Annotated in this window: 47 protein-coding genes and 2 tRNA genes (1 of these 49 cut by a window edge); 7 read left to right on the plus strand and 42 right to left on the minus strand. The window is 69.8% G+C overall.

The genetic code is table 11. The features are described from left to right. Window positions 1-215 carry the beginning of a leucine--tRNA ligase gene (gene leuS, locus SH922_RS12810; RefSeq protein ID WP_393058057.1) on the minus strand. The gene continues 2653 nt to the left of window position 1, outside the view, so only the first 215 of its 2868 coding nucleotides appear in the window; its start codon is at window positions 213-215; the stop codon falls past the left edge of the window. A 394-nt stretch (window positions 216-609) separates the two neighbouring features. On the opposite strand from leuS, the gene SH922_RS12815 reads away from it, so the two are divergent. Beyond that, a complete protein-coding gene (locus SH922_RS12815; protein WP_393058059.1) occupies window positions 610-1938 on the plus strand; it encodes a hypothetical protein in 1329 nt (442 codons plus the stop codon). Further along, window positions 1935-3512, plus strand: a complete 1578-nt coding sequence (locus SH922_RS12820; RefSeq protein WP_393058061.1) for a ferredoxin — start codon at window positions 1935-1937, stop codon at window positions 3510-3512. Before SH922_RS12815 ends, SH922_RS12820 begins: the two co-directional genes overlap by 4 nt. 60 nt (window positions 3513-3572) lie before the next feature. Here the strand turns inward: SH922_RS12820 and SH922_RS12825 are convergent. The 9 genes from SH922_RS12825 to SH922_RS12865 all read right to left on the minus strand — a co-directional run bounded on the left by SH922_RS12825 (window position 3573) and on the right by SH922_RS12865 (window position 8785). Next, a tRNA-Ala gene (locus SH922_RS12825) sits at window positions 3573-3645 on the minus strand. 121 nt (window positions 3646-3766) lie between these two features. Continuing rightward, a complete protein-coding gene (locus SH922_RS12830) occupies window positions 3767-4000 on the minus strand; it encodes a hypothetical protein (RefSeq protein WP_326736146.1) in 234 nt (77 codons plus the stop codon). Window positions 4001-4426: 426 nt separating this feature from the next. Further along, a tRNA-Ala gene (locus SH922_RS12835) sits at window positions 4427-4499 on the minus strand. A gap of 128 nt (window positions 4500-4627) precedes the next feature. Next, window positions 4628-5281: a histidine phosphatase family protein gene (locus SH922_RS12840; protein WP_393063545.1), complete on the minus strand. Its 654-nt coding sequence runs from the start codon at window positions 5279-5281 to the stop codon at window positions 4628-4630. Continuing rightward, window positions 5278-5709: a ribosome silencing factor gene (gene rsfS, locus SH922_RS12845; protein WP_326736147.1), complete on the minus strand. Its 432-nt coding sequence runs from the start codon at window positions 5707-5709 to the stop codon at window positions 5278-5280. The genes SH922_RS12840 and rsfS overlap by 4 nt, the downstream gene beginning before the upstream one ends. A gap of 232 nt (window positions 5710-5941) precedes the next feature. Beyond that, window positions 5942-7711, minus strand: a complete 1770-nt coding sequence (locus tag SH922_RS12850; RefSeq protein WP_393058064.1) for a LytR C-terminal domain-containing protein — start codon at window positions 7709-7711, stop codon at window positions 5942-5944. A 19-nt stretch (window positions 7712-7730) separates the two neighbouring features. Continuing rightward, on the minus strand, window positions 7731-8348 hold the full coding sequence (nadD, locus tag SH922_RS12855; RefSeq protein WP_393058066.1) for a nicotinate-nucleotide adenylyltransferase: 618 nt from the start codon (window positions 8346-8348) through the stop codon (window positions 7731-7733). A gap of 38 nt (window positions 8349-8386) precedes the next feature. Further along, entirely contained in the window at window positions 8387-8548 is a 162-nt protein-coding gene (locus SH922_RS12860; RefSeq protein WP_266778681.1) for a hypothetical protein, read from the minus strand. Window positions 8549-8632: 84 nt separating this feature from the next. Further along, complete coding sequence (locus SH922_RS12865) at window positions 8633-8785, minus strand: hypothetical protein (RefSeq protein WP_393058069.1); 153 nt, start codon at window positions 8783-8785, stop codon at window positions 8633-8635. A gap of 111 nt (window positions 8786-8896) precedes the next feature. On the opposite strand from SH922_RS12865, the gene SH922_RS12870 reads away from it, so the two are divergent. Continuing rightward, a complete protein-coding gene (locus tag SH922_RS12870) occupies window positions 8897-10045 on the plus strand; it encodes a M48 family metallopeptidase (RefSeq protein ID WP_393058071.1) in 1149 nt (382 codons plus the stop codon). Here SH922_RS12870 and SH922_RS12875 read toward each other — a convergent pair. The 5 genes from SH922_RS12875 to proB form a co-directional block, all read right to left on the minus strand. Then, window positions 9966-11096: a hypothetical protein gene (locus SH922_RS12875; RefSeq protein WP_393058073.1), complete on the minus strand. Its 1131-nt coding sequence runs from the start codon at window positions 11094-11096 to the stop codon at window positions 9966-9968. The two genes, SH922_RS12870 and SH922_RS12875, sit on opposite strands and share 80 nt — an antisense overlap. 354 nt (window positions 11097-11450) lie before the next feature. Further along, window positions 11451-12029: a hypothetical protein gene (locus SH922_RS12880; RefSeq protein ID WP_393058075.1), complete on the minus strand. Its 579-nt coding sequence runs from the start codon at window positions 12027-12029 to the stop codon at window positions 11451-11453. A gap of 65 nt (window positions 12030-12094) precedes the next feature. Next, on the minus strand, window positions 12095-13378 hold the full coding sequence (locus tag SH922_RS12885) for a glutamate-5-semialdehyde dehydrogenase (protein WP_393058077.1): 1284 nt from the start codon (window positions 13376-13378) through the stop codon (window positions 12095-12097). Window positions 13379-13460: 82 nt separating this feature from the next. Next, the gene (locus tag SH922_RS12890; protein WP_393058079.1) at window positions 13461-13961 is read right to left on the minus strand and encodes a hypothetical protein; all 501 of its coding nucleotides are present in this window, start codon (window positions 13959-13961) and stop codon (window positions 13461-13463) included. A gap of 142 nt (window positions 13962-14103) precedes the next feature. Continuing rightward, entirely contained in the window at window positions 14104-15189 is a 1086-nt protein-coding gene (proB, locus tag SH922_RS12895; RefSeq protein WP_393063546.1) for a glutamate 5-kinase, read from the minus strand. 242 nt (window positions 15190-15431) lie between these two features. On the opposite strand from proB, the gene SH922_RS12900 reads away from it, so the two are divergent. Then, a complete protein-coding gene (locus SH922_RS12900; protein WP_393058081.1) occupies window positions 15432-16085 on the plus strand; it encodes a dTDP-4-dehydrorhamnose 3,5-epimerase family protein in 654 nt (217 codons plus the stop codon). Here SH922_RS12900 and rfbD read toward each other — a convergent pair. The 4 genes from rfbD to galE all read right to left on the minus strand — a co-directional run bounded on the left by rfbD (window position 16066) and on the right by galE (window position 20389). Next, a complete protein-coding gene (gene rfbD, locus SH922_RS12905; RefSeq protein ID WP_393063547.1) occupies window positions 16066-16968 on the minus strand; it encodes a dTDP-4-dehydrorhamnose reductase in 903 nt (300 codons plus the stop codon). The two genes, SH922_RS12900 and rfbD, sit on opposite strands and share 20 nt — an antisense overlap. A gap of 32 nt (window positions 16969-17000) precedes the next feature. Further along, window positions 17001-17987, minus strand: a complete 987-nt coding sequence (gene rfbB, locus SH922_RS12910) for a dTDP-glucose 4,6-dehydratase (protein ID WP_393058083.1) — start codon at window positions 17985-17987, stop codon at window positions 17001-17003. Further along, window positions 17984-19054, minus strand: a complete 1071-nt coding sequence (locus SH922_RS12915; protein WP_393058085.1) for a glucose-1-phosphate thymidylyltransferase — start codon at window positions 19052-19054, stop codon at window positions 17984-17986. The genes rfbB and SH922_RS12915 overlap by 4 nt, the downstream gene beginning before the upstream one ends. Before the next feature lie 363 nt (window positions 19055-19417). Continuing rightward, on the minus strand, window positions 19418-20389 hold the full coding sequence (gene galE / locus SH922_RS12920; RefSeq protein ID WP_393058088.1) for a UDP-glucose 4-epimerase GalE: 972 nt from the start codon (window positions 20387-20389) through the stop codon (window positions 19418-19420). 301 nt (window positions 20390-20690) lie between these two features. Between galE and SH922_RS12925 the strand changes: the two genes are divergently transcribed. Beyond that, a complete protein-coding gene (locus SH922_RS12925; RefSeq protein WP_393058090.1) occupies window positions 20691-22922 on the plus strand; it encodes a CDP-glycerol glycerophosphotransferase family protein in 2232 nt (743 codons plus the stop codon). Window positions 22923-22943: 21 nt separating this feature from the next. Beyond that, on the plus strand, window positions 22944-26555 hold the full coding sequence (locus SH922_RS12930) for a CDP-glycerol glycerophosphotransferase family protein (RefSeq protein ID WP_393058092.1): 3612 nt from the start codon (window positions 22944-22946) through the stop codon (window positions 26553-26555). A 65-nt stretch (window positions 26556-26620) separates the two neighbouring features. On the opposite strand, the gene obgE is transcribed toward SH922_RS12930, so the two are convergent. The 20 genes from obgE to SH922_RS13030 form a co-directional block, all read right to left on the minus strand. Next, a complete protein-coding gene (gene obgE, locus SH922_RS12935; protein WP_393058094.1) occupies window positions 26621-28060 on the minus strand; it encodes a GTPase ObgE in 1440 nt (479 codons plus the stop codon). A gap of 139 nt (window positions 28061-28199) precedes the next feature. Beyond that, window positions 28200-28457, minus strand: a complete 258-nt coding sequence (rpmA, locus tag SH922_RS12940; protein ID WP_018103204.1) for a 50S ribosomal protein L27 — start codon at window positions 28455-28457, stop codon at window positions 28200-28202. A gap of 14 nt (window positions 28458-28471) precedes the next feature. Then, complete coding sequence (gene rplU, locus SH922_RS12945) at window positions 28472-28792, minus strand: 50S ribosomal protein L21 (RefSeq protein WP_018551604.1); 321 nt, start codon at window positions 28790-28792, stop codon at window positions 28472-28474. Window positions 28793-29001: 209 nt separating this feature from the next. Next, window positions 29002-30063 carry an iron-containing alcohol dehydrogenase family protein gene (locus tag SH922_RS12950; protein WP_393058097.1) on the minus strand — a complete coding sequence of 354 codons (1062 nt, stop codon included), beginning with the start codon at window positions 30061-30063 and terminating at the stop codon, window positions 29002-29004. After that, window positions 30051-30803 carry a sugar phosphate nucleotidyltransferase gene (locus SH922_RS12955; RefSeq protein WP_393058099.1) on the minus strand — a complete coding sequence of 251 codons (753 nt, stop codon included), beginning with the start codon at window positions 30801-30803 and terminating at the stop codon, window positions 30051-30053. Before SH922_RS12955 ends, SH922_RS12950 begins: the two co-directional genes overlap by 13 nt. Before the next feature lie 61 nt (window positions 30804-30864). Beyond that, on the minus strand, window positions 30865-31755 hold the full coding sequence (gene galU, locus SH922_RS12960) for a UTP--glucose-1-phosphate uridylyltransferase GalU (protein WP_393058101.1): 891 nt from the start codon (window positions 31753-31755) through the stop codon (window positions 30865-30867). A 104-nt stretch (window positions 31756-31859) separates the two neighbouring features. Further along, the gene (locus SH922_RS12965; RefSeq protein ID WP_393058103.1) at window positions 31860-35804 is read right to left on the minus strand and encodes a ribonuclease E/G; all 3945 of its coding nucleotides are present in this window, start codon (window positions 35802-35804) and stop codon (window positions 31860-31862) included. Window positions 35805-36036: 232 nt separating this feature from the next. Then, window positions 36037-36819 carry a TIGR03936 family radical SAM-associated protein gene (locus SH922_RS12970; RefSeq protein ID WP_393058105.1) on the minus strand — a complete coding sequence of 261 codons (783 nt, stop codon included), beginning with the start codon at window positions 36817-36819 and terminating at the stop codon, window positions 36037-36039. A 123-nt stretch (window positions 36820-36942) separates the two neighbouring features. Next, window positions 36943-38133 carry a hypothetical protein gene (locus SH922_RS12975; protein WP_393058107.1) on the minus strand — a complete coding sequence of 397 codons (1191 nt, stop codon included), beginning with the start codon at window positions 38131-38133 and terminating at the stop codon, window positions 36943-36945. Between the two features lie 109 nt (window positions 38134-38242). Beyond that, window positions 38243-40168, minus strand: coding sequence for a TIGR03960 family B12-binding radical SAM protein (locus SH922_RS12980; RefSeq protein ID WP_393058109.1), 1926 nt, complete (start codon window positions 40166-40168; stop codon window positions 38243-38245). A 50-nt stretch (window positions 40169-40218) separates the two neighbouring features. Beyond that, window positions 40219-41739, minus strand: coding sequence for a CHAD domain-containing protein (locus tag SH922_RS12985; protein ID WP_393058111.1), 1521 nt, complete (start codon window positions 41737-41739; stop codon window positions 40219-40221). Between the two features lie 51 nt (window positions 41740-41790). Next, entirely contained in the window at window positions 41791-42981 is a 1191-nt protein-coding gene (gene rodA, locus SH922_RS12990; protein ID WP_393058113.1) for a rod shape-determining protein RodA, read from the minus strand. Next, window positions 42981-45146, minus strand: a complete 2166-nt coding sequence (gene mrdA, locus SH922_RS12995) for a penicillin-binding protein 2 (RefSeq protein WP_393058115.1) — start codon at window positions 45144-45146, stop codon at window positions 42981-42983. Before mrdA ends, rodA begins: the two co-directional genes overlap by 1 nt. A 61-nt stretch (window positions 45147-45207) precedes the next feature. Next, entirely contained in the window at window positions 45208-45870 is a 663-nt protein-coding gene (mreD, locus tag SH922_RS13000) for a rod shape-determining protein MreD (RefSeq protein WP_393058117.1), read from the minus strand. Window positions 45871-45881: 11 nt separating this feature from the next. Continuing rightward, window positions 45882-46934, minus strand: coding sequence for a rod shape-determining protein MreC (gene mreC / locus SH922_RS13005; RefSeq protein WP_393058119.1), 1053 nt, complete (start codon window positions 46932-46934; stop codon window positions 45882-45884). Between the two features lie 98 nt (window positions 46935-47032). Next, on the minus strand, window positions 47033-48052 hold the full coding sequence (locus tag SH922_RS13010; RefSeq protein WP_073723157.1) for a rod shape-determining protein: 1020 nt from the start codon (window positions 48050-48052) through the stop codon (window positions 47033-47035). Window positions 48053-48345: 293 nt separating this feature from the next. Continuing rightward, a complete protein-coding gene (ndk, locus tag SH922_RS13015) occupies window positions 48346-48759 on the minus strand; it encodes a nucleoside-diphosphate kinase (RefSeq protein ID WP_024492992.1) in 414 nt (137 codons plus the stop codon). 108 nt (window positions 48760-48867) lie between these two features. Next, entirely contained in the window at window positions 48868-49224 is a 357-nt protein-coding gene (locus tag SH922_RS13020) for a DUF4233 domain-containing protein (protein ID WP_393058122.1), read from the minus strand. Between the two features lie 5 nt (window positions 49225-49229). Further along, window positions 49230-50753 carry a bifunctional folylpolyglutamate synthase/dihydrofolate synthase gene (locus tag SH922_RS13025; RefSeq protein ID WP_393058124.1) on the minus strand — a complete coding sequence of 508 codons (1524 nt, stop codon included), beginning with the start codon at window positions 50751-50753 and terminating at the stop codon, window positions 49230-49232. A 114-nt stretch (window positions 50754-50867) separates the two neighbouring features. Beyond that, the gene (locus tag SH922_RS13030; RefSeq protein ID WP_393058126.1) at window positions 50868-53489 is read right to left on the minus strand and encodes a valine--tRNA ligase; all 2622 of its coding nucleotides are present in this window, start codon (window positions 53487-53489) and stop codon (window positions 50868-50870) included. 150 nt (window positions 53490-53639) lie between these two features. On the opposite strand from SH922_RS13030, the gene SH922_RS13035 reads away from it, so the two are divergent. After that, window positions 53640-54641 (plus strand): hypothetical protein, encoded by a 1002-nt coding sequence (locus tag SH922_RS13035; RefSeq protein WP_393058128.1) that lies wholly within the window; start codon window positions 53640-53642, stop codon window positions 54639-54641. A 74-nt stretch (window positions 54642-54715) separates the two neighbouring features. On the opposite strand, the gene clpX is transcribed toward SH922_RS13035, so the two are convergent. From clpX to SH922_RS13050, 3 genes are all read right to left on the minus strand, one after another. Then, on the minus strand, window positions 54716-56014 hold the full coding sequence (gene clpX / locus SH922_RS13040) for an ATP-dependent Clp protease ATP-binding subunit ClpX (RefSeq protein WP_393058131.1): 1299 nt from the start codon (window positions 56012-56014) through the stop codon (window positions 54716-54718). A gap of 157 nt (window positions 56015-56171) precedes the next feature. Next, window positions 56172-56855 carry an ATP-dependent Clp protease proteolytic subunit gene (locus SH922_RS13045; RefSeq protein WP_350996974.1) on the minus strand — a complete coding sequence of 228 codons (684 nt, stop codon included), beginning with the start codon at window positions 56853-56855 and terminating at the stop codon, window positions 56172-56174. A gap of 80 nt (window positions 56856-56935) precedes the next feature. Further along, window positions 56936-57541, minus strand: a complete 606-nt coding sequence (locus tag SH922_RS13050) for an ATP-dependent Clp protease proteolytic subunit (RefSeq protein WP_168713553.1) — start codon at window positions 57539-57541, stop codon at window positions 56936-56938. Window positions 57542-57671 lie beyond the last annotated feature (130 nt).

Raw genomic sequence — 57671 nt, forward strand, 5'->3', positions numbered from 1 at the left:
CCCGCACCCGAGGGGTACGGGAACATGTCCATGATGAATTTCTTCGGCTTGGCGGCCAGCTCCGGGTCGCCCGCCAGGTCGCCGGTCGGGTTCGGGGCCTCGTACGTACCCTCGGCGTCCCAGAAGTCCTGCCAGCGTGCCTCGATGTCGGCGGCCATCGCTGCCGTATAGCGGTGCGGCGCAGCAACGTCGGCTGCGGAATTCGTCTCGCTCATGATCCTCAAAGCTCCATCGATCGTCATCTGCCGGCGCCCACGTCTACGGACACGCGTCTACGGAAACGAAAAAACCCCTCGCACAGGAGGGGACGCCGCGCTGATGCCGACCAGGCATTCTCACCGGTCGGGACTGATCAGCGCGGCTCGCTAAGCAGAAGGCGTACGGCACGCATGGCGTCAGGGTACCGCACAGGCCCGGCCCCCATCCGGGCACCGCCGATCCGTGGACACGACGGGTGGCGAACCAGGCGGCAGAACGTCCGGGAAGCGTGGGTTACTCCGCGTAATGCCCTCTATCGGGGCAACCACCCAAACCTCGTACTGGCCGGTATGGAGCGCCTTAGCATGCGGCAACGGGACCGCTTTGCCGAGCCGTTCGGAGTCGCCCCCCATGAACCCTCATCGCAAGATCCGCTCATCGGCCGCCCCGCTCCAGGGGCCGAGCCGTCACGTACAGGGCGGGCTGACCGTCGCTGTGCTGGTTCTCCTGCCGCTGCTCGCCGTGGCGGGCAGCGACGGTCTGCGCGCCACGCTCGACTTCACGACCGGTGTCCTCTCGCTGGTCTCGCTCACCGCCGCGGTGGGCTGGGGCCTGCTCGCCACCGACCGGCTGTTCCTCTCCTCACGCCAGCGGCTGGCAGGCCAGGCCGTCCACCGCACCGCCGCGGCCGCCTCGCTGGGCTTCCTGCTGCTCCATGTCACGGTGAAGGTCTCGCTGGGGCATGTGGCTCTCCTCGGCGCCCTCATACCCTTCGGTCTCGGGGTCGGCGGTACGGCGGGGCTGATCGGTTTCGGCGCGCTGGCCGGTCTGCTGATGGTGGTGGCGGCCGCGACGGGCGCGCTGCGCAGCGCCTTCGCCAGCCCCAGCAAGGTCGCCGGACGCTGGCGGGCGCTGCACGCACTGTCCTACCCGGCGTGGTGCGCCGCGCTGGTGCACGGTCTGTACGCGGGCCGGCCGCCCGCTGTCTGGGTCGTCGTGATGTACAGCCTGTGCCTGGTCGCCGTGGCGGCCGTGCTGTGTCTGCGCGTGCTGCCGGTGCCGGTGAAGCGGCGGATCACCGGACTGATCACCGCTCTGATCAAGCCGGACGCCCTGCCCGTCGAGCCGGATCCGGTGACCCGTGAGGCCCCGCTGCCCGGTGCGGACACCTCGGCCCTGCCGGGGGCGTACGGAACGGACACCGCCGTCACCGGCCGGGACGGGCTCGGCAGCGGGGTGCGGGGCACCGCGCTGCCCTCGTCGTTCGAGCACCCCCGGACCACGCTCCCGGCACCTGCGCCGCCGCTGTACGAGGCCCCGCCCCGCAGCTCCGACCGCCTGACGACGAGCCCGCTCCCGAGTACGTCCGGCGGACTCAGGGGCCCCGGGCCCGGGATCGCCGCCGGGTACCGCGCGGTCTCGCCGCCCGCCGGGACCGCCGCCCGCCGGCAGCAGTCCGGGCACTGGCCGGCACCGTCACCCGCCCTGCCGGCCCGGGCACTGCGCCCGCCGCCCGGGCCCGCGGGAGCGGCGCACCCCTCGTACGCGCCCCCCGCCCCGTCCTTCGAACCCGTGCGGACACCCGCCGCCCCCTACGTCCCCGCCCAGGAACCTCCGTACGCCACCGGAGGGGCGACCGCTCCGCTGCCCGCCGTCGGCGACACCGCACCGCTCCCGGGGCCGTTCTACCCGCCCCCGGCCGGAGAACCCTGGACCGCACCCGCAGGAGACCGACCTTGAACATCCCCCTCCCCGACGTCCCCGAAGTCCGCGTCGTCGGCCTCCCCCAACTGACCAGCGGCTTCGACCTGGTGGAGCGGCTCGACCTCGGCATGCACCTGAAGGTGCACGGACCACTGGAGCCGATGACCGGCGAACGCCTGGCGGAACTCGCCGAGTCCATCTCTCTGAACGGCCGCGGCGGTGCCGGATTCCCCTTCGGCAGAAAGCTGCGGGCCGTCGCCAAGGCGTCCATCCGGCGCGGGGTGCGGCCGGTCGTCGTGATCAACGGCAGCGAGGGCGAGCCCGCCTGCCGCAAGGACACGGTGCTGCTCAACCGCGCACCGCACCTCATCCTGGACGGCGCCCTGTTGGCGGCCGAGGCGCTCGGGGCCCGCACCCTGATCGTCGCCGTCACCCGCAACTCCACCGAGACCTCGGTGCGCTCCGCACTGGCCGAGCGGGGTCTGTCCGACCGGCGCGGCCAGCCGTTGCGGGCCCGGGTGGTGCGGACGCCGGAGCGGATGGTCTCCGGTGAGGCCTCGGCCGTCATCCGGGCGGCGTCCGGTGGCCCGGCCCTGCCGCCGGGGCGCCGCGAACGGGCCGCCGAGTCGGGGGTCGGCGGCGCCCCCACCCTGCTGTCGAACGCGGAGACGTACGCACAACTCGCCGTCGCCGCCCGGATAGGCACCCGCCGCTACGGGAACACCGGCCTGCCGGACGAGCCCGGCACGGTGCTCCTCACGCTCTCCGGCGCGGTCGCGCGCCCGATGGTCATCGAAGTGCCGACGGGTGTGCCGCTGCGGTACGTGCTCCAGCTGGCCGGCGCTCCTCCGCTGCCGCAGGGTGTACTGACGGGCGGCTATCACGGCAACTGGATCAGTGCGCACGCCATGCATGACGCCGTCGTCTCGCGGGAGTCGCTGGCCGCGGCGGGCGGCGCGCTGGGGGCGGGGGCGATCCTGCCGATCGGGCAGGAGACCTGTCCGCTCGGCGAGTCCCTGCGCGTGGCGAACTGGCTGGCCGCCGAGACCGCGGGCCAGTGCGGCCCGTGCAAGCTCGGGCTGCCGGCCGCCGCCGGCGGGCTCTCCGACGTGCTGAACGGGGGCGGTCCCGCCGCCCTGGAGGCGCTGCGCGAGGTGACGCTGGCGGTCAAGGGGCGGGGCGCCTGCAAGCATCCGGACGGTTCTGCGCGCTTTCTGTCGTCCACGCTCTCCGCATTCACCGACGACCTGGCCGCGCATGTGCTGGACGGCGGCTGCGGCCGCGAGACGTCGGGGGTTCTCCCTCTTCCCGCACCTGGGTACCAGGATGTGGAGGAGTCCATTCCGAGCGGCGAGAAACTTGCCGTGGACTGGACGCTCTGCCGGGGGCACGGTCTCTGTGCGGACATCGTCCCGGAGTTGATCAGACTGGGCCCCGACGGATATCCGGCACTGGCGGACGCCGCGGTTCCGATGCATCTGCGCGGACGCGCACAGCGTGCCGTACGCCGTTGTCCCGCCCTGGCGCTCCGGATCGAACAGCAGGCTCCCGAGCGGCCCGCACTGCCTCCGGGCGCCGGCCGGAAGGCCCTCGGCAGCGGCCGGAGTTGACCTGCCAGAAACGACTGGCGGGCCATCCGATTCGGATGGCCCGCCAGTCGATCTTCACTGTGGAGCTAAGGAGAATTGAACTCCTGACCTCCTGCATGCCATGCAGGCGCTCTACCAACTGAGCTATAGCCCCGCGTTGTGCTGCCCGGTCTCCCGTGGCGACATCGAGAACATTACCGGTCACCCCGGCCGTCCACCAAATCGATTCCGGTCGACCCCTCCCCGGCCCCTCTCCGACCGGTCCACGGGGCCGGTCAGGCGGTGGCGAAGGAGTAGAAACGCTTGAGCGTGCAGTGCTCCTCCAGCAACCGTCCGTAGATCGGCTCCCCCTCCAGCTCCCGGTAGGTCTCGATGGCGTCGCCCTTTATGACCAGCGCCCGTGCGCATTCCTCGCACCAGTACTGGTAGTCCGCGTTGACCGGGTCCATGTCCCTGACGATGGGCGTACCGCTGCCACACCAGTCGCATTTCCGCCTGTGCGCGCCCATGGATCAGCTCCGGCTGCGGCCGCGGGCCGTACACATGGGGAGGATCCCGGTGAGGCGACCGGGCGTTCGGCGTCCGAGGAGAACGGCGGCGGCCCGTGGGAGACGAGTGGCCGGGAGCGAGCTGCGGACGGGACGGCCGACGCATGCGCGGCGCCGGCGGACGAGGGGCAGGTCCGGAACGTCGTGGCGGCTCACAGGCATCGCACACTCCTCCCCGTTCGGTGTCCGTCTCCCCTCCGGCGGTCCGATTCTGCCATGAGCCCGCAAGGGGGTCAGCCCGCCGGAGATCCCGCCCTGCGCCGATGCCGCGGAAGCAAGGGAGCAGGCAGCGGCCGACGGCGTCGCGCACCTGCCTGAGGACAGCCGCCCGGACGGGGGGGAACAAGCAAGGATCCCGCCCCCCTGATGGGGACGGGATCCTGATTGTGGAGCTAAGGAGAATTGAACTCCTGACCTCCTGCATGCCATGCAGGCGCTCTACCAACTGAGCTATAGCCCCGCTGTTCGCTGTGTTTCCCTGCGTTTCCGCGCTGCGAACAAGAAGAACTTTAGCCTGTGACCAGCCAGAAAGTGAAATCCGGCCGGAGCCGCCCGAAGACGCCCAGCGGGCGCCGCCCGGGCACTCGGTCAGGCGTCGTCGCCGAGCACCGGTTCGGGCAGGGTGCCGGCGTTGTGCTCCAGCAGACGCCAGCCGCGGGCGCCCTCGCCCAACACCGACCAGCAGCAGTTGGAGAGTCCGCCGAGCCCTTCCCAGTGGTGCGCTTCCAGACCCAGCAGCCGGCCGATGGTGGTCCGGATGGTGCCACCGTGGCTGACGACGACGAGCGTGCCGTCGTCGGGCAGCTTGTCGGCGTGCGCGAGCACGACGGGGGCTGCCCTGTCGGCGACCTCGGTCTCCAGCTCGCCGCCGCCGCGCCGCACGGGCTCGCCGCGCTTCCAGGCCGCGTACTGCTCGCCGTACAGCCCCACGATCTCCTCGTGGGTGAGGCCCTGCCAGGCGCCCGCATAGGTCTCGCGCAGTCCCGGGTCGTGCGCGACACCGAGCCCGGTGATCGCGACGAGCTCGGCCGCCGTGGCCGAGGCCCGCCGCAGATCGGATGCGACGATCGCGTCCGGCTTCAGCGAGGCGAGCAGCCGGGCAGCCCGGCGGGCCTGCCCGACGCCTTCCTCGGTGAGATCGATGTCCGTGGAGCCCTGGAACCGGCGCTCCAGGTTCCACGCCGTCTGGCCGTGCCGCCAGAGGACGATCCTGCGGCCCCTGCCGCTTCCGCTGCCGTTCAGCTCTGCTCACCTTCCGTGCTGCCGGTGAGCTGTGCGTGCTCCTCGGCCTTGCCGCGGGTCTTCACGGCGTCCTCGGGAAGGGGGATCTCGGGGCAGTCCTTCCACAGGCGCTCCAGCGCGTAGAAGACGCGCTCCTCGCTGTGCTGGACGTGGATGACGATGTCGACGTAGTCGAGGAGGATCCAGCGGGCGTCGCGGTCGCCCTCACGGCGGACCGGCTTGGCGCCGAGCTTCTTCTGGAGCTGCTCCTCGATCTCGTCGACGATCGACTTGACCTGGCGGTCGTTGGGGGCCGAAGCCAGCAGGAAGGCGTCCGTGATCGACAGCACGTCGCTGACGTCGTACGCAATGATGTCGTGCGCGAGCCGGTCGGCGGCCGCCTGAGCGGCGGCGTTGATGAGCTCGATGGAGCGGTCCGTGGCGGTCACATGCAGGCTTTCGTCGGCGGTCAGATCAACCTCTAGGGTCTCACGGACCGCCGACAGCCCACGCAGTCATCTTCCGAAGAGCGTCCAGGAGTCGTCCGGCGGCGTCGCGGAGCAGCTCCGGAGCCGCCCGCGCCCGGCCCGCGAGCGGTTCGGGAACGGCGGCGGGGCGGCCCCGGAACCGTCCCGGGGCCGCCCCTTAACCTGGACCGGTGGACCGGTCCGGCCGTCCGACCTACTTGATCTTGTAGTCCTGGCCGATGACGACGGACACGTCCGCGTTGCCGGCCGGCTTGCCCTTCTTCGCCGCGCTCGCCGGCAGCCCGAGAGTCGCGGCGACCTCTGTCGCCTTCTTCTTGTCCGCCGCGTCCTTGTAGACGACCTCGGAGGACGCCACCGCGCCGGACTTCCCGCTGTTGACGAAGGTGTAGCCGCCGTTGACCAGCTCGATCCGGGCGGACTCCGTACCGCGGTCGCTGCCCGTGGCGTTCTTGACGCCGACCCGTACCGCCGCGTCCGCGGACGGGGCCTTGAACGCGCCGCCCAGGATGTCCTTGACGACGCTCTCCGTGGCAGCCTCGGTGAGGGTGCCGTCGTCCTGGACCGGCAGCAGCGCGGTCTTGTAGTCGCCGATCTTGGCGTGCTCGGCGAGCTTGGCCAGGGAGGCGCCGAGGTCCTGCTCGGGCAGGGACGGGTCGAGGATCTGGGCCAGCGTCTCGACGGTGACGGTGGCGGCCTTCGGGTCGTCGGAGATCTTCCGCAGCACTCCGCGCATGACCTGCCCGAACCGCATCAGCTGCTTGGCCTCGGCCTCGTCGGGACCGCGGTACGTGGCGTACGCCACGGCCATCGGCCCGCTGAGCGTCTGCCCCTTGCCCTTCTTCACCAGGGGCGCGGCCCCCTTCTTGGTGTCGGGAACAGCGGTGTCGGTGTCGACCTCGATGTTGCCGACCAGGTCGACGAGGTTCTCCAGATACGGGGTGTCGAGCCGCCATGTGCCGCTGATCTCCGTGCCGAGCAGCGCGTCGATGGACTCACGGGTTCCGGAGGCCCCGTCGTCGTCGACCGATTTGCCGAGCGTGGTGGCGGTGCCGTCCTCGTCGGCGACGGCCAGCGAGTTGGGCAGCAGGACCGTGGTGCCCTGCTTGGTGGTGACGTTGTCGACGAGCAGGGCCGTGGACGTGCCGCCGCCCTTGGTGTTGTGGAGGTGGACCACGATGACGTCCCGCCGCTGCGGACCGGTCGCCGTGGTGTTCTCCTTCTCCGCCGCGGAGAGACCGGGGATCTTGTCCGCGGACCACAGGTAGCCGACGCCGCCGAGCACGACGAGGACGGCCACGACGATCAGCGCGACCATCCGGTTGTGACCGCGCCGGCGTGCCTCCTCGCGGCGTTCGCTGCGGCTCTCGGTGAACTTCAGCCAGTCGATGACGTCTTCGGAGTCCTCGTCGGGCTCCTCGATGAAGGAGAACTGCTCCGTGCGGTAGTCGCGGTCGCCCCGGCGCGGCCCCGGAACGCTCGCCTCGGGCTCCGCGGCCCGCTGCGGTTCGGGGGCCTGCTGCGGTTCGGGGACCCGCTGCGGCTGAGCGGCAGTGGGCGCCGGGGCCTGCTGCGGGATGCTCCACTGCTGCGTGGTGTCGACCGCGGCAGGCTGCTGGCCCGTGTCGTAGCCGTAACCGCCGTCGTAGCCGTAACCCGGCTGCTGGGGTTGCTGCTGGGCCGGCTGGTGCTGCTGAGCGGCGTACGGGTCGTAATGCTGCGGGGGCGCGGCAGGTTGCTGTTGCTGCTGCTGGGCGTACGGGTCGTAGCCGTATCCCTGACCGTCCTGCGGCGCCTGCTGCTGGGGCTGCTGGGCCTGGTGCGGCGGCTGAGTCCCCTGCTGTGCGTACGGGTCGTACTGCTGCTGCCCGGGCTGCTGCTGGTACACCGGCTGCCCGTACTCGTCGTAGCCGACGATCTGCGGCTGCTGGTAGTACGGGTCGTACGGATTCTGTCGGTCGTTCACCGGTGCCCCTCTCCGTGGCTCATTCGCCGCGGTACAGCTGGCGCTTGTCGATGTAGCGGACCACACCGTCGGGCACCAGGTACCAGACCGGGTCCCCCTGGGCGACCCTCTCGCGGCAGTCCGTGGAGGAGATCGCCAGTGCGGGTACCTCCACGAGGGATACGCCCCCCTCCGGCAGCCCGTCGTCCGTCAGCACGTGTCCCGGCCGCGTCACACCGATGAAGTGGGACAGCGAGAAGAGCTCTTCGGCATCCCGCCAGGTGAGGATCTGGGAGAGCGCGTCGGCGCCCGTGATGAAGAAGAGGTCCGCGTCGCCGTGGACCGCGCGCAGGTCCCGCAGGGTGTCGATCGTGTACGTGGGGCCGTTGCGGTCGATGTCGCTGCGGCTGACCGAGAACTGAGGATTGGACGCCGTCGCGATGACCGTCATCAGATAGCGGTCCTCGGCCGGGGAGACCTGCTTGTGGCTCTTCTGCCACGGCTGCCCGGTCGGGACGAAGACCACCTCGTCGAGGTGGAACTGGGCGGCCACTTCACTGGCCGCCACCAGGTGTCCATGATGAATCGGGTCAAACGTCCCGCCCATCACGCCGAGTCGGCGTTTTCCGCGGCCGGTAGGCACTTCCTGCTCTCCCATGCGTGCAGAGCCTACTGGCACAGCTGTACGCCTCGGCCTCAGCGGTCGCGGTTGAAGCGCGTGGTGATCCAGAGAAGGAGGAGAAGCGCGACAAACGCACCGCCACCGGTGAGGTACGGGCTGAGACTTTCGTGGTTACCACCGTGCTCGCCCTCGGCGGCGACGGTGACCAGCTGGTGTGCGGTGCTCGTGAGGCTCATCTTCGGCAGGACCTATCGATCGGGAGTCGGAGGGAAGACGTCGCGGACATCGTATGCGGGCGCCCCGGGCACGCTCACGCCGACTCAGTCGTTGTTGTCGTCGTTGCGGTATCCGCGCAGCAGGAACCAGGCCAGCAGGGCTGCGCCGACGAGCGAGGCGATCAGCACGATGCGGATCGTGTTGCCCGGCCCCTGGTCCTCGGATGCGGCAGCGAGCAGAGCAACGGTGTGCGACATGTCGGGCGTCTCCTCAGTTATCCACAGCCCCCCGCACACCGTAGCCCCAGCACCTACGCTGGGATTTGTCAGGGGGGCGAGCGACGTCTCGTACGAACAGGGGGCCCATTCATGACCGACGGCAGCCACGAGAGCCATGGCCAGGTGCCGAGCAGGCAGCGCAGGCGTTTCCCGGGAATCTCCTCCCGGGCGTACGAACACCCCGCGGACCGCTCGGCCCTGGTGGCGCTGCGCAAGCTGAGCGGTTTCGACACCGTCTTCAAGACGCTGAGCGGACTGCTGCCGGAGCGCAGTCTGCGACTGCTCTTCCTGTCGGACTCCGTCCGGGTGAGCGACGCACAGTTCGCCCACCTCAACGACATGCTGCGGGACGCCTGTTACATCCTGGACCTGGAGAAGGTCCCTCCGATGTACGTCAGCCAGAACCCGCAGCCCAACGCCATGTGCATCGGTCTGGACGAGCCGATCATCGTGGTGACGACGGGCCTGGTGGAGCTGCTCGACGAGGAGGAGATGCGGGCGGTCGTCGGGCACGAGGTGGGGCACGCCCTCTCCGGCCACGCCGTGTACCGCACGATCCTGTTCTTCCTCACCAGTCTCGCCCTCAAGGTGGCCTGGATCCCGCTCGGCAATGTCGCGATCATGGCGATCGTCACTGCGCTGCGCGAGTGGTTCCGCAAGTCGGAGCTGTCCGCGGACCGGGCCGGGCTGCTGGTCGGCCAGGATCTGCAGGCCTCGATGCGCGGGCTGATGAAGATCGCCGGCGGCAATCACCTCCACCAGATGAACGTGGACGCGTTCCTCGCCCAGGCCGATGAGTACGAGAAGGCGGGCGACCTGCGCGATTCCGTCCTCAAGATCCTCAATGTGCTCCCCCGTTCGCACCCGTTCACCACGGTGCGCGCGGCCGAGCTGAAGAAGTGGTCCGAGACCCGCGACTACCAGCGGATCATGGACGGCCACTACCCGCGGCGCGACGAGGACAAGGACACGTCGGTGACGGACGCCTTCAAGGAGTCCGCCTCGCACTACGCCGATTCGGTGCGCAGCAGCAAGGACCCGCTGATGAAGCTGGTCGGCGACATAGCGGGCGGAGCCGGCGACCTGGGCGGCAAGCTCCGCGACAAGTTCACCGGCGCGGGCGCCGGCGCCAAGGGGGCCGGGACGGCCAAGGGTGACGCTACGGACGGCTCACAGCAGTCCCCGAGGCCTGAGGACCCCGAGGGGCCGTCTGCGGGGCCCGGGGCGGCGGGGAGCTGACCGCCAGCGTCCCGCACAGAGCCGCGGCGGGCCGGCCCGTCGCATACGGGTCGGTGCCCGCCGGGCCGCCGCCGGACGCCCGTTCGCCCGCGAGCAGGGGCCGCAGGGCCCCGGTGGTGCCGGCTGAGCAGGACTGCGGTCCCGCCTGGACATAGCTGGTCTGCACCTCCAGCCGGTGCAGCCGCAGATCATCCCGGTCGAACCGGAAACGCATCTCCCGCCGTACGGTGAACAGCGAGGCGCCGCCCGCCTGTTGGGGCCCCGAGACGACCGGGTGGAGCACATAGGCGAAGGTGTGGTCCGACACCACCTCCAGGGCGTCGGCCCCCACCTCGGCGTACCGCAGGGTGCCCCGGACCCGGATCTCCGGATCAGGGGTGACCTTGTCCGCATCGAACCGCACCAGCCAGCCTGACGCCGCGTGCTGCCCGTCGTCGTGCGGCTCGTTCATGCTCCGGTCGAACTGGCCCATCTGGTCCGGGTCGAGCAGGGACTCCACGGGGCGCACCGCGTTCCCGCCGAGGACGTCTCGGTCGAGCGAGGAGGCCACCAGGTAGTCCTTGACCGTGGCCAGGGCGGTGAACACCTGGTTGTCGGAGAAGTTCTCCGTCCGCCGGTTCACCGGGAGGCTGATGCCCGCGGCCCCCTTCGGAAACGGGGCGGCGGGGCTGCTCGCGAAGAGGGCGGCCGTGGTGCCGGCCGGCACGACTCCGCGCGGCGCCAGCGGGACGACGGTCATCCGCAGCGGTTCGGCCCGCCTGGTGACAGGGTTCGCGTAGGGGTGGCGGAAGCCCATGAAGACGGCGGTGCCGAAGGCCAGGGCGATCAGGAGCACCAGGGCGAGCGCGGCCCGCGAGCCGTTGCGGACGGCACGGCCCGGCAGGCTCCGGACGGCACGGGCGTGTTCCCCCATGCGCTCCTGGGCGGAAAATTCCTGCAGCCGGGCAGCCCGGACGAAGGACTCGTCGAAGACCAGCGACCGGTACTCGTCCTCGCTGCCGCTCGCACTGTTCTCCGACGGGCCTTCGGGTGGATCTCCGCGGTCTGCCATGACTTCTCCCGACTCCACGCCACCGACCGGGGCCGAAACGGTGCGCCCCTTCCGGCCGAAAGGCTCCGGACAGGGTCTGCCCGCCATGCGTGGGCATGCACGGACAAGTGAGAAGCCCCCTCTTCGAGCGGGTGAGGGGTCATATCTTCAGAGTAGGTCGATTACGGCGGAGGTAAACGCGGTGACGGGCGGGAACTGCCGCTGCGTTCCCCCGGTCGGGTGGATGAGGACCGGGGAAACGTCAGCGGCCGGAGCGGGCACGGCGAGGACCCGGGCCACCGGTGTCGGTGCGCCTGCCACCGGTGTCGGTGCGCCTGGGCCGCAGGCGGGCACCCAGGGGGTGCCTCGGAGGGGTCAGGGGGTGCGAGGGACGGCGGAGACCATCGGGCGGGAGTAGCCGTCTGCGGCGGACGGGGCCGCAGTGGGCCCCGGTGCGCTGTCCACGCCGCTCGTGGCCGGTGGCGGGACCTGGTCCTGACGGTCGCCCGTGGTGTTGCGGTAGACGGCGCTGAAGGCCAGCGCGACCATTCCGACGCCCATCAGCACCGCCAGCAGCCAGGCCACCGGCCGGTGCCAGCGCGCGGAGCCCCGGTAGGGGCGCAGGGCGCCACCGTGACGGCCGTAAGGGCCGCTGTCGCCGTAGTCGTCATCCCCGTCGAGCGGGTCGCCGTAGGCGCCTGTGCGCCCGTAGCCGTCGTCGTAGAGGTCGTCGTCCAGCTGCCCACCGCCGGCCCTGGCCCGGTGGGCATCGGCCTCGGCGCGCGCCTCGGCAGCCGCCAACAGCCTCTCGACGGCGGTCGGTTCGTGGAACTCGGCTGCCCGTACGAAGTCCTCGTCGAACACCACGGAGGCGAAGTCCTCGTCCGCGCCCCCGCGGTCGTCGTCGGGCTCCCAGCCGTTCGGGAACGGCCTGCCCCCCACGTCGTCCGGCACAGCTTCAGCCTAGACCCGTGGGGTGGTTTTGGGCAGGGAGACAGCGCATTCGCCGCATCCCGCGGTCACCTCACATGGCCGTCGCCCGTCACGATGTACTTCGTGGACGTCAGCTCCGGCAGACCCATGGGCCCCCTGGCGTGCAGCTTCTGTGTGGAGATGCCGATCTCCGCACCGAAGCCGAACTGACCTCCGTCGGTGAAACGCGTCGAGGCGTTCACCGCCACCGTCGTCGAATCCACCAACTGGGTGAAACGGCGGGCCGCGGCCTGCGAGGTCGTCACGATCGCCTCGGTGTGGCCGGAGGACCAGAGCCGGATGTGCGCCACGGCCGCGTCCAGCGACTCCACGACGCCCGCCGCGATGTCGTACGAGAGGTACTCGGTCTCCCAGTCCTCCGGCGTCGCCGCCACCACGGTGGCCTTGGACCCCTCGGCGTACTCCAGGACCCGCTCGTCACCGTGCACGGTGACACCGGCCTCGGCGAGGGCGTCCAGGGCCCGCGGCAGGAACGCGTCGGCGACGTCCTTGTGGACCAGGAGCGTCTCCGCGGCGTTGCAGACGCTCGGGCGCTGCGCCTTGGAGTTGACCAGGATGGCGACGGCCATGTCGAGGTCGGTCTGCGCGTCCACGTACACATGGCAGTTGCCGGTACCGGTCTCGATCACCGGGACGGTGGACTCCTCGACGACGGTGCGGATCAGCGAGGCGCCGCCGCGCGGAATGAGCACGTCGACCAGGCCGCGCGCCCGCATGAGCTCGCGTACGGAGTCACGGTTCTCGCCCGGCACCAGCTGCACCGCGTCGGCCGGCAGCCCGGAGCCGCCGACCGCGTCGCGCAGCACCCGGACCAGTGCGCTGTTGGAGGCGTAGGCGGAGGACGAACCGCGCAGCAGCACCGCGTTGCCCGACTTCAGGCAGAGGGCCGCGGCATCCACCGTCACGTTGGGCCGGGCCTCGTAGATGATCCCGACCACGCCGAGGGGCACCCGGACCTGGCGCAGATCGATGCCGTTGGGCAGCGTCGAGCCGCGCACGACCTCGCCGACCGGGTCGGGCAGCGCCGCGACGTCCCGCACGTCGGCCGCGATGGCCCGGATCCGCTCGGGGGTGAGGGTGAGCCGGTCGACGACCGACTCACTGGTCCCGGCCTCGCGGGCGCGCGCCACGTCCTCGGCGTTGGCCGCGAGGATGTCGCTGGTCCGCACTTCGAGCGCGTCCGCGATCGCCAGCAGCGCGTCGTCCTTCGCCGCGCGCGGAAGTGGCGCGATGTCGGCGGCTGCGGAGCGGGCCCGGTAGGCGGCCTGGGCGACCGGGGACATGTTGTCGTACGGCGAAAGCGTGGTCATGCCCGCAGACTAATGCGCACGCTGCGGGCATCCGTCACGTATCCCGTGATGCGAGACGGCCGTCCGGGGGACGGCGGCCGGGTCAGTACGGGTGCACACCGACCGGGGCGGCCGGCGGCGGCCCGTACCCCTCGGCGATGCGCTGGTGGTACGTCTCGCGGTCGATGACCTCCAGGCCGACGATCTCCCACGGTGGCAGCCCCGCACTGGAGCGGTGCTCGCCCCACAGCCGCAGGGCCACCGCCGCCGCGTCGTGCAGGTCGCGGGCCTCTTCCCAGTAGCGGATCTCCGCGTGGTCGTTGGCATAGCGGCTGGTCAGCAGGAAGGGGTGGTCGTGCGCGAGCTGCTCGAGGCCGCGTCTGACCTCCTTCAGCGGGATCTCGGCACCGGAGACACAGAGCGTGATGTGCCACAGCTTCGACTGGGTGCGTTCCTGGCCCGTCACCGTCGGTTCCGGACCGGTGGTCCGTTCGTCCCTCCGGTCCGCGGACCTGCCCCCGTCGAAGCCTGGGCCTGCTCCGACGCTGGTCAGGGCGCGGCCACCCGTTCCTCGGGGCGGCGCCCCCGGGCGCGCTCGTCTCACCGGCGGCCTCCTGTGAATGTGTTGCTTTGCTGTACCCCGCAGTGTCCCTGCTACAAAGTGGACCAGTACGCGGCCCGGCTTGGGGCGGTTTTCGTGAAGGTCTCTGCCCGAAGGCTGGACTTTCAGCCGTTTCAGGGGTCGGTCAGGCGTGGAGAACGACAAGATCGTCCCTGTGTACGACTTCGCGCTCGTAGGCGGGGCCGAGTTCGCGGGCCAGGTCGCGGGTGGAGCGGCCGAGGAGCTGCGGAATCTCCTTGGCGTCGAAGTTGACGAGCCCGCGGGCGACCGGCCGGCCCCGCAGATCACGCAGTTCCACCGGGTCGCCCGCGGTGAACTCGCCCTCGACCGCGGCGATCCCGGCAGGCAGCAGCGAGCTGTGGCGCTCCACGACCGCCTGCACGGCCCCGTCGTCCAGGGTCAGCGAACCCTGCGGGGTGGAGGCGTGGGCGAGCCACAGGAGCCGGTCCGCGGAGCGGCGCCCGGTGCGGTGGAAGTAGGTGCCCGTGTCGCGGCCCGCCAGCGCGTCAGCCGCATGGCTCGCCGAGGTCAGGACGACCGGCACGCCGGCCGCGGTCGCGATCCGGGCGGCCTCGACCTTGGTGACCATGCCGCCGGTCCCGACGCCCGCCTTGCCGGCGCTGCCGATGCTGACGCCGGCCAGATCGGCGGGGCCGGTGATCTCCGCGATGCGGGTGGTGCCCGGGATGCTCGGGTCACCGTCGTAGAGGCCGTCCACGTCCGAGAGGAGGATCAGCAGATCGGCGCGGACCAGGTGGGCGACGAGCGCGGCGAGCCGGTCGTTGTCGCCGAAGCGGATCTCGTCGGTGGCGACGGTGTCGTTCTCGTTGACGATCGGCAGCGCGCCCATGTCCAGGAGCTGGTCCAGGGTGCGGTAGGCGTTGCGGTAGTGGGCGCGGCGGCTGGTGTCGTTGCTGGTGAGCAGGACCTGGCCGACGCGGACGCCGTAGCGGGCGAAGGAGGCCGTGTAGCGGGCGACGAGCAGCCCCTGGCCGACGCTGGCCGCGGCCTGTTGCCTGGCCAGGTCCTTGGGCCTGCGGTGCAGTCCGAGCGGGGCGAGTCCGGCCGCGATGGCGCCGCTGGAGACGAGGACGACCTCCCTCTCGCCGCCGCTGCGCACCTTGGCGAGCACGTCGACGAGTGCGTCGACCCGGTCGGCGTCGAGGCCTCCCGATGCGGTGGTGAGGGAGGAGGAACCGACCTTGACCACGATCCTGCGGGCCTCCGTGACGCCCTGCCTGGCCCCTGACACGCGCATCCCCCATGGTTCGCCTCGCTGGACCCCGCAATCTACGCGAGCGCGGAATCCGGCGCCTTCGCGTTCCGCACCGTGGACCCGCCTTCGTCCGAATCCGTCCCGTTCCGTATCTGTTCCGTACCGCGGCTCGTTGCAGGAGATGTCGGCTCCACCGTCGAAGAATTCGGCGAATCCCAGGAACAGGACGTGATCGCATGCGCCAGCTCTCCATCCACGGGGCCTGGGTGCACGAGCCCGAGGTCATCCCCGACAGCCGCGGCAGCTTCCACGAGTGGTTCAGGGCCTCGGACCTCGGGGAGGCCGCGGGGCATCCGCTGGGGCTCGCACAGGCCAACTTCTCCGTCTCCCGCCGGGGGACGCTGCGCGGGATCCACTTCGCCGACGTGCCGCCGGGCCAGGCGAAGTACGTGAAGTGCGTACGCGGCGCGGTGCTCGACGTGATCGTGGACGTCCGGGCCGGCTCGCCCACGTACAAGCGGTGGGAGGGTGTCCGCCTCGACGACACCGATCACCGGGCGGTCTACATCGCCGAGGGGCTCGGCCACGCCTTCATGGCGCTGACCGATGACGCCTGCGTCCTCTATCTGTGCTCGGAGGGCTACGCACCCGGCCGCGAGCACGGTATCGACCCGCTCGACCCGGAGCTGGGCATCGCCTGGCCGGCGGACATCGCGCCACTGCTGTCCGGGAAGGACGCCGGGGCGCCTTCGCTGGCCGAGGCGGAGCATCAGGGGCTGCTTCCCTCGTACGGGGAGTGCGAGGCGTACTACGCACGGCTGCGGACGGCCGGCCCTCCGCTTGCCGGGGTGCGGGCCGGCGGACCTGCGCTCAGCCGGGCCGGTCGCTGACCAGGCCTGTCCGGCCCCGATCCGCCGGACGGGCCTCAGGGCGTTCCGCGGCGAGCAGGGCCAGGAACGCCTCCTCCAGCGCGGTGCGCCAGTCCCGGATGGGCTCGATCCCGGCTGCCGCGAACCGGCCGTGCGCGAGCACGCTGTACGCGGGCCGGGGGGCCGGGCGGATATAGGCGTCGCTGGTGGTGGGCCGGACACGGGCCGGGTCGGCGCCGAGCAGCCGGAAGATCTCCCGGGTGAGACCGAACCAGGTGGTCTCGCCGCCGCTGGTGCCGTGGTAGACGCCCGCCGGGGCGGTGGAGTCGAGCGCGGCCTGTCCGAGCCGGATCAGCCGCCCGGCCAGATCGACGGTCCAGGTGGGCTGTCCGCACTGGTCGTCCACCACGTCGAGGGTGTCCTTGACGCCCTCCAGCCTGATCATCGTCCGGACGAAGTTGGCGCCGCCCGCGCCGTAGAGCCAGGCGGTGCGCACGACGTAGCCCGTGTCGGGGAGGGTCTCCAGCACGGCGCGTTCGCCGGCCAGTTTGGTGCGGCCGTAGGCGCTGCGCGGCGCGGTGGGGGCGTCCTCGGCGTAGGGCCGTCCGCCGTCCCCGGCGAACACGTAGTCGGTGGAGACGTGGATCAGTACGGCGCCGTACGCGCGGCAGGCCGCGGCGAGGACCGCGGGTCCGGTGCCGTTGACCCGGAGCGCGGCTTCCTCCTGGCTCTCGGCCTCGTCGACGGCGGTCCAGGCCGCGCAGTTGACCACGACGGCCGGGCGGTGCGTGGCGAACACCTCGTGGACCCGGTCGGGGTCGGCGATGTCCAAGGCCGTGCGGTCCGCGGCGACGGCGGTGACGCCCTCGTGGGCGAGGGCGGCCATGAGGTCCTGTCCGAGCATTCCGGCGGCCCCGGTGACCAGCCAGACCGGGCTCACAGGACTGCCCTCTCCTTGAGCGGCTCCCACCAGGAGCGGTTCTCGCGGTACCACCGCACGGTCTCGGCGAGCCCGCTGCGGAAGTCCTTGCGGGGCTCGTAACCGAGCTCCTCGCGGATCCTGGTGCAGTCGACGGAGTAGCGCCGGTCGTGGCCCTTGCGGTCCTCGACGTAGGTGACATCGGTGTCCCAGTCGGCACCGCACGCCTCCAGGAGCAGTCCGGTGAGCTCCTTGTTGGAGAGCTCGGTGCCGCCGCCGATGTTGTAGACCTCGCCGGCGCGGCCCTTGGTGCGGACGAGTTCGATGCCCTGGACGTGGTCGTCGATGTGCAGCCAGTCGCGGACGTGGGCGCCGTCGCCGTACAGCGGGACCGGCCGGCCCTCCAGCAGGTTGGTGACGAAGAGCGGGATGACCTTCTCGGGGAAGTGGTGGTGCCCGTAGTTGTTGGAGCAGCGGGTCACGCGCACGTCGAGTCCGTGGGTGCGGTGGTAGGAGAGTGCGATCAGGTCGCTCGACGCCTTGGAGGCGGAGTACGGGGAGTTGGGGGCGAGCGGTTCGCTCTCGGTCCAGGAGCCCTCGTCGACCGATCCGTAGACCTCGTCGGTGGAGATGTGCACGAAGGTCCTGACGCCGGCCCGGTGAGCGGCGTCGACGAGGGTGTGGGTGCCCAGGACGTTGGTGCGGACGAACTCGGCGCCGCCGTCGATGGAGCGGTCCACGTGTGATTCGGCAGCGAAGTGCACCACCTGGTCGTGCCCGGCCATGAGGCCTCCGACGAGCTCCGCGTCACAGATGTCGCCCTGCACGAACGAGAATCCGGGGTGGTCGCGCACCTCGTCGAGGTTGGCCGGATTGCCCGCGTAGGTGAGCTTGTCGAGCACGGTGACGGCGACGTCGCCGGGGCCGCCCGGACCCAGCAGCGTACGGACGTAGTGGGAGCCGATGAAGCCGGCGCCGCCGGTCACCAGGATGTGGGTGGTCATGACGAGATCTGCACCTTGCTGTGGTCGCCGAGGACGAGTCGGTGGGCGGACGGGCTGCGGGGCGCGGGGGTCACCTCGACCTCGTGGCCGATGAGGGAGGCCTCGACGCGGCGGACACCGTCGATCGAGGCTCCCCGCAGCACGATGGAGTACTCGATCTCGCTGTCCTCGATCCGGCAGTCATGGGCGACCGAGGTGAACGGTCCGACATAGGCGTCGCTGATCACCGAGCGGGCGCCGATGATGGCGGGCCCGACGATCCGGCTGCGGGTGACGCGGGCGCCCGGCTCGATCCGGACCCGGCCGATGATCTCGCTCTCGTCGTCGACGTGGGCGCCCTGGGTACACGGTTCGACGGTCTCCAGCACGGTGCGGTTGACCTCCAGCATGTCGGTGACGTTGCCGGTGTCCTTCCAGTAACCGCGGATCGTGGTGGAGCGGACATCGCGCTCCTGGTCGATCAGCCACTGGATGGCGTGGGTGATCTCCAGCTCACCGCGCCACGACGGGCGGATGGAGCGGACGGCCTCGTGGATGACCCGGGTGAAGAGGTAGACGCCGACGAGCGCCAGGTCGCTCTTGGGCTCCTTCGGCTTCTCCTCCAGGGCCACGACCCTGCCGTCCCCGTCGAGTTCGGCGACACCGAACGAGGTCGGGTCGGGCACCTGGGTCAGGAGGATCTGGGCGTCGGGCCGGTCCGCGCAGAACCCCTCGACCAGACCGGCGATCCCTCCGACGATGAAGTTGTCACCGAGGTACATGACGAAGTCGTCGTCACCCAGGAAGCGCTGGGCGATCAGGACCGCGTGCGCGAGGCCGAGCGGCTCGGACTGCGGGATGTAGGTGACGTCGATGCCGAACCGGGAGCCGTCGCCGACCGCCGCGCGGATCTCCTCCTCGGTGTCCCCCACGATGATGCCGACCTCGGTGATGCCGGCTTCCGCGATGGCTTCGAGTCCGTAGAACAGCACCGGTTTGTTCGCCACCGGGACCAGCTGTTTGGCCGAGGTATGAGTAATGGGACGAAGCCGGGTGCCTGCCCCACCGGAAAGTACGAGAGCCTTCACAGTTCTGCCCCACGATGATTCGGCGGTTCTGTCGCAGTGGCTGCGACCTACCGGGTGACCTTAGTCAGATCCGGCCGCTCATCCGCAGCGAAACAGCTCCGTCGACCCGCTTACCGACTCATCCGGAGGAAAAGCGACGGGCCCCCGTAACCATTCGGCTTCGTTTCGCACTCACCGGTTCACGAAAACCGCCATGCACATGCGTGATGCCGAACTCGATGTCGAACTCGATGTCGAATTTCTCGGATGTCACACACCCCTTTCGCGCACACCTTTCGTGCATACCTTTCGCGCCCACTCGACCGCCGCTCGATCAGCCGCTCGATCTGCGGGCGGCGTCCCGGGACACGGACGACCGCGCCTCTACGGGTGGCGCAGGCGCCAGCCCTGCCAGGCGGATTCGATCATCTCGTCGACGCCGTACCGGGCCGACCAGCCCAGCTCCGCGCGGATCCGCTCCGCGCCCGCGACCACGCGTGCCGGGTCTCCGGCGCGGCGGGCGGTCACCTCGGGGGCGATGTCCCCGCGGTCCGTCGCCCTGAGGATGCGGTCGACCATCTCGCGCACGGAGCTGCCCTCGCCACGGCCGATGTTCAGCGTGAGATCCGTGCCGGGCCCGGCCCCCTCCAGCCGGCGGGCGGCCGCGAGGTGGGCGGAGGCGATGTCCTCCACATGGATGTAGTCGCGGATGCAGGTGCCGTCGGGCGTCGCGTAGTCGTCGCCGAAGATCCGCGGACCCTCGCCGGCCTGAAGGCGCTCGAAGACCATCGGGATGAGGTTGAACACCCCGCCGTCGGCCAGTTCGGGCGTGGCCGCGCCGGCGACGTTGAAGTAGCGGAGCGAGGCGCAGCGCAGTCCGTGGGCCCGGGCGGCGGCGTGGATCAGCCATTCGCCGACGAGCTTGGTCTCCCCGTACGGGCTCATCGGCGCGCAGGGGGTGTCCTCGGTGACGAGGTCGACGTCGGGCATGCCGTAGACGGCGGCCGACGAGGAGAACACCAGGCGGTCGGCTCCGGCCGCGACCATGCTCTCCAGCAGCACCTCCAGACCGGTCACGTTCTCCCGGTAGTAGTGGAGGGGCCGCTCGACGGACTCGCCGACCTGCTTCTTGCCCGCGACATGCACCACGCCTGTCACGGCGTGGTCATGGATCGTCGCGTCCAGGGCCTGCCGGTCCAGCACGCTGCCGGTGACCAGGGGCACCCCGTCGGGCACGCTCCCGGCGTTGCCCGTCGACAGGTCGTCGTACACGACCACCTGCAGACCTCCGGCGAGCATCGCCCGCACGACGTGCGCACCGATGTATCCGGCCCCGCCCGTAACCATCCACGTCATTCTGTGCGTCTCTCCCTCTGTAAACGACCACCTCCGCGCACGGCTCTACGGAAAGGTTCACTCTACGTGCACGGAATTTGAATCGGACAAATAATCAGATCAGTATTATCGTCGCTGTGAAGTCTTGTCCGGGTGACATCCATGGAACCCGGCCGGTGAGGCCGGAACAAACACGAGACCACGGCAGGCGGATGGCAATCAATTACGCTGTTCAGGTGTTCAGGCGCTCCCCCCATGATTCCTTGATGCGAATCAACGCCTACGCACGGACCCCGTAGACGGCTCTCTGGACTGGTGAAGGATGCCTCGACTGACACTCATCGTGCCTGCGTACAACGTGCAGGCGTATGTTCGGGAGTGCCTCGACTCCGTATTGCAACAGGACTTCACCGACTTCGAAATCGTCGCCGTGGACGACTGCTCGCCGGACGGCTCCGGTGCCATCCTCGACGAGTACGCGGCACGTGACGCCCGGGTCCGGGTGCTCCATCTCGGCGAGAACGTGGGGCTGGGACACGCCCGTAACGCCGGAATCGAACAGGCGACCGGCGACTATCTGCTCTTCCTCGACAGTGACGACACCCTGACGCCCGGCTCGCTGAGCGCCATCGCCGGCCGGCTGGACGCGACGGACGACCCCGAGATCCTGATCTACGACTACATGCGCAGCTACTGGGACGGCCGGCTGCTGCCCAACCGGCGGGCCGATCTCCTCGGCCCCGGCGAGCCCGTGGCCTTCCCCCTGTCGGAGCGGCCCGAGCTGCTCGACCTGCTGCAGATCGTCTGGAACAAGGCCTACCGCCGCGATTTCGTCGAGGCACACGGGTTCCGGTTCCCGTCCGGGTACTACGAGGACGCCCCCTGGACGTACACCACCCTGGTCGCGGCGGAACGCATCGCACTGCTCGACCGCACGTGCGTGCTCTACCGGCAACGACGTGAAGGCGGAAACATCCTTCGCACGGTCAGCCGCAAGCACTTCGACGTATTCGACCAGTACGACCGCGTATTCGCCTATCTGGACGACCATCCGGAACACGATTCCTGGCGCCCCGCACTCTTCGCCAAAATGGTCGACCACTATCTCACCGTCATGGAAAAGCCGGGCCGCCTCCCCAAGAATGCGCGGTCCGACTTCTTCCACCGGGCGGCCGCCGACTACAAGCGCCGGCTGCCCGAAGGATTCGAGCGTCCGGGCGGTGGCCGCGGTTACAAGTACGCGCTGCTCGGCAAGGATTCCTATCTGGCCCTGACCGGTGTCACCCGGGCGAACCGGGTACGCCACCGGGCACGGGCGCGCAACAGCGAGCGCGTCGACCGGGCCAAGCAGGCCGCGATGCGGGTGTTCTACCGGTCCCAGCTGCGGCTGCCGATGGACGCGAACCTCGCGGTGTTCTCCGCCTACTGGAGCCGGGGCTACTCGTGCAACCCCGCGGCCATCGATGCCGAGCTGGCCCGGCTGGCCCCGCACATCCGCCGGGTCTGGGCGGTGCGCGCGGAGCACGTGAGCCGGGTGCCGAAGGGCGTCGAGGTGGCCGTCGTCGGCTCCCGCGAGTACTGGACGGCGCTGGCCCGCGGCACGTACTTCATCAACAACGTGAATTTCACGGACGCGCTGGTCAAGCGCCAGGGCCAGATCCATCTGCAGACCCATCACGGCACCCCGCTGAAGACGATGGGCCTCGACCAGGCCAACTACCCGGCCTCCACGAGCATGAAGATGGAAGACCTGTTGCGGCGGTGCGATCGCTGGGACTACAGCCTTTCGTCCAACAACTTCTCCACCTCGGTGTGGGAGCGGGTCTATCCGTGCTCGTACACCTCACTGGAGACCGGCTATCCGCGCAACGACGTGCTGATCAACGCCGGAGCCCAGGAGGTCGCGCAGGCCCGTCGCGAACTCGGTGCGGCGGACGGCTCCAAGGTCTTTCTGTACATGCCGACCCACCGTGAGTACCAGAAGGAATTCACTCCGCGGATCGACCTCGAGGAACTGGCCGATGAGCTGGGCCCCGACGTCACACTGCTGGTGCGGGGCCACTACTTCTACAAGGCCACCGGCCGGCTCGCCGAGCTCCAGGCCAGCGGCCGCGTGATCGACGTCTCCGCGTACCGGAGCGTGGAGCAGCTCTACCTCGCGGCCGACGCCCTGATCACCGACTACTCGTCGGCGATGTTCGACTACGCCAACCTCGACCGGCCCATCGTGATCTTCGCCGACGACTGGGAAACGTACAAGGTCGTCCGCGGCAGCTACTTCGACCTCATGGCCGAGCCCCCCGGCGCCGTCGCCACCAGTCAGGTACAGCTCACCGAGATCCTTCGGTCCGGCGAGTGGCAGAGCCCGGCGTCCGCCGCTCTGCGCAGCGCGTTCCGCGAGCGCTTCTGCGACTTCGACGACGGGCGGGCCTCGGAGCGTGTCGTCCGCAGAGTCTTCCTGAACGAGGAGAACCTCCTTCCCGTCGTACCGCTCGCCGACCGCAGGACGGCACCCACCCCAGCCCAGGCGCTCGAGCTGTTCGAGCGGGTCTGACCCGAAAGGAAACTGCAGCCCATGGCCCCTCGTCTCAGTGTCATCGTGCCGATCTACAGCGTGGAGCAGTATCTGCCCGCCTGCCTGGACTCACTGGCTGCGCAGACCCTCAAGGACCTCGAAGTCATCATGGTGAATGACGGGTCCCCCGACAATTCGGCCGCCATCGCGGCCGAGTACGAGGCCCGCGACCCGCGGTTCCGGCTGATCACCAAGGAGAACGCCGGCCTCGGCGCCGCACGGAACACGGGGCTCGGACTGCTCGCCCCCGAGAGCGAGTTCGTCGCGTTCGTCGACAGCGACGACATGATTCCGCCGGACGCCTACCGCCTCATGCTGGCAAGTCTGGACGAGAGCGGTTCGGACTTCATCACGGGCAACGTGCTGCACATCAACAGGACCAAGGTGTGGCAGTCCCCGATGCACCGCATCCTCGCCGGCGGCGCCGTCCAGCGGACCCATGTGTCCGTGAACAGGAAGCTGCTCAACGACAAGATCGCCTGCAACAAGGTCTTCCGGCGCTCGTTCTGGGAGAAGCACCGGCTGGCCTTCCCCGAAGGTGTGCTCTACGAGGACGTTCCGGTCATCGTGCCCGCGCAGTTCCTGGCCGAGGCCGTCGACATCATCAGCACCCCCACGTACTACTGGCGGTTGCGCGAGGGTGAGGGCACCCCGTCCATCACCCAGCGCAGGACCGAACCGAAGGCCGTACGCGACCGTTCTGCCGCGGTGGAGTCGGTGAGCCGCTTCTTCGGCAAGCAGCCCGGGGAAGAGGCCGCGGCGCTGAAGCGCGAGTACGACCGCACCGTCCTCAAGGGCGATCTGCGGATCTTCCTCAACGTGCTTCCCGACGGGGACGAGGAGTTCCGCGCCGAGTTCCTGCGGGTCATCAACCAGTTCCTGAACCAGGTGGATCCGCAGGTGGTCATGGAGCTGACCGCCACCCAGCGGATCAAATGGCTGCTGGTGCGCAAGCACGCCATGACCGAGCTGGTCGAGCTGATCAATTCCGAGCGGCGCGGCGACCCGGTCGAGATCGAGGGGCGGCTCCGGAAGTACGCAAGCTTCTCCGCCCTGGACCACAGTGCCGACCTGATACCCAAGCGGGCTCGACGGATCGACCCCGACCTCACGCCCCGTGCTCCGCTCCAGAAGGTCACCTGGGAGAACGGGAAACTGCGTCTGTCCGGCCATGCGTGGATCGACCGGATCGACCAGTCGACGAAGCACAGCGCCGTCAAGGTTCTGGCGCTCAAGAAGCACGGCTCGCGACGACGTACGGTGCTGCCCCTGCGCAACGTCTACAGCCCGGAGTGCACCGCGGTGTCCCCCCGGAAGCAGAACAACTACGACTGGGCGGGCTGGGAGCTGCTGTTCGACCCCGCAAAGCTCCGCAAGGGCGGCCAGTGGGTGGAGGGCACCTGGCACGTCGGCCTGGGCATCGCCTCCGCGGGGCTGGTCCGCAAGCGGGCCGTGCACGCGAGTGGAGCGGGTGCGGCCAATCATTCGCCGTACCAGTGGCTGGACGAGAACTTCCGGCTGCTCCCCAACACCTCCACGGGTGCCCTGAAGCTGCGTGTCGAGCGGGTACGCGCCCTGATCACCGGTCACCGTGCCGTGGACGAGAGCGTGGAGATCGAGGGTGAGATCCGCGTCCCGCTGACGGCGGGCGAGTCGGTGAACCTGGAAGTCTCCAACCGCAAGAGCGGGGAGGTCATCTCCTACCCCACCGTCCTGAAGCCCGCTCCGGACGGCCGCGCCTCCTTCCGGGTCCTGGTGCCGCTCAAGGATGTCGCGCTGCTGCCCGAGCACCAGGACATGGCCGACGAAGGAACCGCCACGGAGGGCGCCAACCCGGCCCTGGCCTCACGGCGCAACTGGAGCACCGAGCTCGTCGCCACCGCCCCGGACGGGACGGAGCGCCGGTTCGGCACCGTGGTCCGTGACGGACTTGCCGACCGCCAGATCCGGCTCCCCGCCACCCTCGCCCAGGCCGCCGAGCGGAACGAGCTCGCGCTGATCGCGGGAAGCAACGGCTATCTGAAGTTCTCCGGACGCCCGGTCCAGGCCAGGATGACCGCTGTGCAGATGGTCGAGGGCGAGTACATCGTCCACGGTTCCACGCCGGCCGATCTGAGCGATCCCTCCTTCCTCATCAAGGCCCGTGACTTCTTCGACGAGAAGACCGTGCCGCTGCAGGTCCTCCCGGACGGTACGTTCGTCGCCAGGTTCACGCCCTCGGCCATGCCGAGCCCCAACGGCCCCCGCCCGCTGAAGAGCGGCCGGTGGAACTTCTACCTGCGGTCCGGGGACGGCAGCCCCGACGTACCCTTCGTCATCGACCGCCTCGCGGTGCCGGCCTTCCCGGTCTCCGGCGAACACGCAGGCCGTGAGTACCACTTCGAGTCCCGCTGGTACGACTTCCCCCAGCTGCAGTGCCCCTCCGATCTGACCATCCTCGAACGCGGCCGCTACCGGCAGGACAAGCTGCACCGCGAGGTGTACGAGGCCGGCCGCGCGAAGCCGCTGCGCGACGCCGTGCTGTACATCAGCTACAACGGCAAGCAGTACTCCGACAGCCCTCGCGCCATCCACGAGGAGCTGCTCCGGCGCAATGCGGATGTCGAGCACCTGTGGCTGGTCAGGGACGGGCAGGTGGACCTCCCGCCGACGGCCGAGAAGGTCCGCTTCTGGGGAACCGAGTGGTACGACGCGCTGGCTCGCTGTCGGTACATCGTGACCAACGCCCATCTCCCCCACTGGATCGAGCGCCGGCCGGGGCAGGTCATCGTCCAGACCTGGCACGGCACCATGCTGAAGAAGATCGGCCTGGACATCGACGCGCCGAAGTTCAATCCGCAGTACCACGACCAGCTCCAGCAGGAGTCCCGCAGCTGGAACATGCTGGTGTCCTCCAACCGGTTCAGCACCCCGATCCTCAAGCGGGCCATGGGATACGACGGCGAGATCGTCGAGACCGGCTATCCGCGCAACGACTACCTCTACGCACCCGACCTGAAGGCCCGGGCCAAGGAGATCAAGGCACGGATCGGGCTCCCGGACGACAGGAAGGTCGTGCTCTACGCCCCGACCTGGCGCGACGACCTGGCACACCGGCAGGGGCAGTTCAAGTTCGATCTGCGGCTGGACATCCAGCAGGCGCGGGAGCGTCTCGGTGACGATCACATCCTGCTGATCCGCCGCCATTCCAACGTGGTGGACAGCATCCCCGGGGCAGGGAACGGATTCGTCTTCGACGTGTCCGAGTACCCCGACATCGCCGATCTCTACCTCATCGCCGACGTCATGATCACGGACTACTCGTCCGTGATGTTCGACTACGCGCATCTCCGGCGGCCGATGCTCTTCTTCACCTACGACCTGGAGCACTACCGGGACAAGCTGCGCGGCTTCTACTTCGACTTCGAGAACGACGCGCCCGGCCCGCTGATCAGCACGTCCGAGGAGCTGATCGGCGCGATCCGCGACATCGACGAGGTGGCGGCCGCACACGAGGAGCGCTACGAGCGGTTCCACGAGCTCTTCTGCGACCTGGACGACGGCCACGCCTCGGGCCGCGTGGTGGACCGCATGCTGGAGAAGGCGGAGGAACTCGCCGACGAACGAGAGTAGCGAGCACGAAAGCCGGGCACGGCCGGATGATCCGGCCGTGCCCGGCTTTCAAGAAGCCCCGAGCCTTACGCGAACGGGTCGAACTCCTGGTACTCCTTGCTGACGTCGTCGCGCTCTTCCTCACGGTCGCGCCGACGCTGCGCGGCCGGACGCGGCTCCTCGAGCCGGTGGTCCTCGCCACGGCGGCCGAGCATCTCCGCACCGGCCGTCACCGTCGGCTCCCAGTCGAAGACGACGGCGTTGTCCTCGGCCCCGATGGCCACCCCGTCGCCCGCCCGGGCTCCGGCCTTGCGCAGCGCGTCCTCGACACCGAGCCGGTTCAGCCTGTCCGCCAGGTATCCGACGGCCTCGTCGTTGTTGAAGTCGGTCTGGCGCACCCAGCGCTCCGGCTTCTCGCCACGCACCCGGTAGATGCCGTCGTCCTCCAGGACCACGGTGAAACCGGCGTCGTCCACGGCCTTGGGCCGGATGACGATACGGGTCGCCTCCTCCACCGGCTTGGCGGCACGCGCCTCGGCGATGACGCCGGCCAGCGCGAAGGAGAGCTCCTTGAGACCGGTACGGGCGACCGCCGACACCTCGAAGACGCGGTAGCCGCGGGCCTCCAGGTCCGGGCGGATCATCTCCGCGAGGTCCTGGCCGTCCGGGATGTCGATCTTGTTGAGGACGACGATGCGGGGCCGGTCCTCCAGACCCCCGTAAAGCTTCAGTTCCTCCTCGATCATGTCGAGGTCGGAGAGCGGGTCACGGTCGGACTCCAGCGTCGCCGTGTCCAGCACGTGCACGAGCACCGAGCAGCGCTCGACGTGCCGCAGGAACTCCAGGCCGAGGCCCTTGCCCTGGCTGGCGCCCGGGATCAGGCCCGGTACGTCGGCGATGGTGTAGACGGTGCTGCCCGCGGTGACCACGCCCAGGTTCGGGACGAGGGTCGTGAACGGGTAGTCGGCGATCTTCGGCTTGGCCGCCGAGAGCACCGAGATCAGGGAGGACTTGCCGGCGCTCGGGTAGCCCACCAGGGCCACGTCGGCGACGGTCTTGAGCTCCAGGACGATGTCCCGGCTCTCACCGGGCTCGCCGAGCAGCGCGAAGCCGGGGGCCTTGCGCCGGGCGGAGGCCAGCGCGCCGTTGCCGAGGCCGCCGCGGCCGCCCTGGCCGGCGACGAACATGGTGCCCTGGCCGACCAGGTCGGCGAGCACGTTGCCGTCCGTGTCGAGCACGACGGTGCCGTCCGGCACGGGCAGGATCAGGTCCTGGCCCTCCTTGCCGGTGCGGTTGTCACCGGCACCGGGCTGGCCGTTGGTGGCCTTGCGGTGGGGGTGGTGGTGATAGTCGAGGAGCGTGGTGACGGCCTGGTCGACGATCAGGGTCACATCGCCGCCACGGCCGCCGTTGCCGCCGTCCGGGCCGCCGAGCGGCTTGAACTTCTCACGGTGAACGGAGGCGCAGCCGTGGCCCCCGTTACCCGCGGCGGCATGCAGCTCGACGCGGTCCACGAAGGTGGTCATGGTTGGAACCTCCAGTTACATACGTGCAGAAATGTCTCGCTCGTGCTCCTGTAGGAGCAACACGCGAAAGGCGGACCCACTTCCCGTAACAGGAAGTGAGGTCCGCCTCCACGTCATACCGCTCGACGAGCGCCGAAAATCAGCCGGCGATCGGAACGATGTTCACGACCTTGCGGCCACGGTGCGTGCCGAACTCGACCGCACCGGCGGCGAGGGCGAACAGCGTGTCGTCGCCGCCACGGCCGACGCCCGTGCCCGGGTGGAAGTGGGTGCCGCGCTGGCGGACCAGGATCTCACCGGCGTTGACGGCCTGACCGCCGAAGCGCTTCACGCCGAGCCGCTGAGCATTGGAATCGCGCCCGTTCCGGGTGGACGATGCGCCCTTCTTGTGTGCCATGTGTTCTCAGTCCCTTACTTCGCAGCCGCGGGGATGCCGGTGACCTTGATCGCCGTGTACTGCTGGCGGTGACCCTGGCGACGGCGGTAACCGGTCTTGTTCTTGTAGCGAAGGATGTCGATCTTCGCGCCCTTGTGGTGGTCCACAATCTCGGCCTGGACCTTGATGCCGTCCAGCACCCACGGGTCGCTGGTCACGGCGTCGCCGTCGACAACGAGCAGGGTAGAGAGCTCTACCGTGTCGCCAACCTTGGCGGTGGGAATCTTGTCAACCTCAACGATGTCGCCGACAGCAACCTTGTGCTGGCGACCACCGCTGCGCACGATGGCGTACACGCGGATCTCACTCTCACTCGAAGCGGAAACCTCTGAAGCCAGCCGCTCACACGGGTCCGGGGACCCGTGATGATCCGGATTGGATGAGCGGCCTCTCCCGAACGAGCGGGAGGTGAGTGCTCAGAGGTGTGGCGAAACAAACGCCGACGGTCAAGATTACGGGGACCTGTACAGCCCGGTCAAACCGGGCTCCGTTCCCGGGCCCGGCTTCAGGACCCGGCAGCCCTGACGTACTCGGCGTAGGCGTCCCGGATCCCGTCCGGGGACAGGTCCAGATGCTCCAGGATCGTGTAGCGGCCGGGTCTGGTCCGGGGTGCGTAGCCGACCACCGAGACGAACTCCTCCGCGCTGAACCCGATCTCCTCCGCGGTGACCGGCAGGCCGTGGCGCCGCAGCGTCTCGGCCATCCGTACGGACTCCTGATGCGCGCCGCGCAGGTGCATCGCGAACGCCGCGCCCAGCCCGCACTGCTCGCCGTGGCTCGCCGCACGCTTGGGAAAGAGCAGGTCGAAGGCGTGGTTGATCTCGTGGCAGGCGCCGGATGCGGGACGGCTGTCCCCCGACACCGACATCGAGATTCCGGTCAGCACCAGCCCCTCGGCCAGCACCTGGAGGAAGCCGTCGTCCGCGAGGGTCCCGGGGTGGCGCAGCACGGCCTCGCCGGCCTGCCGGGCCATCGCGGCGGCCAGCCCGTCCATGTCCTCGCCGTTGACCCGGTGAGCGAGCTCCCAGTCCGCCACCGCGGAGATGTTCGAGAGCGCGTCACCGATCCCGGACCGCACGAAGCGCACCGGTGCCTCACGGATGATGTCGAGGTCGATCACGACGGCGATCGGGTTCGGGACACCGTACGAGCCACGGCCCGCGTCGTTGTCCAGCGTGGCCACCGGTGAGCACAGACCGTCGTGGGACAGGTTCGTCGCCACGGCGACCAGCGGCAGCCCGACGCGCGCCGCGGCGAACTTCGCACAGTCGATGATCTTCCCGCCGCCGAGGCCGACGACGGCGTCGTACCGGCCGGACTTCATGGCCTCCGCGAGCTTGACGGCATCGTCCAGAGTGCCGCCGCCCACCTCGAACCAGGAAGCGCCCGGCAGACTGTCCGAGAGCCGCTCCCGCAACGCCCGGCCGGAACCCCCGCTGATCGCGATCGCCAGCTTGCCCGAGCCGGAGATCCGCTGATCGGCGAGGACGACCGCCAGATCGGCCAGCGCGCCCGACCGGATGTCGACGACGACCGGCGCGGGGATCAGCCGGGTCAGTACTGGCACGCGATCTTCCTGCCCTTGGCCAGGTCCTCGTGGTTGTCGATCTCGACCCACATGACGTCGCCGATCGGCTCCACGTCGACCTTGAAGCCGCGGTTGACGAGCTCCTGGTAGCCGTCCTCGTAGTACAGGTCCGGGTCACGCAGATACGTGGTCCTCAGCGCGTCCGCGAGCTCCTCGGCGGCCTCTCCCTCGATGAGGGTGACACCGATGTACTCGCCGGTGGCCTCGGCCGGGTCCATCAGCTTCGTGATCCGCCGAACACCCTTCCCGGGGTCGACCACGACCTTCATCTCCTCGTCGGCGAGCTGCTTCACCGTGTCGAGGGCGAGGATGATCCTCTTGCCCTCGCCGCGTGCGGCGAGCAGCGTCTTCTCGACGGAGACGGGGTGCACGGTGTCGCCGTTGGCGAGGATCACGCCGTCCTTGAGGGCGTCACGACCGCACCAGAGGGAGTAGGCGTTGTTCCACTCCTCGGCCTTGTCGTTGTCGATCAGCGTGAGCGTGACACCGTACTTCGCCTCAAGGGCGGCCTTGCGCTCGTACAGGGCCTCCTTGCGGTAGCCCACGATGATCGCGACGTCCGTCAGGCCCACCTCGGCGAAGTTGCCCAGTGTCAGGTCGACGACGGTCAGGCTCTCCTCGTCCCCCTCGGGGCCGACCGGCACCAGGGCCTTGGGAAGCGTGTCGGTGTAGGGGCGCAGACGGCGGCCTGCGCCGGCCGCCAGAATCATGCCGATCATGAGGGTTCTCCTCGGTCCATGGTGTGGATGGCTCGGATGGGGTGCGTGCGGGGGCGGTCGCTCAGAGCTCGGCGGCCACGAAGGCGCGCAGCCAGGTACGGAAGTCCGGACCCAGGTCCTCGCGCTCGCAGGCGAGTCTGACGATGCTCCGCAGATAGTCGCCGCGGTCGCCGGTGTCGTAGCGGCGGCCGCGGAAGACGATGCCGTGCACCGGACCGCCGAGCCTCTCGTCGGCGGCCAGCTGCTGCAGCGCGTCGGTCAGCTGGATCTCGCCGCCCCGGCCCGGCTCCGTGTCACGCAGCACTCCGAACACGGCGGGGTCCAGGACATAGCGTCCGATGACCGCCAGATTACTGGGGGCGTCGCCGGTCTCCGGCTTCTCGACGAGTCCGGTGACCCGGACGACGTCGTCCTCCGGCGTGGTCTCCACCGCGGCGCATCCGTACAGGTGGATCTGCTCGGGTGCGACCTCCATCAGCGCGACGACGCTGCCGCCCTCGCGCTCCTGGATCTCGGTCATGCGGGCCAGCAGCGGGTCGCGCGGGTCGATCAGGTCGTCGCCGAGCAGAACCGCGAAGGGCTCGGCGCCCACATGCGGTTCCGCGCACAGGACGGCGTGCCCGAGACCCTTCGGGTCGCCCTGCCGGACGTAGTGCACGGTCGCCAGGTCACTGGACTCCTGGACCCGGTCCAGCCGTTCGCCGTCACCCTTGCGGGTGAGCGCCGACTCCAGCTCGTGGTTCCGGTCGAAGTGGTCCTCCAGCGCACGCTTGTTGCGCCCGGTGATCATCAGCACGTCGGTCAGCCCCGCGGCGGCCGCCTCCTCCACGACGTACTGGATCGCCGGCTTGTCGACCACCGGCAGCATCTCCTTGGGCGTCGCCTTCGTCGCCGCCAGAAACCGGGTACCGAGCCCGGCGGCAGGTACGACAGCCTTCTGGATCCTGTGCATGTGCTGAGACTTCCGTGTGGGGGCGGGAGCGGCCGGCACCGGAACGCAGCAGGCCGGCCCCGTGGAGGGACCGGCCTGACTGCGTCACGCGCGGTGCGAGGAGATCAGACCTCGTCGGCCGAAGCCGTGACGGCGGACGAGGACTGCTCAGCCGCCACCGTCTTCTTCGCCGCCGCCTTCTTGGCCGTCGTCTTCTTCGCGACGGTCTTCTTGGCCGCCGTCTTCTTGACGGCCGCCTTCTTGGCCGTGACCTTCTTCGCGGTCTTGCGGGCCGCCTTCTTGGCCGGTGCCGGTTCGGCCTCGGCCTCGGTGGCGGACTCCGGCTCGACGGCCGGCTCGGCACCCGTCACCACGACGACCGCGGCGTCCTCGGCACCTGCGGGGGAACCCGCGGGCGCCGTGGCCTTACGGGTCGCCCGGCGCCGGGCACGCGGCGGTGCGGCCGGCTCCTCGGCAGGGGCCTCGACGTGCGGCGCCTCGACGACCGGGTCCTCCGCGGCGACCGGGTCGGCGTCGGACACCGGCTCCTCGGCAACCGGGGCGGGCTCGGGGACCACGACCGGCTCGGCGGCCGGGGCGGGCGAACCCGCCGGGGCGGTCGCCTTACGGGTCGCCCGACGGCGCGTACGGCCCTGCGGCGCCTCGGCCGGGACCTCGGCAACCGGGGTCTCGGCAGCCGGCTCCGGTGCCACGACCGGCTCCGGCTCCACCACGGGCTCCGGGGTCACGACCGGCTCGGCCACCGGGGCCGGGGCGGACGCGGACCGCGGGGCGCCGGCCGGGGCCGTCGCCTTACGGGTCGCCCGACGCCGGCCACGGCCGCGCGAAGCGGCCGCCTCGGCCTCGGCCGGGCTGCTGTACAGCTCCTCGTCCGGGACGAACTCCGGCTCGGGAAGCGCCAGCGGAGCGGCCACCTCCGCAGCCACCTCCGCCTCGGTCTCGACGTCGGTGTCCGCCTCGGAGACGTGCTCGTGGTCGTGGTCGTGGTCGTGCTCCTGGCCCGAACCGCCACGGCGCTTCTTCGAACGCTTGCCGGTGCCGCCGCCACCTGCCGAGGTGGGCTGCTCCATGTGCACGATCACGCCGCGCCCGTTGCAGTGGACACAGGTCTCGGAGAAGGACTCCAGCAGACCCTGGCCGACCCGCTTGCGGGTCATCTGGACCAGGCCCAGCGAGGTGACCTCGGCGACCTGGTGCTTCGTACGGTCGCGTCCCAGGCACTCCAGCAGACGCCGCAGCACCAGATCCCGGTTGGACTCCAGCACCATGTCGATGAAGTCGACGACGACGATGCCTCCGAGGTCGCGCAGCCGCAGCTGGCGCACGATCTCCTCGGCCGCCTCCAGGTTGTTCTTGGTGACGGTCTCCTCGAGGTTGCCACCCTGCCCGGTGAACTTGCCGGTGTTGACGTCGACGACGACCATGGCCTCGGTCTTGTCGATCACCAGCGAGCCGCCGCTCGGCAGGTAGACCTTGCGGTCCAGCGCCTTCATGAGCTGCTCGTCGATCCGGTACGTCGCGAAGATGTCGACCTCGGAGGTCCACCGCGACAGCCGGTCCGTCAGGTCGGGCGCCACGTGCGAGACGTAGCCGTGGATGGTCTCCCACGCCTCGTCACCGCTGACGATGACCTTGGAGAAGTCCTCGTTGAAGATGTCGCGGACGACCCGGACGGTCATGTCCGGCTCGCCGTAGAGCAGCGTCGGCGCGTTGGAGCTGCCGCTGCTCTTCGACTTCTTCTGGATGTCCTCCCACTGCTGCTGCAGCCGCTCGACGTCGCGGCGCAGCTCGTCCTCGCTCGCGCCCTCCGCGGCGGTACGGACGATGACGCCCGCGTCCTCGGGGACGATCTTCTTGAGGATGGTCTTGAGCCGAGAACGCTCGGTGTCGGGCAGCTTGCGGCTGATCCCGGTCATCGAACCCTCGGGCACGTAGACCAGGTAGCGGCCCGGCAGCGAGACCTGGCTGGTCAGGCGGGCGCCCTTGTGGCCGATCGGGTCCTTCGTCACCTGGACGAGGACGGACTGGCCCGACTTGAGCGCGGTCTCGATACGGCGCGGCCCGTGGGCCATGCCGAGCGCCTCGAAGTTGACCTCACCGGCGTACAGGACGGCGTTGCGGCCCTTGCCGATGTCGACGAAGGCGGCCTCCATGGACGGCAGGACGTTCTGGACCTTGCCCAGGTAGACGTTGCCGACGTAGCTGGTGGCCTGCTCCTTGTTGACGTAGTGCTCGACGAGCACGTTGTCCTCGAGGACGCCGATCTGGGTGCGCTCGCCGTTCTGGCGGACGACCATGACGCGCTCGACGGCCTCGCGACGGGCGAGGAACTCCGCCTCGGTGATGATCGGAACCCGACGGCGGCCCTGCTCGCGGCCCTCGCGACGGCGCTGCTTCTTCGCCTCCATACGGGTCGAGCCCTTGATGGACTGGACCTCGTCGAAGCCGGTGCCGGGCTCGCGCTCGGCTTCCTTCTTACGGGGTTCGCGGACCTTGACGACCGTGCGCTCCGGGTCGTCCGTGCCGTTCTCGGCGTCGGACGAGGAGTCGCCGCTGCGACGGCGCCGACGGCGACGACGGCGGCTGCTGCTCGATCCGGAGGCGCCGGACTCGTGGTCGTCCTGCTCGTCGTCGCCCTCGTCCTCGGACTCCTGAGCATGCTCATGCTCGTGCTCGTCGTCGGAACGCTCGGCGGCGTCGTCCACGTGCTGCTCGGCGGCGTCGTCCTCGGCGGACTCACCACGACGGCGGCGACGGCCACCGCGACGACGACGGCGCGACGGGCGGTCGCCGTACTCGTCGGTGTCCTCCCCGTCCTGCTCGGCGTCGCTCTCGCTCGAAGGCTCCTGCTCGTCCTCGGCCTGCTCCTGGACCGGGGCGGCGGCCGGGGCGGGTGCGGCGGCGGGCTCGGCCTCGGCGGCCTCACCGCGGCGGCGGCGACGGCGACGCGAACCGCCCTGCGGCGCGGCCTCGGCGGGCGCGGCCGTCTCGGCGGGGGCGGGCTGCTCCTCCACCGTCGTGATCTCGTCCTCGGGCTCCTCGTCGTGCGAGGCCGGACCGGCGGCGGCCGCTGCGGCGGCCGCGGTCTCCGGGGTCTGGAACATCGGCTCGGCGAAGACCGGCGCCTGGAACACGGCGACGGCGGGGCGCGTCGCGCGTCGGCTCTTGCGCGCGGGCTCCTCGACCTTGCCGGTGAACTCGGGCCGGCCGGCGGCGGCGGTGGCCCTGCGGCGCTGACGACCGCGCGGGGCTGCCTCCTCGACCTCGGCGGTCTCGGCGGCCAGCTCCTCCACGGCTGCCTCGGGCAGGCTCTCGCCCGGCTGGGTCTCGGTGCGCTCCTCGGCAGCCTCCGTGACCTGCGGGGCACCCGCGGGAGAGGTCGCCTTGCGCGACGCACGCCGGCGGCCGCGCGGGGCCTCGACCGGCTCTGCGGACTCGGCGGACTCGGCCGTTTCGGTGACCTCGGCCGGCTGCGCCGGCTCGGCGGCGGCCTCGGTGCTGGCGGCCTGCGGCGCACCGGCGGGGGCGGAGGCCCTGCGGCGGGTACGGCCACGCGGCGCCTCGGCGACGACGGGCTCGGCCGCGACGGCCTCGGCAGCGACGGCCTCCTCGACGATCTCGGCCACCTCGGCGGCCTGCGGCGCACCAGCAGGGGCGGTCGCCTTACGGACGGCGCGACGACGCGCACGCGGCGCCTCGACCGGCTCCACGACCTCTTCCTCGACCGGCGCCACAACCGGCTCCACGACCTCGACGGCCTCGGCAGCCTGCGGCGCACCCGCCGGGGCGGTCGCCTTACGGACGGCGCGACGACGCGCACGAACGGGCGGCGCGGCCTCGGCCTCTGCGGTGTTCTCGGTGCTGCTTTCCGACACTCCGGCGTCAACGGCCGGTATGGCCGACGCCTCGGCTCCGGCCTGTGCGCCCGCGCCCGGCGGGCCCGCCGGGCGGGATGCCGCGCGGCGCCTGCGGCGCGGCGGCAGCTTGTCCCCGGGGGTGTTGTTGTCTTCTGCGTTCCCGGTCGCGCCGGGTTCGGTGGGCTGAGGCATGCGGGCGGTTCTCCCGTCGGGCTCCCGGGCGCCGCGCCTGATTCCGGTCCGGCACGGTCCGCCTGGTGTACGCGGTACCGCCGTCCGGGGCGCGGGCGCCGCACGGGAACTGAATGTCTGGCTCGCCGGTTCCGTACGCGTTGTGCGCACGGCCTGGCGAAAGTCTTATGGGTCAGCGCACAGCCCGGCCCAGGTGGCTCCCGAGTCCGAGGGCTGCGCTACAACGACCGCCTTACGCGGAACCTGCACCCTCGGGCGCTGTCGCGACGGCGGTCCCGGTGGCCGTGGGTAGAGCGGCCGGGGCTGCCTCGCGGTCAGGCGCGAGCGGGTCGGTCACCGTGCCGGACTCCTCGTCGAAGAGCCCCTGCGCCAGCCTGGTCACCGCTGCGGGGACCGGCGGCGCCAGGTCGGCCACAACGCGGAGACCGGACAGGACGTCGTCAGGCCGAACGGCAGGTGTCACGTGCCGAACAACCAGCCGCAGTATCGCACAGGCCTTGTCCCCCGGCCTATCAGGCTGATGATCAAGAGCCTGCAGGTCGACGACCGCGGACCGGGCGTCAAAGCTCCGGATGCCGTTCTTCGTACGGCGCTCGACCTCGACGGTCTCGGCCGCGTTGAATGCGGCGACGGCCCTCTCGGCGTCCTCCACCGCCACCCCGTTCAGCCGCATCTCCCAGATGGAGGCGGTGAGCCGGTCGGCGAGACCCGAGGTGCGGGCCTCGACGGCGTCGGTGATGTCGAGACCGTCCGGCAGCGAGTCGTTGAGCAGCTCGCGCAGCGTGCCCGGATCACGGGCCTCGGTGAGGGCGATCTCCAGGAACTCGGCCTCGCTGCCCGTGCCGGTGGGTGCGGCGTTGGCGTACGACACCTTGGGGTGCGGGGTGAAGCCCGCCGAGTAGGCCATGGGCACCTCGGAGCGGCGCAGCGCCCGCTCGAAGGCACGCTGGAAGTCTCGGTGACTGGTGAACCGGAGGCGGCCGCGCTTGGTGTAGCGCAGTCGGATGCGCTGCACTGCCGGTGCGGGCGGCGGGCCTTCGGGCTGTCGCTTGCCCAGTGGTTCTTCTCCTCGGTGCGGAGCGGACGCGGTGACACGCCGCCCTCGAAATACGGGTGGCCCCGGGGTGTCCGCTCCGGCTCACCCCTGCTGGACGGATTTCTCTTTCCGCAGGGAGATCTCTGGTTCGGGCGCCGCGCTGGGCACAGTCGTTGTACTACCCAGAGTACGCGCAAGGACGCTTCCCGGTTCCCGGGGCTCGGGTTCGCGCGCCCCGCCGACCAGGGCCCGCCAGGCGTCGCGCCTGGCCTGCCGGACGGTTTCGCGGGCCGTGCGCAGCGTATGCCGTGCCGTCCGGCCCACCGCGAGGGCGGCCCGCCCTGCGGGGGCGAACACGGCGTCGCGCAGGAAGTGCCCGACCGGGGTGCACACCGTGCGGTAGGCCCAGGTCACCGGTGCCCCGACCAGATGCCACGCCAGCCAGGCCAGGGCCCGGCCCACGGCCCGCGAAATGAAACCCGCGACCCGCCAGGCAACGCCGAACGCGGCGGCGATCTCCCGGCCGACGGGGGTCAGGATCCGCCGGTACACCCAGACCACCGGACTGACGAGAAGCACCCTGACCAGCCACCGGACGACGGCCCACAGCCCCCGGCAGCCGGCTTCGATGCCGCGGACCAGCAGATCGAGCAGCCAGGCGATGCCGTGGCCCAGCGGGGTGAGCAGTTCCCGGTACGTCCACACCAGCGGCAGCACGATCAGGTGCTCCACCAGCCAGGCTGCGGCCAGCCCCAGCGGCTTCAGGACGTAGCGCCACAGGAGGACCACCGGCATGACGAACACGACGGTGAGCAGCCACCGCACGGCGGTGGCGACACCGCGTCCGGCCGGAAGCAGAAGCGCCTGCCAGACCCACCGCAACCCGTGCCCGAGCGGGGTGAGGACCTGCTCGTACAGCCGGACGAGCGGCACCACGATCCCGTACCGGACCCCGGGCACCACCACGTACCGCCACAGCGCGACCCACGGCCACACGAACACCGCCGCGGCCAGCCACCGCAGCCCGTGCCCCAGCGGGGTCAGTACGTGTGCGTACAGCCAGCGAGCCGGGATCTCGGCCAGTACCTCGAAGAGCCACGCCAGCGCCCGCCCCAGCGGGCGCAGCAGAATCCGGTCGGCAGCACGGACACCCGCGACCAGGGCGTCCCAGACCATCCGCACCGGCAGGACGAGGACGAGGACGACGATCCTCACCGGAATCCTGACGAGCGTGGTCAGACAGCCGTCACCGCCCTCGTACCGCGCGGGCGCCTGGTGCTTTCCGTATTCCATGCATCTCATGACGCGAAGGCCCGGCCAGGGGTTTCCCCGACCGGGCCTTCGTCACCGAGATGTCACCCGGCATGAGCCGGGCCGGCATGTCATGTCATGCCAGGACGATCTACTTCACGACCGTCAGTGGCAGGAGCTTCTTACCCGTCGGACCGATCTGGATGTCGAGGTCGAGCTGAGGACACACCCCACAGTCGAAGCACGGCGTCCAGCGGCAGTCCTCGACCTCGGTCTCGTCGAGCGAGTCCTGCCAGTCCTCCCAGAGCCAGTCCTTGTCGAGGCCGGAGTCCAGGTGGTCCCAGGGCAGGACCTCCTCGTACGTCCGCTCCCGAGTGGTGTACCAGTCGACGTCCACGCCGAAGTCGGGCAGCGTCTTCTCGGCGCTCTTCATCCACAGGTCGTAGCTGAAGTACTCGCGCCAGCCGTCGAAGCGGCCGCCGGCCTCGTAGACGGCGCGGATGACGGAGCCGACCCGGCGGTCGCCGCGGGAGAGCAGGCCCTCGACGATGCCGGGCTTGCCGTCGTGGTAGCGGAAGCCGATCGAGCGGCCGTACTTCTTGTCACCGCGGATCTTGTCGCGGAGCTTGGTCAGCCGGGCGTCGGTCTCCTCGGCGCTGAGCTGCGGGGCCCACTGGAACGGGGTGTGCGGCTTGGGGACGAAGCCGCCGATGGAGACGGTGCAGCGGATGTCGTTCTGCCCGGAGACCTCGCGGCCCTTGGCGATCACCTTGACCGCCATGTCGCCGATCTGGAGGACGTCCTCGTCGGTCTCGGTGGGCAGACCGCACATGAAGTACAGCTTCACCTGGCGCCAGCCGTTGCCGTACGCGGTGGAGACCGTACGGATCAGGTCCTCCTCCGAGACCATCTTGTTGATGACCTTGCGCATGCGCTCGGAGCCGCCCTCGGGGGCGAAGGTCAGACCGGAGCGACGGCCGTTGCGGGTCAGCTCGTTGGCCAGGTCCACGTTGAACGCGTCGACTCGGGTGGAGGGCAGCGAGAGGCCGATCTTGTCCTCGGTGTAGCGGTCGGCGAGGCCCTTGGCGATCTCACCGATCTCGGTGTGGTCCGCGGAGGAGAGCGAGAGCAGGCCCACCTCCTCGAAGCCCGTCGCCTTGAGACCCTTCTCCACCATCTCGCCGATGCCGGTGATGCTTCGCTCCCGCACGGGGCGCGTGATCATGCCGGCCTGGCAGAAGCGGCAGCCGCGGGTGCAGCCGCGGAAGATCTCCACGGACATCCGCTCGTGCACGGTCTCGGCGAGCGGGACGAGGGGCTGCTTGGGGTAGGGCCACTCGTCGAGGTCCATGACGGTGTGCTTGGACACCCGCCACGGCACGCCCGACTTGTTCGGCACGACACGGCCGATGCGGCCGTCCGGGAGGTACTCGACGTCGTAGAAGCCGGGGACGTAGACGCCCCCGGTCCTCGCGAGGCGGAAGAGCACCTCCTCGCGGCCGCCGGGGCGGCCTTCGGCCTTCCAGGCGCGGACGATCTCGGTGATCTCCAGGACCGCCTGCTCGCCGTCGCCGATGACCGCGCAGTCGATGAACTCCGCGATCGGTTCGGGGTTGAACGCGGCGTGGCCGCCCGCGAGCACGATCGGGTCGTCGAGGCCGCGGTCCTTGGCGGCCAGCGGAATGCCGGCCAGGTCCAGGGCGGTGAGCATGTTGGTGTAGCCGAGCTCCGTGGAGAAGCTCAGACCGAAGACGTCGAACGCCTTGACCGGGCGGTGGCCGTCCACGGTGAACTGCGGCACGTTGTGCTCGCGCATCAGCGCTTCGAGGTCCGGCCAGACGCTGTAGGTACGCTCCGCGAGGACGCCCTGACGCTCGTTGAGTACCTCGTAAAGGATCATGACGCCCTGGTTGGGGAGTCCGACCTCGTATGCGTCGGGGTACATGAGGGCCCAGCGGACGTCGCATTCGTCCCACGGTTTGACGGTGGAGTTCAGCTCACCGCCGACGTACTGGATGGGCTTCTGCACATGCGGGAGCAGAGCTTCGAGCTGTGGGAAGACCGAATCGACAGACATCGCGAACTTTCGAGAGCTGGCAGGGGTGACCATCCAGCGTACCGCGCCGCTCAGCCTCCGGACGCCGTCCGGATCTCCGCGCGGGAGGCGCGGGCCCACACCCCGGGCAGCTCCCGCTCGCGTGCCGCCGCCGTCGCCTCCTCCTGTCCGTACAGCAGTCCCCAGGTGAACGAGGCCTCCCCCGCCGCGTGGGCCTGGACGGCGAGGGCGCGCAGGGCGTCGCGGGCGACCACGCTGTCCTGGTGATCGCCGAGGACGCCTTGAACGGCCTTCAGCCGCTTGGCGGCCTTACGGGCCGGTTTGCCGAGGGCGGGGCGGGCGGCCTCCGCTGCGTACCGTGCGCGTTTCGCCGCCTTGCGGGCGTCGTGCAGGGCGTGGTCGCGGTCCGGGCCGGGCGGGAGGTCCAGGGCGTGGGCGAGCCGGGTGGCGAGGCGTGCGTGGTCCTTGTGCGCGGCGCGGGCGAGCACCCTGCCGGGCGGGGCTGCGGCCGCGGGCAGCAGGGGCGGGTCGGCGAGGACCGCTTCCAGGGTGTGCAGCAGCGTGAGGTAGCGGGCGCCGTCGAGGACCGCGACGGTACGGCGGCGGGAGCCGCTGCGGCGTGCCGTGGACCAGATCCGCAGCCGGGCGCGGACCGGGCCGAGGGCCAGGGTGCGGGGCAGGGCGTCGAGCCGGGTGCGCAGGCGGTCGTCGAGGACCTCCTGGTCGCGGTCGACGCCGAGTTCCGCCGCGAGCCACTTCAGCTCCTGGCCGACGGGGTCGGTGACCGTCCGGTCGAGGACCTTTCGGTACGTACGGAACGCGCTGCGGAGCCTGCGGGTGGCGACCCGCATCCGGTGCACGGAGTCGGGCAGGCCCCGGCGCACGGCCGGGTCGAGGGCGACGATCGCGGTGATCTGGTGGCGTACGTAGGCGAGGACGTGGTCGCCCGCCGTGTGCGGCCGCGTGCTGGGCTGCGGTTGCCGCTTCTTCTTCGGTGAGGTCTCGACCAGGGCGCGGGACAGTTTGGAGGGGGATGCGGAGGGCCGTATCCCGGCCTTGCGCAGCCGCCGTTCGACGGCGTCGAGGAAGGCGGGGTCGCCGTCGTCGGCGAGTTCGACCTCGATCTCGGTCCAGGCGGTGCTGCGGCTGCCGCCGTGGAGGCGCTCGGCCCGGACCTCGTCGACGCTGAGTTCGGCGAGCGGTCCGCCGTCCGGGCCGTTCAGCAGGTGGACGTCGCGGGCGGAGCGGAGCCGGACCACGGGGACGACGGCGGTGTCGCGGACCCGGGAGCGGATCAGTCCGGCGAGGTCGGGCGGCAGGGTTTCGGAGAGCGGGGCCCGGATCTCGTCGCGGATGCCGGAGGCGACCGGGAACTTGAGGTGCCAGCCGGCGTCGCCGCCGCCGGTGCGACGGCGCAGGGTGAGGCTGTCGGCCGCGAGCCGGAGGTCCTCGGTGTCGTAGTAGACGGCGTCGAGTTCCATGACGCCCTGCCGGTGGACGGCCGCGACCCCGGCCACCCGGCTCAGGTCGGGCAGCCGGGTGGCGTCGGTGGCTTCGTACTTCCGCTCGATCTCACGCTTCGAGTCCGCCATGAATCGAATCTAGACGTGATGTACGCGGATGGGCAGTGGACCCGCAACGGCTCAGGCCGTTATCGGCCGTTGCACCCGGATCGACTGGAGCAGTCCGATGGCCACCCAGACGGCGAACATGGAGGAGCCTCCATAGGAGACGAACGGCAGCGGGAGTCCGGCGACCGGCATGATGCCGAGCGTCATGCCGATGTTCTCGAAGGCCTGGAAGGCGAACCAGGCGATGATTCCGGCGGCCACGATCGTGCCGTAGAGCTCGGTGGTCTCGCGGGCGATGCGGCAGGCGCGCCACAGGACGACGCCGAGCAGGACCAGGATCAGTCCGGCGCCGAGGAAGCCGAGCTCCTCACCGGCGACGGTGAAGACGAAGTCGGTCTGCTGCTCGGGGACGAACTGGCCGGTGGTCTGGGTGCCCTGGAAGAGGCCGGTGCCGGAGAGGCCGCCGGAGCCGATCGCGATACGGGCCTGGTTGGTGTTGTAGCCGACTCCGGCCGGGTCGAGTGCCGGGTTGGCGAAGGCGGCGAACCGGGCGATCTGGTAGTCGTCGAGCAGCCCGAGCTGCCAGATGGCGACGGCTCCGGTTGCGCCCGCGCCGAGGAGTCCGAAGACCCAGCGGTTGGACGCCCCGGAGGCCAGCAGCACGCCGAGCACGATGACGGCCATGACCATCACCGAGCCGAGGTCCGGCATGCCCATGACGACCGCCATGGGGAGCGCCGCCAGGCCGAGGGCCTTGGCGACGGTGCGGTGGTCGGGGTGCGGCTGGTCGCCCGCGTCGACGCGGGTGGCGAGCAGCATCGCCATGCCGAGAATGATGGTGATCTTGGTGAACTCGGAGGGCTGGAGGGAGAAGCCGCCGGGGAGGAGGATCCAGGCGTGGGCGCCGTTGACAGTGGTGCCGAGCGGGGTGAGGACCGCCATCACGAGGACCACGGACAGGCCGTACATGATCGGCACGGCACCGCGCAGGGTCCGGTGGCCGAGCCAGATCGTGCCGACCATCAGGGCGAAGCCGATGCCCGTGTTGAGGGCGTGACGGAAGAGGAAGTAGTACGGGTCGCCGTGGGTGAGCGAGTCACGTCCACGGGTCGCGGAGTAGACGAGCAGCGAGCCGATGAAGGACAGCGCGATCGCCGAGCCGAGCAGCGGCCAGTCGAGGCGGCGCACGACGGAGTCGCGGGCGGTGAGCCTGCCCCAGGTGGAGCGCTCGGGGGCGTACCGCTGGACGGAGAAGCCTGCCATCAGTCGCGCCTCCCCAGGACCGCGGCGAGCGTCTGGGCGCCCGGCGGCTTCTGCGATTCGGGGTCGTAGGGCTTGATCTTCGGGGCGTCGATGGTGCCGTCCGTCTGGATCTTCGGCAGGGACTTCTGCGGCGTCGGCAGCAGGGCCTTCTTGAGGTCCTGCTTGCCCGCGGCGTCGAGGCCGTAGAGGGCGTTGTAGATGTTGCGGACGGCGGGTCCCGAAGCTCCGGAACCCGTACCGCCCTGGGAGATCGTCATGACGATCGAGTAGTCCTTGGTGTACGTGGCGAACCAGGAGGTCGTCTGCTTGCCGTAGACCTCGGCCGTACCCGTCTTGGCGTGCATCGGGATCTTGTCCTGCGGCCAGCCGCCGAATCGCCAGGCGGCGGAGCCGCGGGTCGCGACACCCGCGAGGGCTTCGTCTATTTCGTTGCGCGTCTTCTGCGTGAAGGGCAGCTTGCCGTGCGACGTGGGCTCGATCGCCTGGACGGTCTTGCCGTCGCCGCTGACGATCGCCTTGCCGACGGTGGGGTCGTAGAGGGTGCCGCCGTTGGAGATGGCCGCGTAGATGGTGGCCATCTGGATCGGGGTGACGAGGGTGTCGCCCTGGCCGATCGAGTAGTTGACGGAGTCACCGGCGCGCATCTTGTCGCCCTCGAGGCAGTTCTCGTACGCGATCTTCTCGACGTACGTGCCGCCCTTCTTGCCCTGCTTGCACCAGGCGTCGTGGTTGGCCTTGGCGAAGTTCTTCTTCCACTCGCGGTCCGGGACGCGGCCGCTGACCTCGTTGGGGAGGTCGATGCCGGTCTCCTTGCCGAGGCCGAACTGGTGGGCGGTCTTGTAGAACCAGTCGTTGGCGTTCTTCTTGGGGTTGTTGCCGCCGTCCTTCTGCCACTCCTTGTGCGCGAGGCCGTAGTACACGGTGTCGCAGGAGACTTCGAGGGCGCGGCCGATGGTGATGCTGCCGTAGCCATGGGACTCGAAGTTCTTGAAGGTCTGGCCGCCGATGGAGTACGAGCTGGGGCAGGGGTAGTTGCCGTCGAAGGGGTACCCGGCGTTGACCGCGGCGGTGGAGGAGATGACCTTGAAGATGGAGCCGGGGGCGGCCTGGCCCTGGATGGCCCGGTTCAGCAGCGGGAAGTTGGAGTTCTTGCCCGTCAGCTTGGCGTAGTCCTTGCCGGAAATGCCGCCGACCCAGGCGTTGGGGTCGTAGCTGGGCAGCGAGGCCATGGAGACGACCCGGCCGGTCTTGGCCTCCATGACGACGACGGCGCCGGAGTCCGCCTTGTAGTTCTCGCCGGTGTTGGTGTCGAACTCGGTACGGGCCACCTTCATGGCCTGGTTGAGCTCGTACTCGGCGACGGCCTGGACACGGGCGTCGATGGAGGTGACGACGCTGGCGCCGGGCTCCGCCTTGTCGTTCTTGGCCTGGCCGATGACCCGTCCGAGGTTGTCGACCTCGTAGCGGGTGACACCCGCCTTGCCGCGCAGCTCCTTGTCGTACGTGCGCTCCAGGCCGGAGCGGCCGACCTGGTCGGAGCGGAGGTAGGGCGAGTCGGTGTCCTGGGCCTTGGTGATCTCCTCGTCGGTGACGGGTGAGAGATAGCCGAGGACCTGGGCGGTGTTGGCCTTGCCGGGGGCCGCGTAGCGGCGGACGGCGGTGGGCTCGGCGGTGATGCCGGGGAAGTCCTCCGCGCGCTCGCGGATCTGGAGGGCCTGCTGGGTGGTGGCCTCGTCGGTGACCGGGATCGGCTGGTAGGGCGAGCCGTTCCAGCAGGGCTGCGGAGTCTTCGCGTCGCAGAGCCGGACCTTGTCGAGGACGTCCTTGGGCTTCATGCCGAGCACGCCGGCGAGCCGGGTCAGGACGCCCTTGCCGTCGTCGTCCATCTTCAGCAGCTCGGTGCGGCTGGCTGAGACGACGAGGCGGGTCTCGTTGTCGGCGAGGGGCACCCCGCGGGCGTCGAGGATGGAGCCGCGGGCGGCGGGCTGGACGACCTGCTGGACGTGGTTGTTCTTCGCCTCGTCGGAGTACTCCTGGCCGTTGCGGATCTGGAGGTACCAGAGGCGGCCGCCGAGGGTGAGCAGCAGGGAGAAGACGAGGACCTGGATGACGATGAGGCGGATCTGGACCCGCTGGCTCCGCCCGGTCTCGGGAATGTTGGTCACGGGGCGCCCCCGGTGGTGGTCGGGCTGGGGGTACGGGGGTTACCCCCGGAGGAATGCGGCCTCACAGTCGCTTGACTCCCTTGATCCGTCCGGCGCGTGCGGCCCGGTTGCGGGCGGCCTTGACGCGCAGTCCGCGCTGGCTGCCGATCCGGAGCCCGGTGCCCGCGGCGAGCCAGCCGGCTGCGGCGTCGCCGCGGCCGGAGGAGGACTCGGTGAGCGGGTCGTTCACCGTGCGTCTGGCCATCGCCATGATCAGCGGAACGGTGAACGGCGCGAGAAGCAGGTCGTAGACGGCCGCGGTGAACAGCAGGCTGCCCAGGCCCACATGGCGGGCCGCCGTGTCGCCGACGAGCGCGCCGACGCCCGCGTAGAGCAGGGTCGATCCGATCGCCGCCGCGACGACCACGGCCATCGGGACGAAGGCGGACTTGAGCTGTCCGTTCTCGGGCCTGGCCAGTCCGGCGAGGTAGCCGATGACGCAGAGCACCAGGGCGTAGCGTCCGGCGGCGTGGTCGGCCGGGGGTGCCAGGTCGGCGAGGAGCCCCGCGCCGAAGCCGATGAGCGCCCCGCTGACGTGCCCGTACACCAGGGCCAGACCGACGACGACCATGAGCAGCAGGTCGGGCACGGCACCGGGGAGCTGGAGCCGGGCGAGTACGGATACCTGGACGACGAGGGCGATCACGACCAGAACGATGGAGAGCAGAGTCCGGTTGACACGCATGGGGATCAGCTCTACCTCTGTTCGTTTACCGCGTTGTCGGCGTTCGGCGTGGCGTTCCCACTGGGGTTCGGGTCCGGGCTGCCACTGGGACTCGCGCTCTGGTGGATGTTCCCGACGACGTTGCCGTTGGTGTCGACGATGTCGCCGTTGGGCGAGATGGTGACGGTGACGGTCGGGGTGGGCTTCGGCTTGGCCGGCTTGACGGCCTTCTTCGGCAGAACCGTGTCGCGGGGGTCCTCGCGGGGTGCCTGGACGACGATGCCGACGATGTCGAGCTTGGTGAAGCCGACGTACGGGCGGACGTAGACGGTACGGGTCAGGTCGCCGCCGGACGGGTCGACGCGGACGACCTCACCGACCGGGACGCCGGGCACGAAGGGCTTGTCCTTGCTGGAGCCGAACGTGACGAGGCGGTCGCCCTTCTTGACCTTGGCCTTGCCGTTCAGGAACTGGACGGACAGCGGGCGCGAGCCCTGGCCGGTGGCGAAGCCGAGTTCGTCGGTGGACTCCATGCGGGTGCCGACGGTGAAGTCGGGGTCGTTGGCCAGGAGCACCGTGGCGGTGTCCGGGCCGACGGTGGTGACGCGGCCGACGAGTCCGTCGCCGTTGAGGACGGTCATGTCGCGCTTGAGGCCGTCCTTGGAGCCGGCGTCGATGGTGACCGTCCAGGAGAAGCCCTGGGCCGCTCCTATGGCGATGACTTCGGCGGCCTTGATGCCGTACTGACCCGCGTCCGACTTCTTGAGCATCTTGTCGAGCTCGCGGACCCGGCTGCGGTTGCGGTCGTCGCTGCCCAGCCTCGCCTTGAGCTCGGCGTTCTGCTTCTCCAGCGCGGCGATCTTGTCGTGGCGGTCGCCGGAGGCGCGTACGGCCCCTATGGCGTTGCCCACCGGGTCGACGGCTGCCGCGACGCCGTTCTCAACAGGTCCGAAGACCGTGGCGGCGGCCTGCCGGGCGCCGTCCACCGGTGACTCCTCGCCGCCGCGGATGTCCACCGTGATCAGTGCGAATGCGATGGCGATCAGCAGCACCAGGAGCAGCCGGCTCTCTCGTGTGTCCCTCACGTGCGGCGGCCGTGCCTTCCTCGTAGGAATGTTCGTGCCTGTATATCAACGATCCTCCGCGCGGAGCGGCAGCGTCCGCGCGGAGGGCCGTGGAATTTCTACCGTCGGGGCTGGGCGTCCAGCACCTGCTGGAGCGCCTCGAACTCCTCGACGCACTTGCCGGATCCGAGCGCGACGGAGTCCAGCGGGTCCTCGGCGATGTGGATCGGCATGCCCGTCTCGTGGCGCAGCCGCTCGTCGAGGCCGCGCAGCAGCGCGCCGCCGCCGGTCAGGACGATGCCGCGGTCCATGACGTCGCCGGACAGCTCCGGCGGGCACTTGTCCAGCGTCGTCTTGACCGCGTCGACGATCGCGTTGACCGGCTCCTCGATCGCCTTGCGGACCTCGGTGGCGGAGATGACCACGGTCTTGGGCAGCCCCGAGACGAGGTCGCGGCCCCGGATCTCGGTGTGTTCGTCCTTCTCCAGCTCGAACGCCGAACCGATGGTGATCTTGATCTGTTCGGCGGTGCGCTCACCGAGCAGGAGCGAGTACTCCTTCTTGATGTGCTGGATGATCGCGTTGTCCAGTTCGTCACCGGCGACCCGGATGGACTGGGCAGTGACGATTCCGCCGAGCGAGATGACCGCGACCTCGGTGGTGCCGCCACCGATGTCGACGACCATGTTGCCGGTGGCCTCGTGGACCGGCAGGCCGGAGCCGATGGCCGCCGCCATGGGCTCCTCGATGATGTGCACCTGGCGTGCGCCGGCCTGCGTCGACGCCTCGATGACGGCGCGTCGCTCGACCCCGGTGATGCCGGAGGGCACGCAGACGACGACCCGCGGGCGGGCCAGGTAGCGGCGCTTGTGGATCTTCAGGATGAAGTAGCGGAGCATCCGCTCCGTGATCTCGAAGTCGGCGATCACGCCGTCCTTCAGGGGCCGTACGGCAACGATGTTGCCCGGTGTACGGCCGATCATCTTCTTGGCCTCGGAACCGACCGCGAGGATGCCGCCGGTGTTGGTGTTGATGGCCACGACGGACGGCTCGTTCAGAACGATGCCGCGCCCCCTGACGTACACCAGCGTGTTGGCAGTCCCGAGGTCGATAGCCATGTCACGGCCGATGAACGACATTGAGTTCCCCTTGTTCCCCATGAGGATGCGTCGGGCCTTCCCAAGCGAAAGCGGTGATGGCTTGTTTTGGTAGGCGAGATGAGCGCTGCGGGCGTGGAAGCTTCCATCGTAGTGCCGGATACACCGACACAGCGCGAGGGCCCTTCGCCAAGCTGAGCAGAACGGGTGGCCGTTCCACTCATGGTGACGTTACGTCGGAGTGATGCGTTCCCGCGATCGGGGGCCGTATGCCGAAGGGCGACCGAATTACTTCGGTCGCCCCAGGTCATGAGCGCTGTTCGGCTGATCGAAGGTCAGGAAAGTCCCGGAAAGAACAGCTTCATTTCTCGCTCTGCGGACTCCTCGGAGTCCGAGGCGTGGATGAGGTTCTCCCGGGTGATGGTGCCGAAGTCGCCACGGATCGATCCGGGCGCGGCGGCGATCGGGTCGGTGGGGCCGGCCAGGGCGCGCACGCCCTCGATGACCCGCTCACCCTCGGCCACCAGGGCGACGACCGGGCCGGACTGCATGAACTCGACGAGCGGCTCGTAGAACGGGCGGCCGACGTGCTCGGCGTAGTGCTGCTCCAGCGTGGCGCGGTCGAGGGTACGGAGCTCCAGCGCCGTGATCTTCCAGCCGGCCTTGCGCTCGATGCGGCCGACGATCTCGCCGACCAGACCGCGACGGACGGCGTCGGGCTTGAGAAGAACGAGGGTGCGCTGGGTCATGTGCGGCTCCTTGCAGGCATACGGGTGCGGTGAGGCGAGGTTACAGGGGTACGGTGACGGGCCGGCGGCCGGGTTTGGCCGCCCGGTCGCAGGCCGCCCGACAGCCTCTCAGCCGGCGGCAGGCGCCTGCTCCGCCTCCTGCGCGGCCCATCGGGCCTTCGCCTCGTCGATCTTGCGGCCGTAGTGCACGGAGGCCCACCACAGGCCGCCGAAGACCAGGCCGAGGATGAACATCATCGGGACGACGAAGCCACTGGCGACCAGCGCGATCTGGAGCGCCCAGCCGAGCTGTATGCCCCCGGGACGGGTGATCATCCCGCACAGCAGCACGGAGAGCAGCATGCCGATGCCGCAGACCGTCCAGACCGTGGCGGACGTCAGGTCGTCGGACTTCATCGCGACGAGTCCGGCGAACCCGATCACGAAGAACTCACCGATCAGCGTCGATGCACAGAGCGTACGCACGGGGGTCAGCGCCTTCCCAGAAGCAGCCGGGCCTCGCCGACCGTGATCACGGATCCGGTCACCAGCACCCCGGCGCCCGCGTACTCGTCCTCTTCCTCGGCGAGGGTGATCGCCGCCTCCAGCGCGTCGTCGAGCCGGGGTTCGACCTGGACCCGGTCGTTGCCGAAGACCTCGACGGCGACCGCGGCGAGCTCGTCGGCGTCCATCGCGCGTGCGCTGGAGTTCTGGGTGACGACGACCTCGGCGAAGATCGGCTCGAAGGCCTCCAGGAGCCCTCGGACGTCCTTGTCGCCGCTGGCACCGACCACACCGATCAGCCGGGAGAAGCCGAACGCCTCGGAGAGCCCCTCCGCGGTGGCCTGGGCGCCTGCCGGGTTGTGCGCGGCGTCCAGGACGACGGTCGGGCTGGAGCGGACCACTTCGAGGCGGCCCGGCGAGATCACCGAGGCGAAGGCCTTGCGGACGATGTCGGCGTCGAGCGATCCGGTCTGCTCGGCACCGATGCCGAAGAACGCCTCGACCGCGCAGAGCGCCACCACCGCGTTGCGCGCCTGGTGGGCGCCGTACAGCGGAAGGAAGATGTTGTCGTACTCGCCGCCGAGGCCGCGCAGCGTCAGCAGCTGGCCGCCGACCGCGATCTCCCGGGAGGCGACACCGAACTCCATGCCCTCACGGGCCACGGTGGCGTCCACCTCGACGGCCTTCTTCAGCATGACCTGGGCGGCGTCGACCGGCTGCTGGGCGAGGATGACCGTCGCGCCCTGCTTGATGATCCCGGACTTCTCCACCGCGATCTCGCCGGGCGTGGAGCCCAGCCGGTCGGTGTGGTCCAGGGAGATGGGGGTGACGACGGCGACCGTGGAGTCGATCACGTTGGTCGCGTCCCAGCTGCCGCCCATGCCGACCTCGACGACGGCGACGTCGACCGGTGCGTCGGCGAAGGCCGCGTACGCCATGCCGGTGAGCACCTCGAAGAAGGAGAGCCGGTAGGGCTGCTGCGCGTCGACCATCTCGACGTACGGCTTGATGTCCTGGTACGTCTCGACGAACCGCTCGGGGTCCATCGGGGAGCCGTCCAGGCTGATCCGCTCGGTGATCGACTGGACGTGCGGCGAGGTGTAGCGGCCGGTCCGCAGATCGAAGGCGCCGAGCAGCGCCTCGATCATGCGGGCGGTGCTCGTCTTGCCGTTGGTCCCGGTGATGTGGATGGACGGGTAGGCGCGCTGCGGCTCGCCGAGCACGTCCATCAGCGCGGCGATGCGCGCCACGGACGGCTCCAGCTTGGTCTCGCCCCAGCGCCCGGCGAGCTCCTGCTCCACCGCGCGCAGCGCTTTGTCCACCTCCGGATCGGCGGGGCGGGCGGGCACCTCGTCACCCTGGGGCGGTCCGGAGGCGGCGCGCAGCGTACGGCTCCCGGCCTCGATCACCGCCAGGTCGGGGTCGCGCTGGGTCGCTTCGTCGACGATCTCCGCGAAGGTCTCGTCGGAGTCGGACGCGTCGTGCCGGTCGGAAGGGCGGGGCTCACTCACGGGGCCAGTCTACGGACCGGATCGGACATCGGGCGCAGCGCCCGGTGGCGGGGGTACGCGAAAGCCCCCGCACCCCTCGCGTGAGGGGTACGGGGGCTCCGCCGCGTCCCGGTCTCAGCCCTGCGGCAGGGCCGCCAGCTGGCCGGCGATCCGCTCGATGTCGGCCTCGGCCTTGGCGAGCCGGCCACGGATCTTGTCGACCACGTTGTCCGGGGCCTTGCCGAGGAACGCCTCGTTGTTCAGCTTGCCGTTGGCCTGCGCCTTCTCCTTCTCGGCGGCGCCCAGGTCCTTCGTCAGGCGCTTGCGCTCGGCCTCGACGTCGATCGTGCCGGACAGGTCGAGAGCGACGGTGGCTCCGGCGATCGGCAGCGACGCGGTGGCGTGGAACCCCTCGCCGGCGGGCTGGAGCCGCGCGAGCTGACGCATGGCCGCCTCGTGCGGGGCGAGCGCCGTGCCGGTCAGGGTCAGCTCGGCGGGGACCTTCTGGCCGGGCTGGAGACCCTGGTCGTTGCGGAAGCGGCGGAGCTCGGTGACGACCTGCTGGACGAGCTCGATCTCCTTCTCGGCCGCGTCGTCACGGAAGCCGCTGTCCTTCGGCCAGTCGGCGATGACGACGGACTCGCGGCCGGTGAGCGCGGTCCAGAGGGTCTCCGTGACGAACGGAACGACCGGGTGTAGCAGGCGCAGCATCACGTCGAGGACCTCACCCAGGACCCGGCCCGAGACCTCGGCCGGACGGCCGCCGCCGAAGAACGTGGTCTTGGACAGCTCGAGGTACCAGTCGAAGACCTCGTCCCAGGCGAAGTGCCGAAGTGACTCGCTGAGCTTGGAGAACTGGAAGTCGTCGTAGTACGCGTCGACTTCGGCGACCGTCTTGTTGAGGCGGGACAGGATCCAGCGGTCGGTCACCGACATCTCGTCGGCGGACGGCAGCTCGCCCTCGATCGTCGCGCCGTTCATCAGGGCGAAGCGGGTGGCGTTCCAGATCTTGTTGGAGAACTTGGCGGAACCCTGCACCCACTCCTCACCGATCGGGACGTCGGTGCCCGGGTTGGCGCCGCGCGCGAGGGTGAAACGGAGCGCGTCGGAGCCGTACTTGTCCATCCAGTCCAGCGGGTTGACCACGTTGCCGAAGGACTTCGACATCTTCTTGCCGTGCTCGTCGCGGACCATGCCGTGCAGGACGATCGTCTCGAACGGCGGAACGCCGTCGTTGACGTACAGGCCGAACATCATCATCCGGGCGACCCAGAAGAAGAGGATGTCGTAGCCGGTGACCAGGACGGAGTTCGGATAGAACTTCGCGAGGCTGTCGGTCTGTTCGGGCCAGCCGAGCGTGGAGAACGGCCACAGGCCGGAGGAGAACCAGGTGTCCAGGACATCGCTGTCCTGGGTCCAGCCCTCACCGGTGGGCGCCTCGTCGTCAGGTCCGACGCAGACGACCTCGCCGTTCGGGCCGTACCAGACGGGGATGCGGTGGCCCCACCAGAGCTGGCGCGAAATGCACCAGTCGTGGAGGTTGTCGACCCAGTCGAAGTACCGCTTCTCCATCTCCTGCGGGTGGATCTTGACCTTGCCGTCGCGGACGGCGTCACCGGCCGCCTTGGCGAGCGGGGCGACCTTGACCCACCACTGGAGGGAGAGGCGCGGCTCGATGGTGGTCTTGCAGCGCGAGCAGTGTCCGACGGAATGGACGTACGGCCGCTTCTCGGCGACGATCCGGCCCTCGGCGCGCAGGGCGGCGACGATGGCGGAGCGGGCCTCCAGGCGGTCCAGGCCCTGGAAGGGGCCGGGGGCCGTGATGACGGCGCGCTCGTCGAGGACCGTGAGGAACGGCAGGTCGTGACGCTTGCCGATCTCGAAGTCGTTCGGGTCGTGGGCCGGGGTCACCTTGACGGCGCCGGTGCCGAACTCGGGGTCGACGTGGTGGTCGGCGACGACCGGGATGGTCCGGTCGGTCAGCGGCAGCTTGATCTGCTTGCCGACCAGGTGCTTGTAGCGCTCGTCGTCGGGGTGGACGGCGACGGCGGTGTCACCGAGCATCGTCTCGGCGCGGGTGGTGGCGACGACGATGGTCTCGTCGCCCTCGCCGTACTGCATGGAGACGAGCTCGCCGTCGTCCTCCTGGTACTCGACCTCGATGTCCGAGATCGCGGTCAGGCAGCGCGGGCACCAGTTGATGATGCGCTCGGCGCGGTAGATGAGCTCTTCGTCGTACATCTGCTTGAAGACGGTCTGGACGGCCTTGGACAGGCCCTCGTCCATGGTGAAGCGCTCACGGGACCAGGCGACGCCCTCGCCGAGGCGGCGCATCTGTCCGGAGATCTGGCCGCCGGACTCGTTCTTCCACTGCCAGACACGCTCGACGAAGGCCTCGCGGCCCAGGTCGTGGCGGGACTTGCCCTCCTTGCCGAGCTCGCGCTCGACGACGTTCTGAGTGGCGATGCCGGCGTGGTCCATGCCCGGCTGGTAGAGCGCCTCGAACCCCTGCATCCGCTTGCGGCGGACGAGGGCGTCGATCAGCGTGTGCTCGAAGGCGTGTCCCAGGTGCAGGGATCCGGTGACGTTGGGCGGCGGGATGACGATGGAGTACGGCGGCTTGTCGCTGTTCTCGTCCGCCTCGAAGTAACCGCGTTCTACCCAGCGCTCGTACAGCTCCCCCTCCACCTCGGCCGGCGTGTACTGGGTCGGCAGTTCGGGGGTGCTGGCTGGCTGCTGCGCTGCGTTCTCGGTCACGCCCCACAGTTTAGGGCCGTCACAAGCGTGCACTGAAACCGGTTTGTTCAGTAACGGTCTCCCTCCCGGTGCCCCACGGCCACGGGCCGTCCGTCAGGATGTTCGGAACGCATAAGAACGCATGAGCATGACGAACAGGGGACACCGCAGATGAGCTACAACCAGCCGGGCCCGTACGACGGCCAGCCGCAGCAGGGCCAGCCCGGACCGTACGGCCAGCAGCCGGGACCCTACGGCGGCCCGCCGCCGCAGGGCCCGCCGCAGGGGCAGCCCGGTTATGGCTACCCGCAGCAGGCCCCCCAGGGCGTTCCGCCGCAGCAGCAGCCCCAGCAGCCGGGCTACGGCTACCCGCAGGCCCAGCAGCCCGGCCCCTACGGCCAGCAGCCCCCCACTCCCCCGTACGGCGGCCAGCCGGTCTACGGCCAGCAGCCCCCGTTCCCCCCGGCCGGCCAGCCGAAGAAGAAGACGGGCCTGATCGTGGGCGGCGTCATCGTGGCGCTGGCGGTCATCGCGGGTGGGGTGTACTTCCTGACGTCGGGCGGGGGCGCCAGCAACAGCGATGTCGCGGACTCCACCAAGGGGTACAAGCTGACGCCGGCGGCGACGCTGGACGGGTACAAGAAGGGCAGCAGCGGCGACAGCGCCAGCGGCCCGGTGACCGGTGACGAGAAGACCAAGATCGAGGCTGCCGGAGTCAAGAACCCCAACGCGGCCGGTGCGGATTACCAGGGCGGCTCCGAGAAGGACCTGAGCCTGAAGTTCATCAACCTTCAGGGCTACTGGGGCGAGGTCAGCGACCCGGCCTCGGTGATCAACAGCTCGTTCGACCGGGCCAAGGCGAACATGACCAAGGGCGACAGCAAGACCAAGGCCGAGCTGGTCGGTTCGCCGAAGGACGTCACCCCGGCCGGTTTCAAGGGTGCCCTGATGAGGTGCCAGAACGTCAAGATCGACAACGAAGGCGGTGACGGCACCGTCGAGAACGGGCCGAAGACGCTGGAGGCACCCATCTGCATCTGGGCCGACTACAGCACCGTAGGCATCGTCACCGGCATCGACATGGGTCTCGCCATGAAGAACCAGGCCATGTCGCAGGATGACGTCGCCGCGGTCGCGGCGAAGCTCTACAACACCTCACGCACCAAGATCTGATCCGCGCAGCACAAAGGGGCGCCCCGCCGGCTGAACCGGCGGGGCGCCCCTTCGCGTTGGGTACGGAACCGCGGCTACGCGGACTTCTCGTGCCGCCCGTCGTCGCCCTTGCCGATCGTCCGCGGCTCGCGCGGGACCAGGGTCGGGTTGACGTTGTTGCGGACCACGTCGGAGGTGATGACGACCCGGGCGACGTCCTTGCGGGACGGCACCTCGTACATCACCGACTGGAGGACCTCTTCCATGATGGCGCGCAGGCCGCGCGCGCCGGTCTGGCGCAGGATCGCCTGGTCGGCGATGGCCTCCAGCGCCTCGCGCTCGAAGTCCAGCTCCACGCCGTCGAGTTCGAACAGCCTCTGGTACTGCTTCACCAGGGCGTTGCGCGGCTCGATGAGGATCTGGAGCAGGGCCTCGCGGTCCAGGTTGTGGACCGAGGTCAGGACCGGGAGGCGGCCGATGAACTCGGGGATCATCCCGAACTTCACCAGGTCCTCCGGCATGACCTCCTGGAACTGGTCGCTCGCCTGGATCTCCAGCTTGGAGCGGATCGTGGCGCCGAAGCCGATGCCCTTGGCGCCGGCCCGGGACTCGATGATCTTCTCGAGTCCGGAGAACGCGCCGCCCACGATGAACAGCACGTTCGTCGTGTCGATCTGGATGAACTCCTGGTGGGGGTGCTTCCGGCCGCCCTGCGGCGGCACTGAGGCGGTGGTGCCCTCCAGGATCTTCAGCAGGGCCTGCTGGACGCCCTCGCCGGAGACATCGCGGGTGATCGACGGGTTCTCGCTCTTACGGGCGACCTTGTCGATCTCGTCGATGTAGATGATCCCGGTCTCGGCCTTCTTGACGTCGTAGTCCGCGGCCTGGATCAGCTTCAGCAGGATGTTCTCGACGTCCTCGCCGACATAGCCGGCCTCCGTCAGCGCCGTCGCGTCGGCGATGGCGAACGGGACGTTGAGCATGCGGGCCAGAGTCTGCGCGAGGAGCGTCTTGCCCGAGCCCGTGGGGCCCAGCAGCAGGATGTTGGACTTGGCGAGTTCGATCGCGTCGTCGCGGTTCGAACCGCCGCCGTTCTCGCCGGCCTGGACCCGCTTGTAGTGGTTGTACACAGCGACCGAGAGGGCCTTCTTCGCGGGCTCCTGCCCGACGACGTACCCCTCGAGGAACTCGTAGATCTCACGAGGCTTGGGAAGTTCCTCCCAGCGGACCTCGCTCGTCTCCGCGAGCTCCTCCTCGATGATCTCGTTGCAGAGATCGATGCACTCGTCGCAGATGTACACACCGGGTCCTGCGATGAGCTTCTTCACCTGCTTCTGGCTCTTTCCGCAGAACGAGCACTTGAGCAGGTCGCCGCCATCACCGATGCGTGCCACGAGGTGCTTCCCCTTCGCCTGGGAGACGCCTGGTTCAGCGGCTCCTGGTGCCTCTATCCGACGGTACCTTGCCTGGCCCCCCGTTCGGGCCCCCCTTGGCACGGTTCACACGGCCGAGACCGGGTGACCCTGCCGTACCAAGGGGTAAAGGCCGACGTCAGGCGGCCGCTCCGGCCGCGCTCTTACGGGTCGCGACGATCTGGTCGACCAGACCATAGGCCAGGGCGTCATCGGCGGTCAGGATCTTGTCGCGCTCGATGTCGTCACGGATCTTCTCGATCGGCGTGGTGGAGTGCTTGGCCAGCAGCTCCTCCAGCTGGGCCCGCATGCGCAGGATCTCGTTGGCCGCGATCTCCAGGTCGGAGAGCTGCTCGCGGCCGGTCTGCGAGGACGGCTGGTGGATCAGGACGCGCGCGTTCGGCAGCGCCAGGCGCTTGCCCGGCGTTCCCGCGGCGAGCAGCACGGCGGCGGCGGAGGCCGCCTGGCCCATGCAGACCGTCTGGATGTCCGGCTTCACGAACTGCATCGTGTCGTAGATCGCGGTGAGCGCGGTGAACGAGCCGCCGGGGCTGTTGATGTAGATCGAGATGTCCCGGTCCGGGTCCATCGATTCCAGGCACAGCAGCTGCGCCATGACGTCGTTGGCGGACGCGTCGTCGATCTGCACCCCGAGGAAGATCACGCGCTCCTCGAAGAGCTTCGCGTACGGGTCGTACTCACGCACGCCCTGCGAGGTGCGCTCCACGAAGCGCGGGACGATGTAGCGGTTGTCCACCTGCGGGCCGGTGTAGAGGCCGCTCGCGGACGCGCCGGGGAAGTTGTTCATGTGGGTGTTCACCATCCTGGTGGCGTTCTGTGGCTGGGTGTCTCGGCGTACGAGAGAAAAGCGGTGCGGCGGGGCGCGATCCGGTACTGACCGGATCAGGCGCCGGTGCCGCCGCCGCCCGGAACGCCCGATGCGACCGTGATGATCTCGTCGATGAGGCCGTACTCCTTGGCCTCCTCCGCGGTGTACCAGCGGTCACGGTCGCCGTCGCGGATGATCGTCTCCACGGTCTGGCCGGAGTGGCGGGCGGTGATCTCCGCCATCCGCTGCTTGGTGCGCAGCAGGTACTGGGCCTGGATCTTGATGTCCGAGGCCGTACCGCCGATACCGGCCGAACCCTGGTGCATGAGGATGTCGGTGTTCGGGAGCGCGAAGCGCTTGCCGGCGGCGCCGCCGGTGAGCAGGAACTGGCCCATCGAGGCCGCCATGCCCATACCGATGGTGACGACGTCGTTCGGGATGTACTGCATGGTGTCGTAGACCGCCATGCCGGCCGTCACCGAACCACCGGGGCTGTTGATGTAGAGGTAGATGTCCTTGTCCGGCTCGGCGGCAAGGAGAAGCAGCTGCGCGGTGATCTTGTTGGCGATGTCATCGTCGACCTGCTGACCGAGGAAGATGATGCGTTCGCCGAGCAGTCGGCTGTAGACCTGGTCACCGAGGCCTCCACCGAGGGACGGCTCTCCGGCGGCGTAGGGCATCAGATTCGTCACGTATCCACCTGCTCGTCTCTGACGGCTCCGGCCGTCTCAGCGTCTTCGTACCGGGTGGGCCGGGACTCCCCGACCCTTCCTCTTCATGGACCCTAACGCGCAGGTGGGACAACGCCAT

The organism is Streptomyces sp. LN549 (assembly GCF_043203805.1).
GTDB lineage: Bacteria > Actinomycetota > Actinomycetes > Streptomycetales > Streptomycetaceae > Streptomyces.

Excerpts from the sequence above, each read along its gene's own strand:
- SH922_RS12815 (WP_393058059.1), top strand. The coding sequence starts at position 610 with ATGAACCCTCATCGCAAGATCCGCTCATCGGCCGCCCCGCTCCAGGGG.
- SH922_RS12830 (WP_326736146.1), bottom strand. The coding sequence starts at position 4,000 with ATGGGCGCGCACAGGCGGAAATGCGACTGGTGTGGCAGCGGTACGCCC.
- nadD (WP_393058066.1), bottom strand. The coding sequence starts at position 8,348 with ATGGGAGAGCAGGAAGTGCCTACCGGCCGCGGAAAACGCCGACTCGGC.
- SH922_RS12860 (WP_266778681.1), bottom strand. The coding sequence starts at position 8,548 with ATGAGCCTCACGAGCACCGCACACCAGCTGGTCACCGTCGCCGCCGAG.
- SH922_RS12865 (WP_393058069.1), bottom strand. The coding sequence starts at position 8,785 with ATGTCGCACACCGTTGCTCTGCTCGCTGCCGCATCCGAGGACCAGGGG.
- SH922_RS12870 (WP_393058071.1), top strand. The coding sequence starts at position 8,897 with ATGACCGACGGCAGCCACGAGAGCCATGGCCAGGTGCCGAGCAGGCAG.
- SH922_RS12875 (WP_393058073.1), bottom strand. The coding sequence starts at position 11,096 with ATGGCAGACCGCGGAGATCCACCCGAAGGCCCGTCGGAGAACAGTGCG.
- SH922_RS12885 (WP_393058077.1), bottom strand. The coding sequence starts at position 13,378 with ATGACCACGCTTTCGCCGTACGACAACATGTCCCCGGTCGCCCAGGCC.
- SH922_RS12900 (WP_393058081.1), top strand. The coding sequence starts at position 15,432 with ATGCGCCAGCTCTCCATCCACGGGGCCTGGGTGCACGAGCCCGAGGTC.
- rfbD (WP_393063547.1), bottom strand. The coding sequence starts at position 16,968 with ATGCTCGGACAGGACCTCATGGCCGCCCTCGCCCACGAGGGCGTCACC.
- rfbB (WP_393058083.1), bottom strand. The coding sequence starts at position 17,987 with ATGACCACCCACATCCTGGTGACCGGCGGCGCCGGCTTCATCGGCTCC.
- galE (WP_393058088.1), bottom strand. The coding sequence starts at position 20,389 with ATGACGTGGATGGTTACGGGCGGGGCCGGATACATCGGTGCGCACGTC.
- SH922_RS12925 (WP_393058090.1), top strand. The coding sequence starts at position 20,691 with ATGCCTCGACTGACACTCATCGTGCCTGCGTACAACGTGCAGGCGTAT.
- SH922_RS12930 (WP_393058092.1), top strand. The coding sequence starts at position 22,944 with ATGGCCCCTCGTCTCAGTGTCATCGTGCCGATCTACAGCGTGGAGCAG.
- obgE (WP_393058094.1), bottom strand. The coding sequence starts at position 28,060 with ATGACCACCTTCGTGGACCGCGTCGAGCTGCATGCCGCCGCGGGTAAC.
- rpmA (WP_018103204.1), bottom strand. The coding sequence starts at position 28,457 with ATGGCACACAAGAAGGGCGCATCGTCCACCCGGAACGGGCGCGATTCC.
- SH922_RS12955 (WP_393058099.1), bottom strand. The coding sequence starts at position 30,803 with ATGATCGGCATGATTCTGGCGGCCGGCGCAGGCCGCCGTCTGCGCCCC.
- galU (WP_393058101.1), bottom strand. The coding sequence starts at position 31,755 with ATGCACAGGATCCAGAAGGCTGTCGTACCTGCCGCCGGGCTCGGTACC.
- SH922_RS12965 (WP_393058103.1), bottom strand. The coding sequence starts at position 35,804 with ATGCCTCAGCCCACCGAACCCGGCGCGACCGGGAACGCAGAAGACAAC.
- SH922_RS12975 (WP_393058107.1), bottom strand. The coding sequence starts at position 38,133 with ATGGAATACGGAAAGCACCAGGCGCCCGCGCGGTACGAGGGCGGTGAC.
- SH922_RS12980 (WP_393058109.1), bottom strand. The coding sequence starts at position 40,168 with ATGTCTGTCGATTCGGTCTTCCCACAGCTCGAAGCTCTGCTCCCGCAT.
- SH922_RS12985 (WP_393058111.1), bottom strand. The coding sequence starts at position 41,739 with ATGGCGGACTCGAAGCGTGAGATCGAGCGGAAGTACGAAGCCACCGAC.
- rodA (WP_393058113.1), bottom strand. The coding sequence starts at position 42,981 with ATGGCAGGCTTCTCCGTCCAGCGGTACGCCCCCGAGCGCTCCACCTGG.
- mreD (WP_393058117.1), bottom strand. The coding sequence starts at position 45,870 with ATGCGTGTCAACCGGACTCTGCTCTCCATCGTTCTGGTCGTGATCGCC.
- SH922_RS13010 (WP_073723157.1), bottom strand. The coding sequence starts at position 48,052 with ATGTCGTTCATCGGCCGTGACATGGCTATCGACCTCGGGACTGCCAAC.
- ndk (WP_024492992.1), bottom strand. The coding sequence starts at position 48,759 with ATGACCCAGCGCACCCTCGTTCTTCTCAAGCCCGACGCCGTCCGTCGC.
- SH922_RS13035 (WP_393058128.1), top strand. The coding sequence starts at position 53,640 with ATGAGCTACAACCAGCCGGGCCCGTACGACGGCCAGCCGCAGCAGGGC.
- SH922_RS13045 (WP_350996974.1), bottom strand. The coding sequence starts at position 56,855 with ATGGTGAACACCCACATGAACAACTTCCCCGGCGCGTCCGCGAGCGGC.
- SH922_RS13050 (WP_168713553.1), bottom strand. The coding sequence starts at position 57,541 with ATGCCCTACGCCGCCGGAGAGCCGTCCCTCGGTGGAGGCCTCGGTGAC.